Genomic DNA, 44,630 nt, shown 5'->3' with positions numbered 1-44,630 from the left:
CCCCAGCTCCTCGCCCTCGCCGACCGCGTCCTGGAACTCCGCGACGGCCACATCACCCCCACCGACTGACCCACGCCTTCCACGGGGCGGGGCGCGACCCACGAGTTGGCCGCCTGGTACTGCGCCGCCGCCCATCGCGGCGAACCGGCCTGGTACATCGCAGCGTTCAGGCACAGGATCACCGTGAGCCGTTGGACGCGGCGCCGCCGTCCGACTCGGGTTCACGGTTGGTCAGCCGCGGACGCTCCCCCAACGAACCGGGCCACCATCTCGGTGCGTTCACCGAAGAACGGTCCGTGCACGGCCGCCTCTTTCACCGCCCGGCTTCAGTCGATGCCCTGCTCGAGCGTCCCGGCCTCGGGGACACGCTCCGGGTCCTCACTCCGTACAGGTGGCAGATCACGCTAGGCGGGGAATGCGAAGAGGCGGTACTGCGATACCTCGACGAAACCGAATCGCCGGTACAGCGGCTCGCCGGCCGGGCTCGCGGCGAGTGCGGCCAGCCCCATACCGCGATCTCGGCCCACACGGAGCGCCGCCGCCGTCAAGGCTGTGCCGATGCCGTGTCGTCGGTGCGTGTCCGCGACATGGACGAGGAAGATCCCGGCCACGTCGTGGGCTGCGATCACCACGGTCGTCCCGACGACACGGTCATGGAGAACCGCCGCCAGGCGGACGATGTCCGCGTCGTCCCGACGCTGCGACTCGATCCGCACGATGTCGGGTTCGAGGCTCGGTGCGACGCCCATGGAAGCGCTGTAGGTGCGTACCAGCTCTGCCAGCTGACCGTGATCGGTCGCTTCTTCGATCCGCAGGCCTGCCGGTGGCTCCATCGGATCGACCGACTGGTCGAGCGGTCTGACCATCACGGGGATTGTCGTGAACTCCTTCGCCCCACGCTCGGCGAGGGCGGACGACGTGCCTGCGGGGCTGTCCGGGCCGACCCACCACCACCAGGGCACTCCCGCGAGCCGGTCCCGCGCGATGGCGGTGGACTGCTCCACCGCATCCAGGGAGCGGACACGGACCACTCCGTTGAACTGTGGCTGAGCCAGCCCACTGCGGAAGTACTCGAGATCACCGTCAGTGCGGTCCGCCATGCCCCATCCGGTCAGGTATTGCCGGAAGTTGGCGGTCACGCAGGCCATGCTCCCGGGGTGCCACAGGTCTTGCGGGACCCTGCCCGGAGATGTGCCCGCCGCAAGCGGTTCGTCAGCTCTGCTTGATACGTCCGTCATGGGTGTTACCTCTGTCCGAAAGCCTCGGACCTGAACGGCCCGAGGGTATCTCGTGGCTTGTCCGCCCGGCTTCACATCAGTGCGTTGCCGACCGCGTGATCCAGCCGTGGGGTCGTTGTCTCGCGCCCGGCGTTGCCGGTAGCCATCGACGGTGCCGGCGGCTGCGCCGAGTGATTCGTGACCGCCAACACCGCTCAGGCTCCGGCAGTGCGGTGCGCAACCTGTCCGGCACAGCCATTCATCGATCTTGCATGTCAGGGCACCACGATTCGGTAGTCCGAGACGGGCCGGTATCCGATGCGCTGGTAGACGCTGTTGCTCGTCGGGTTGGCGAGGTCGGTGAAGAGAAGTACGTGTTCCGCACCGGCGTCGCGTGCTGCTTGGGAAACGGCTGCGGTGACGGCGGAGCCGTAGCCCCGGCCGCGCTGTTCGGGCGGGGTGTAGACGGGGGTGAGGCGAGCCGTGCCGGCCAGTACCGACGTCATGGCGGCCATGGCCACTGGTTCGTCCCCGACCGTCCACAACCGCCAGCCGCCCCGGCTCATCCGCTCGTCGATGAATGCGTCGAGATCCGTTCCGAGCGAGCCGGCTTCCGTGACGAAACGAGTGCACCACTCGCGGAGAAGAGCCAGGTCACCGCTGGTCGCCGTCCGCGGTGCCCCCGGCGGTGCGACGCCAGGGCGCACAAGCCGGCCAAGACGATAGAGGCGAAGATGCGGTCCGCTCTTCGGTGCGGAGCCGGTGGTCGTCCGCCACGCTTCGGAGAAGGCACGGACCGATGAGTCGTCGGCCAGGAGCTGTGCAAACGGCTGGGTTTGGGTGGACAGGAGTACGGCCAGGTGCGTTGCCGCGGCCTGGGAGAGACGGCTCGCGGTCAGCATGTGCGGTGGCATCCACACGAACGCGGCCATCGTCGCTGTTTCATCCGCTTCCCGCCACCAGCCCAGCACCGTGGACGGCTGTTTGCCCCCGGACCGTAGCTGCTCGATCGTGTCGAGTCCGGACAGCAGCATGGTGTGCAGGTCGGGGCGTGCGGCGAGGAATGCTCCCGCCTCGGAACGAAACACTTCGGGCTTGTCCGTGATGAACCAGGTCACGAGATCGCACCTCCTGCTTGCCCGGCCTGCGGCAATGCGCGGAGCCGTGGGGAAACGGTTGGGGCCCGCCGGCCGCAGCAGACGCGACTGGCGGGCGGTAAGGGCGGCCGGCTCAGGGCAGGCTGAGTTCGTGCCTGATGAGCTCGGCGAGCGCGGAGGGCTGCGACAGGAAGGGCGAGTGCGAACTGTTCAGCCGCAGAGTCCTGTCGGCGCGCTTCGCGAAGAGTTCCTGGACGAAGGGCGGGATGGCGCCGTCTGCTTCGCAGATGATGTAGGTGCTCGGAATCGTCCGCCAGGCGACCGCGGTCAGCTTCTGGGTGGTGGCGGCGTAGGACTGGTAACCCAGGGCTGCCGCCGCCTTCTCGGCAACGCTCCTGTCAACGTCGCCGTAGAACACGTCGACCGGGTTCGCAACGGTCAGGAAGTCGCCGACGCCCTCCTGCCGGTGGAACTCCCACCAGAGCGCCGGGTCGCCGCCCGCGCTCGACAGCAGGGAGTCCCCGGCGTCGAGCTGGAACGCGGCGAGGTAGACGATGCTCTTGACGTTGGGCGCATTGGCGAGCGCCTGGGTGGCGGGGACGCCGCCGTAGGAGTGCGCGACGACGACCACGGGCCCGCCGATCGCCTCGACCGCGGCCCTGATGGCTGCCGCGTCGGAGTACATGTCGCCCAGTGCCCTGGGATCGTCGCCACACGAGGTGAGGGCCACGGTGCGGACATCGATGCCGGGCAGGGCATCGACGAGGAATTGCAGATGCTCGGGCTTGTGCCACGCTCCGGGCACCAGCAACAGCGACGGCAGGGTCATTCGAACCTCATAGGGCAGGTGATGCGTTGGGCATGATGTGCGGGCCCATCATGTAGGCCCTCACTGCGCAGCGTCCACGTGATAGATGTCACTAATGATCTATAAGTCTGGATCCAGGTCCGAGGTCTGCCCACCACCCGCACACGAGGCCAGGACCGACCCACCGGAAGAACTGGCGGCCCGTCACAGAAGCCCGCGGCGAGGCTGTTGGGCTTCATGCAGGGCCCGCCCGGGCCGGGCTTGAGGGGCGCACTACACGGTCCAGCGTCCGGAGCCCTTTTGCTCGGCGGCGTCGGCAACGCGGGGGGCCCTCACCAACCGGCAGCTACAGACGGCCGGATTCTGGGCACTCCTGCACGCTTTAGATTAAGCTCACCATCTAACATGTGACATCTACTGAAGAAGGAGGACGACCATGTCCACACAGAAGCCCGGGACAGCGCTCGTTACCGGCGCGACCGCAGGTCTGGGTGCCGCCTACGCCGAGGAGCTGGCGGCGCGGGGGCACGACCTGCTCCTCGTCGCTCGTGACCAGGCGCGGTTGGAGTCTTCCGCGGCGAACCTTGCGGAGCGTTTCGGCATCGGGGTTTCGGTGCTGAGCGCCGACCTGGCCACACCGAAGGGCATGCGGAGCGTGGAGGACCGCCTGGCGGCCGACCTCTCGATCGACATGCTGGTGAACAACGCCGGCAGCGCCCTGTTCGGCCCCCTGTCTGCGGCGGACCCGGACCGGTTGGAGTGGCTGATCACGCTCAACCTGACCTCCGCCACCAGGCTTGCGGCTGCCGCCGCGCGGGCGTTCTCCAGCCGGGGCTCGGGCACGATCGTCAATGTGTCGTCCGCCCTCGCCCTCAACATCCTGCCGGTGGGTGCGGCGTACAGCGGGACCAAGGCATATGTGATCGCGTTCAGCCAGGCCCTGGCGCAGGAGTTCGCCGGTTCCGGTGTCCGGGTGCAGGTGGTGGTGCCGGGAGCACTGGAGACGGCGATCTGGGACGGCTCGGGCATCGAACTGGACCAGTTGCCCAAGGAGGCCGTCATGGCACCCCGCGACGCCGCGCGGGCCGCGCTCGCCGGTCTCGACGCCGGCGAGCTGGTCACGATCCCCTCGCTGCCGGAGTACGCCAGGTGGGAGGAGTACGAGAACGCCCGCCGGGAACTCATCCCGGGCCTGTCCCTCACGCGCCCCGCCGGACGCTACGCCGGCTGACACCCGGAGCAAGCACGCTCTTCGCCAGGGCCGGGGGCCAACCGCCCCCGGCCCGCTGCCTCTTCGCCCCCTGCGCCTTGGGGTGGGAGCCGACATGACGGCCGGCTGTTCGCCGTACAGCACCTCGGCGAAGAGTTCCTTCCGCTTCCCGACCCGGCGCGGTGGGACCCGGTCAACGAACTGCCACCACGCCCCCGTGGGGCCCGGTCTCGCCCCTCCGAGCGGGCAGCGTCGTGCGGAGGTCCGTGGGGTCCGGTGGCGGAGCCGGCGCTGTGGATGTCAGTGGTCCCTTGGAGACTGTCGTCCGTGATCCACCCAGATGATGTCGATTGGACGACCGGCCACCTGCCCGGCCAGGTATGTGGGGTCCCGGGCCATCTCGGGAACATGCTCTCACCGGACCCCGCGGTACGGACCAAGGCGTTTGAGGAGTTCTGTGCGGAGGCCCATGACCAAGGAGCCGTCGACCCGTGCACCGCAGCGAGCTTGCCGTTCCTGTTCGACATGGCCGATGACCCGGCCAGCCCCGAGCGGGCAAGGATCGTCGGGCTGCTCCTCAGCATTGGGCACGAAGCTCAGGGCCGTGACCCTGAGGGCAGCTACTTCACGGTGAACGGAGTCGAGTCGACTGCTCACGTCGACATCACTGCCGAGATGGCCGAGCGGGCGGATGCCTTCGTCCGTTACGCGGCGGACCCGGATCCGTTGGTGCGCCGCTCGGCTATCGAAGCCGTCGGTCTCATCCTCGCCGACGGCGGGCGTGCCGCCCGCATCCTGGTCGAGCGTCTGCCGGCCGAGGACGGGATCGTGGAGCGGTTGCTGGTCGTCCGCACGCTCGCGCGTCTGGCCGTCCGGCTGCCGGAGACGAGGACGACCGTGGCAACCTGGCTGGACGAGCTGATCGACGGCCCCGAACGGCCCCCCACCGACGCCCCTGTCCGGCTCTCAGCCCTCACCCACCGGGCCCTGATCGACTCGGACCGGGACACCGCCGACCTCGCCCCTCGCGCGATCACCCTTCTGCGGGAAAGCACGGTGGCCCCGACCGCCCTGAAGCTGTGCGACGGATGCCGGGACTGCCAAGCGTCGTCGCACGTCCGCGGCCGCGATGTCGCCCCCACGGTGCGCCCCGCTCATCTGGCCGCCGACTGGTTCGATCCCGACCACCTCTGGGAGGAACACTCACCGGTCAGCAGCGTCCTGCGCACCCTGCACACCGCCTTGGGCGACCGGATCGCGGATCGTACGGCCCTCCTCGTCGCACAGTTGACCAGTCCCGACGCCGCCACCCGATACGACGCCATCGACATGGCGAAGGACCTCCCAGGACCCCTGCCCCGTCTGGTGCTGACATCTCTGCTCGACCTGCTCCCGGACGACTGGGCCGCGGCCCGCATCATCCAAGGCGGATTCAGCAAGAGGTGGGGTGGCCGCCTCAGGATCGCCCCCGAGGACACCGAACTCCTCCTCGACACCCTCTACGACCACATGGCCACCCTGCGCACCGCCTACGGTCCGGACGTCTGGGCAACCGACAACGCCCTCATCCGCAAGGCCTACCAAGAGGCGGTCATGACCCTGGCCGACCATCGCGACCCCCGTGCCATCCCCGATCTGATCCGCTCCCTCGAAACCCGTGTCGACGACTGGCGGGTCCTCTACGGCGTCGGCGGCTACCCACAGGCCGCGGACCGGCTCGTCCCCCTCCTCGCCAACGGCCTGCGATTCATCGATCCCGACCACCCGCACGCGCCCATCCCCGCCGGCCTGTACCTGTCGCGCCTGGCCGAGTTGAAGGACCCCATCGCCATACCCGTGATCACGGACACCCTCAAGTGGGCCGTCCAGCACCAAAGCTGGGCCGTGGTGACCAGCGCCCTCGACGCCCTCGCCACCTTCGGACGCGACGCGCAACCCGCCCACACCCTCATCCGCCCCTTGACCAACGCCCCTGACGACGCGGTGCGCGCCGCGGCCCGAGCCACGCTCGACGCGCTGACCGACCGACAAGCACCCCGCCCCGCCCGGTCGAAGCCCACGCAGGAACCGCCCTACTGAACCCGCTCGACGCGACTCGCAGTGAACTTGAGGTCGTAGGCGTGGAGTCGTCGGGGTGAGGCCGGTTTCGGTGAGGCCGCCGTCGATGAGGTCGCTGCAGTACTGGATCTTGCGGAGGCCGTGGCGGAGTGCTCGGATGAGGTGGTCGGGGTCGGTCGAAGCGGTGTTGGCCTGGCAGCTGCGTCGCGACAGTGACCAGATGCCCTCGACCGGGTTCAGGTCGGGTGCGCAGGGCGGCAGGTAGTGCGCGGTGAGCCAGTCCTGGCTGTCGATGAAGGCGCGCCTCCAGGCGTCGTTGTGCACGTTCAGGTGTCACCACGTCAGCCGTCCACTGGGCTGCACGCACTGCCGGCCGCGGGGCCGGCAGGCCGGCGGCGACGGAACCACGTCACGGCCGGGAACAGCCGGGGAGGGGGTCATCCACTCGCCACCAGTGGCGATGACGGCCAAGCGCGGGCCCGCCGGGTCAGGGGCGGCGGGACAGGCCACGAGCTCAGGACGCCGTGCCGCGGGGCGTCAAGCGGTTCAGGACACTGGGATGGCGTGCACGTCAGCCGGTGGCCGGCTCGCCACTGTCGGCGGCCCTCGCCACCGCTGCATGTGCCGCCTGCAGGATCTGCTCCGACAAGGGCGTGCCTGCGGTGGCACGGGCAAGAAGTATGCCGCCGACGAGCGTGGCATAGGCGGCCAGGCCGGCGTCACCAGGCGCGATCCACCCCGCGAGCTCCTGGACGCCCCTGGCGTAGGTGTCCCTGTGCTCGGGCTCGCGCGCGATGTCGCCCGCGAAACCGGCTGCGGGGCAACCGGTGCCAGGGTTGTCGCGATGCTCGACAGAGAAGTAGGACTCGAGCAGCGACTGCCACGCCGCCTGATGCCCCCCAGCCTCGTGGTCCAGAGTCACAAGGTCTTGCAGGTTGTCGGCGAACGCCTTGGCGGTCGCCTCGTCGACCAGCGCGGCTTTGGAGGCGAACTGCTTGTAGAAGCCGCCTTGAGTGAGCCCGATCGTCTTCATCACATCCGCGATGCCGACCTTGGCGACACCGTCCTCACGGAACAGCCGAGAAGCCGCGGCCACCGTTCGCTCCCGGTTGGCCTTCGCTTCCGCTTGCGATACGCGACTCATGTACCACCCTCCGTAATACCGACTGGTCATCTGCCCCGCCGCAGGCTGCTACGACGACCAGCGGGCTGACACCCCGACTCTAAGATTATGCCTGCTGTCTATCGCCTGCCACAGTCGCCCGTCGGCCACAATCCCGCCGGACGGCGGCATGCATGTAAGATGGTGACTACCATCTAACATCCGCGTTGCCGCCCTGGGCGACCGAGGTGGGCACCCACCCGCTCAAGCACCCTTGCGTCACGGCAACCGGAAGGCGAGGAAGACGGCGACAAACGCGGAGCCCCGGAGGCCTCCCGCGGCCACTACGGCGAACAGCCCTCACCCGCGGGTCGTTCCGTCATCGTGCCCACGGCGACGGGAACTTCGTCACCGGAGGCACGGAAACGACGTTCTCACCGTAGCCGCCGGGGGGCGGTCTCCCGCGCCATGCGTTCCGGCCCGCACGACACCGAAGGCTGTGGCCCGCAGGTGCCGTCGAGGGTCCCAGCTCGCTTGACGCGCCGAACCGCACGTCGCACAGTTGAATCGCATATCGGTAAACCACTTCCATCATACGGAAAAGCAAAGGACGGCGGAACTGTGATCCAGCCAGAGCCGCACGTATACCGAAGGCGTCACAGCACCGGCGCGGCCGGACGATCACCGGTCTAACCGCAGCCCCGCCAAAAAGGACCGTGCGCCGGGGGCGCACCGCCGGCCGACTCATTGGGCCACAACTCACCCCTCCACGCCGCGATGGCACGAAAGCCGCGCCATGTTGATACGACGCAGCCCTTCCTGGAAAATCAGGTCACTCCCCCGACTCCTGATGCACATCTCCCCGCGCGTTCCCGTCACCAAGCGCGCGGCCGACGACGGGACCCGCTCGCTCCCGGCATCCGGCCCCGAAGTCCCCCAGCGGCCGAAAGCCCATGGCCGGGGCACCGGGCCCTTGGGCATGCGCGGCCACGCAGTGCCTCCGCTCCTGCTGATCGCGGCCATCACCTCGGGTGCGTCGTTCGCCCCCCTTGCGGTTCACCTGTCCCCACTGCTCGTGGCGGCCCCCACGTGCACGGGAACCTTCGCACGAACACGCTTCACGGCCGTCGTCGCGCTCATGGCGGCCGCGGCAGTGCTCCTCGTGGACCGCCACGACGGCCTGCTCCACTCACCACTGCTGCCCATTCACATCGGGGCGGTGCTCATAGTCTCCGCGTTCGTCATCGCCTCCCGGGCCCTGCATGACCGCGACTTGCGGGAACTGGCCCAGGTACGTGCCGTCTCCGAAGCAGCGCAACGAGTGCTGCTACGGCCGATCCCCCCGGAGCTGGGCCCCTTCCACGTCGCCTCGATGTACCGCGCCGCAACGGCACACGCGCTGGTGGGCGGTGATCTGTACGCCGCCGCCCGCACCGGCCACACCACACGCGTCCTCATCGGAGACGTCCGCGGAAAAGGCCTTCCGGCCATCGACGACGCCTCCGCCGTCCTGGGCGCATTCCGTGAGGCAGCCCAGCAGCACCGCACACTCCCGGAACTTGCGGCCTCCTTGGAACGCAGCGTCCGCAGGCACCTGGGCGAGCTGACCCGTATCGCCCCCGACAGCAGCGAGCGGTTCATCACCGCGCTGCTGATCGAGCTCCCCGACGACGAAGACGTTGCCAGAGTGGTCAGCTGCGGGCACCCGCCGCCTCTGCTGCGCCAGGGCGACCAGGTCACCTTGCTGCCCGTGACCCGGCCCGCCCCGCCGCTGGGGCTTGCAGCAGACACGCCCAACGCCTTCTGCCTCGACACTGTCGCCTTCGGTCCCGGAGACACCCTGCTTCTCTACACCGACGGCCTGGCCGAGGCCCGCGACTCCGGCGGAGAGTTCTTCCCCGTCCTCGACCGTGCCGATACCTGGACGTGGGACTGCCCCAGCCGCCTCGTACAGCACGTCAGCCTCGATGTGGACCGACACGCGGGCAGGAACCTCCAGGACGACCTGGCCCTTGTCGCTGTCCATCATCCAACGCATCCCGTCCACGCCGGACAGGCGCCACCGTGAACGTCGACAGCCCGAAGACCCGTACGCCGCGCAAAGACCCCGACCCTCGCGCCACAAGCATGCGCACCGTCTCGCAGGCACTGCGCACCACATCAGAAGGGACGGTGACGAGGATGGCCGCGCCCAGACTCCTCCTGCTCCGGCACCCGAGCGCACTGCTCGCCGTCTATCTCGCCGCGACCTGCGCACTGCAACTGGATTCCTCTGCAGTGGGCTTGGTCCGCTGGTCGGACTACTCGGTCCTGGCACCGCTGATGGCGGCAGCCCTGCTACCCCTCAGGCACACCTTGATCGTCGGAGCTTCCACGCTGGCAGCCAGTGTGGCCATCTACGGTTTCGCGATTCCAGGCGTGTCGAAGGGAGGCCGGACGGTTGTCATCTCCGCAGCCCTCCTGTCCCTGGGCATGAGCCTGATCATCTGCCGAGTCCGGCTCCGCGAGAAAGCCGGGTGCGTCTTCACTGTGCGCCCCGGGGGCGGTGTGGAGACGGGCTGCGTCGTCTCCGCACCACGTCAGGTCGCCGGCGATCCATGCGCCTCCCTGCCGGCGGGTGGACTGCCGCCCGGGCACTTGCCGCAACCCGCCGCAGTGGAACTCGCATACTGTCGGGCTGATGACAGAAGGCCACCGCAGGCTCATTGGCTGGACGCGATCCCACTGTCCGGAGCCCGGGTGGCGCTGGTCGCCGGCAGCGTGGCCGAGGACGGAGACCCAGCCCCCACCCTGGTCCCCGAACTTCGCGCCGCGGTACGGACGCTGGCGGACATCGACGTGCAACCGGACGAGGTGCTCACCCATCTCCACGACGTCATACGTCGGTTGCGGCCGGACGAGGGTGCTCGTGACGTCACGGCGAGCTGCCTGTACGCCGTCTACGACCCCGTCACCGCAGAGTGCACCCTCGCTTGCGCCGGGCATCCTGCGCCCTCCGTCATCGCCCCCGATGGTGTGATCACTGCCGTCGACCTTCCTGCTGGAGTACCGCTTGGTCGCACCCGAGCGAAGGTCGGGACCGCCGAAATCCGGCTCCGGAAAGGCAGCGTGCTCCTGCTGCACACGCACTCCGTCGAGCCACCCGACTCCGAGACGAAGACCGATGGGCTCAAGGTGCCCGAACGCATCGTCGAGCCGGAGTCCTCGCTCACAGACACCTGTCGTACTGCTTTGGAGGCCCTTGTGGCAGCGGGAGCGCCACGCCAGTTGCGCGTGCTCGCCGCCCGTACCCGCACGCTCGACGGCACCACCGTGGCAACCTGGAACCTCCCGGCCGACCCGGCGGCCGTCTCTGCCGCACGAAAACATGTCACGGCCAAAATGAGGACATGGGGCTTGGACGGTGCCACCCCCACCACTGTCCTCATCGCCAGCGAGCTGGTCACCAACGCCATCCGCCATGCCCAGCCACCGGTACGTCTCCGGCTGATCCGCTGCGCCACAGGCCTGACCTGCGAGGTCACCGACGGCAGCACCACATCCCCGCACCTTCGACGCGCCCGCACCTTCGACGAAAGCGGCCGGGGACTGTTCATCGTTGCCCAGCTCACCCAGCGCTGGGGAACCCGCCATCACCCGCAAGGCAAGACCATCTGGGCCGAGCATTCCTACCAGGCTGACGAACCCGTAGGGGAGGAAGAGCAGGCCCTGCAGGCCGGGCTCGCGTGATGACCCCCACCCACGCAGCACCCTCGTCGGGCCCGCCGGGACCTCGGGGACCGGACAGACGGGTCCGGCCCCCTGGCCCCGACACCGTTCCGGTCCTGAGGGGCGACCTCGTCAGCCGGGCACGATGTTGTGGTTGACCCGGAACATGTTGGCCGGGTCGTATGCCTTCTTCGCAGCCGTCAGACGCCGGTAGCGCTCAGCCCCGTAGACCTCGCTCAACCGCTCGGGGTCGGTGGCCTCTTCGACGGAGAGGAAGTTGACCATCCTGCGCCTGTCCGCCCAGGGCTCCATCGCGTTCATCACCTCTTCGAGTTTGCCGCTCAGGAACTCGGCCCGGTCCGGGGCGCCCACGCCGAATCCGAAAAGGACGAAGGGAAGCCCTCGGCTGGAGACGGCGTTGGGTACCGCGGGCTCACGGTCGAGCGCACCGCCGAGCATGCGGATCTCCACGCTCACCAGCGGGGAGTCCGACCCGGGGCCGAGCAGTTCGACCAGCTTGTCGGCCGCTTCGGCGGGGAACGCGCGCAACATCGTCGTGCGGTCGTAGTAGGGCATCGGCGCCGGCGGGTCCATGTGGATGGCGCCCATGGCGGTGTAGGGCATCTCCCCCACCGTGTCGATGAGCGCCGGGGCGGCCGCGCGCAGGGGTGCGACCAACCGCTCGCCCTCGGACACCGGACCGAGGTGGGCGATGCGTACGTGCACCACGAACGCCCCCCGGAGGGGTTCCGGCAACTCGGGAAGCGGAGGGAGTCGTTGCACGGCCACTGAGGAGGACATCTCCTCCGGCATGTCCGACTGCCAGGTGCGCCAGCTGTGCAGCACATCGGCGAGTCGTTCGCCGGGGAAGTAGATGCCGCCGCCGTAGAAATGGGTCAGCGGGAACAGGTCGAACTCCAAGGCGGTCACGACGCCGAAATTGCCCTTGCCTCCGAGCAGGGACCAGAAGAGTTCGGGATCACTGTGCGCCGTGACATGCCGCAACTCGCCGTCGGCGGTCACCACCTCCAGCGAGCGGACGTGGTCCGCCGCGTATCCCCGGCTCCGGCCGAAGACCGGACTGAGTCCACCCCCGAGGGTGTAGCCGGCCACGCCCACCAGCGGAGCCGAGCCGCTCATCGGGGCCAGGCCGACGGCGGCGGCCTGGTCGATGACCTCCTGCCAGATCACTCCGGCCTCGACCCGTGCGCTTCGCCGGCCGGCGTCGACGGCGATGCCCTTCATGCGCCGGGTACTGATCAGAACCCCGCCCCGGGCAGGGTGGACCTGTTGGTGCCCCGTGGTCTTCACCGTCACAGGCCGGCCCTGGCGGGCAGCGAAGCGGATCGCCGCCTGTACGTCGGCCGCGTTGGCGGCACCGACCACGAGCGCGGGCTCCAGGGGAACGTTCAGGTTGTAGATCTGGCACTCGGCGTCGTAACCCTCGTCGCCGGGCAGCAGAACCGGACCGCTCACCAGCGATGCGAGTTCGGCCGCCTCCGCGGACGAGACCCGCGCGAACGGAGCGTCAAAAGTCATGGGATCCCTTGTGAAATGGTGCCGCAAGGTGAGCGGGCAACTGCCCGCGGGGTCATCCCGCGCGTGCGACCGGAGCTGCACGGGGGCGAGGAGGGGACCATGTTCCTGGCGGCGGACAACACTTTTACATTATATATAGCATCTAAGTTGCTTGATGCAGGCACCGAGGACCCGGCCCTCCGCACCTGGCCCGACCGGCCCGTCGGCCGGGCCCCGTCTCGCCGGGTGTGCGTGCGACGCCCGTCCACCACTTCAGCAGGGCGGACCGGAGACGGGGCACTCGGACAGCGGCTGATCAGGCGTCGGCGCGCAGCGGCTGCAGGGCCTTCGACCAGCTGACGACCTGGTCGAGCATGGCCTCCACGGTCGGCTGGTGGTGCGGGCCCGGCTTGAAGACGCTGTAGTTCTCGAAGTCGGCCAGGAGGGACAGCGCGACCTGCGCACGCACCGTGGCGATCTGCAGCTCACTCGCGATGAGGCGGAGGTGCTCCACCGCGCGGGTGCCACCGCCGGAGCCGTAGCCCACAAAGCCCGCGGCCTTGTTGTTCCACTCCGCGTACAGGTAGTCGAGCGCGTTCTTCAGGGCGCCCGTGGTGGAGTGGTTGTACTCGGGGGTGATGAACACGAAGCCGTCGAACTCGGCGATCCTCGACGCCCACGCCTTGGTGTGGTCGTTCTGGTACTGCCCGAACGACGGGGGCAGCGCCGCGTCGAGGAGCGGCAGCGGATGGTCCGCCAGGTCCACGAGCTCGAACTCCGCATCGGAACGCTGCTTGGCGATACCGAGAACCCAGTCCGCCACGGCGGCTCCGTTGCGCCCCGGGCGGGTACTTCCGAGAATGATCGCGATCTTGGTCATGTCGTGCCTTTCGTCGGTACGGCGCACGTCAGGCACGGAAGTTGTGCCCGGCACCGGGATGTGACGCGCGTCGCAAGCTCCGGCGCGGTTCCGGTGTGGAGTCCACCGAGAGGGTGACCGGGAGCCGGGTGAACCTGCTCCCCACCGAGGAAAGCGCACGCGAGGTGGCCCTCACGGGGCATCCCCCTCGTCGCGTAGCTCGCAGGCTCGGCGCCAACGACGTCGTCGGCGGGGACAGTAGGGCGAAGCAATCGAGAAGGGCAACCGGGATGAAATGCCCGATGTATCCAGCGATGGGCGCAAGTTGCGGGCCGGCGCACTGCGAGAGTCAGGCGCTGGTGAGCCGCCCGCCGGTCGCCTTCATCCGCCGTATTCGCCCTCCGACGGGGGTACGTGGTGTCAGCAGCACGTCATACGGCTGGGGCGCCGGCACTCAGGCGGCCGACTCCTCGAGGCCAGGCCTCGGACCCGAATCCTTGCAGGACAAGGCAAGCCGGCAGACGGATCCGTGCACACCAAGGCAAGACGATGACCAGTGTGCCGCGTACCTTGGCAACACCGAAGAACGTGCGCTCTGGTCACCCGACGACAATTCCGAAACGCTTTGTGTTCGCGCACGAGATGGCAGGCGGGTGGCCGGGGCGCGCTGGGTCGTCATCGACACCCCACCGCTCGACCGGCGTGTTCAGCGCCTCGTCTCGTACCTGGTCAGGACCACGCCGCCGGGAAACGTCCGTGTCTCCACCAGGTTCAGGTTCGCCCAGCTGTCCAGCGCGGTGAAGAACGGTGTGCCGCTGCCCACCAGGACCGGATGGGTGACGATCGCGTACTCGTCGATCAGCCCGGCCCGCATCGCCGCCCCGGCGAGCGCTGCGCCACCGACCCTCATCGGCCCACCGTCCTCGGTCTTGAGCCGAGTGATCTCCGCGACCGCGTCGCCGGTGACCAGGCGAGTGTTCCAGTCGACCTTGTCGACCGTCGAGGAGAACACCACCTTCGGCGTGTCCCGCCAGTTCCGCGCGAACTCGATCTGCGCTGGGGTTGCGCCCGGCTGCTGGTCGCCGGTCGGCCAGTAGCCGCTCATGGTCTCCCACAGCCTGCGCCCGTACAGCAACAGGCTGATCGCCCGCTCCTGGTCGAGCCACCACTGGAACAGCTCGTCGCTCGGCGCGCTCCAACTGAGGTCGTCGCCGGGCGCGGCGACATAGCCGTCCAGGGACAGGTTCATGCCGTAGAGCAGTCTCCGCATGGCGCCAGCCTTCCGTCAGTCGGTCTCGGAAGTCTAGACGCGCCTTGACCCCGAATCCTGGACACGGGTCATGCGGCCGGTGTGAGCGTAGTTGGTGCCTCGCACACCCCGATGTAGGCCGTGGGCCCCGGCGACGGTCAGGGCGATCCGGGCTTCAAGCGGGGCCGTGCTGTTGCCGGGGGAAGTCCGTTCAGTCTGCCGCTTGTCCCGATCGCCACTCGCGGGGGCTCATGCCGTACGCCGCTTTGAATACGCGACTGAAATGGGGTGCGCTGGCGAACCCCCACCGGTGAGCGATCGCCTCGACCGTCATGAATCGATGCACGGGCGATGCCAGTTCCCTCTTGCACTCTTCGAGGCGCTGAGTCCTTATCCAGTCGCCCAGTACGATTCCCGCCCGGGACAGGGTCAGGTAGAGCTGACGTACGGAAACGTGATGCTCGGCGGCGATACGTGCGGCAGTCAGGTCGGATTCCGCCAGATGGAGACGGACGTATTCCTTGACGCGCTGAAGAAGTGTGTTGTGCAGGGGCCCTCTGGCCAGGTCGTCACGGTCGAGGCTCGTAGTGGCCACCGCCCTGATCAGGTCGACGCAGGGCTGCGCGAGCAAGGCGGCCTCAGCCTCGCCGACAGCGACCTGGTCACGGGCCAACCGAGCGAAGAACGCTGCTGCGGCACCTACGAGCGGGCGCTCCGAGCCGATTCGCGCACCTGCGACCTGACCGAGCAGGGACGATCGGAGCCCCAGGATGTGCGTGGGAACGCGAACGACGACCGCACGCACGGTGCCGCCGAAGAATATCTCATAGGGCTTCGCATTCTCGATCACCGTGAGCTCGCCCGCCCGGATCACTCCCTGCTTGCCTCCCTGCCCCAAGCGGGTGACCCCCGTTTGCTGTAGAACGACGAAGACATGCGGCACCATGTCCTCTTTCACAGAAATGGTTGCCCGCCGGAGGCCGGCCACGTTCCAGTCGATTCCCGAGACTTCCACCGCACCGACCGTGTTGATGTTCGCAACTGCCCTCAGACGCATCGGGTCCGAAGGAAGGTCCACCTCTATTCTGCCGTTCACCGACCGCGAGAGTTCACGGATGGCATCCACGCGATCACCGGGAGCCAGCGAATTCACGTCAAACCGGATTGCCATGCGAGCTCTCTCCCAAACCGACCGCGGACAGGCGTTGCCAGGTAGGTCTCCCACGGTACAGCGGCCAGTGGCCTACGCCGCGATGTGCGTCATATTGTGCACGATTGAATTCGCGTGGCCTTGCTGTATGCCTGCGGACAGGGAGGACCGGATGGGCCCCAGCGATGAGTGCCGCGGATCGGCGGTCAGAAGGGAGGTTGCCAGTCACCCCCAATGCGTCTTGTAGCCGGGCGGGGCCAAAATTGCGCTTGCCCTGGAGAGGGCCATTGGCGGCCCACCCATTCACACTCCGGGATCGCGCCTTCCCAGTCGTCGGTGCACCGCTCGGCCCAGGTCCGGCCCACCATGACCGGCCGGGTCACCGTGCCCCGGGCACGTCCTGTACCCGCACCACCAGACCGAGCCCGTTGACTCCCGGGTTCCCCCGCGGACCGTAGGACAGACCCAGAACCCGGCACCGGTCGGCGTGCAGGAGGAACCGTTCCACATCGGCGGGGGCGCAGGCGGTCAACTCCCGGCCCCAGAGCGTCACCTGGAGCCCGCGGACCGCGTCGACCGCGACGCAGAACAACCGGCCGTCGACCGCGACGGACGGATTCGCCAGTGGCGGGGCTCCGGTCCCGTCGACTGTGGTCCTGGCACCGGAGCCCCTCGCGTCATGGGTACTGCTCCCGAATCAGATGCTGTACCCGCCGTCGACGGTCAACCGTGCGCCCGTGATGTAGGCGGCGTTCTCACTGGCGAGGAAGACGGCCGCCTTGGCGATGTCCTCGGTGGTGCCCATGCGCCCCAGGGGTGTCATGGCCACCTGCGGGGCGGCGTTCGGCCCGTCCGCGGGGTTCATGTCCGTGTCGGTCGCTCCGGGCTGTATGACGTTGACGGTGATGCCGCGCGGGCCGAAGTCGCGCGCCCACCCGCGGCCGAGCTGGTCGATCGCTGCCTTGCTTGCCGCGTATTCGGCGACGCCAGGGACAGGAACGCGGTGGGCGACGATACTTCCCACCAGGATGACGCGCCCGCCGTCGGGCAGATAGCGCGATGCGGAATGCGTGGTGACGACGGTGCCCATCACATTGGTGGCCATCATCTGCTGGACCCCTTCGAGGAGGTCCAGGTCCAACTGGTCGACGGTGCCCATGACGGCTACTCCGGCAGAGTTCACCAGCACGTCGATCTGGCCGCCCAGGAACTCCGCAGCCTGTTCGACAGCGGTCGACGCCTCGTGAGGAACGGACTGGTCCGCCTGCACGGCAAGCGCCTTCGCCCCAAGAGCGGCCAGCTCGGCGACGACCTCTTCCGCCTGCTCGCGCGACTTCCGGTAGGTGATGACGACGTTCGCACCCTCGCGCGCCAGTTCACGAGCGATCCCCGCACCGATTCCTCGCGACCCTCCGGTCACGAGCGCAGTCCGTCCTGTCAGAGCCTTGGGCATGGCGATGTCTCCTTGCGCCGTTCAGTTGGCTTTCAGCTACTGAACCGACGCTAAAGGTTGACATTAGTGTGAACGTCAAGCCGAGGCGCCGTGACGCCCGCCACTCGTGCTTGCGCCCATGAGGTGCGCATCCGCACTGATGGCAGCGCTGTCGCGCGACGCGACTGCTCGAGCCTGACCGCGCGGACGGGGCCGTTCAGTGGTCTCGGTTCGACGCTGCGCCTGCCGGCGATCACCGGGACATTCGGATTCGACACTGCCCCAGATCTCAAGTTGTCCAATTCTTTGATCCTCGCCGCTCGGGCCGTAATTGTTGCACGGGGATGCCCCGTCGAGAGAATCCGAAGCGGGGCATCTTTTCCAAATTCGGCTCGATTGAATGAATTAATTTTATCCTGCCCCGCAACGCTTTCTCGACGTTGCGAGCTCGTTCCGGATTCACTCCAAGGTGTATCAACATGGAGCCCGGGAAATCGCGCACAGCGGGACGACATGGGGCCTGAGCTCGGGAAACGCCAAGGTTGCGGCCTCCCGAGCGCCGTCGCCCATTTCTCGGTGATGCCCTGTTTGGCCGACCTTCACCGCGACGCGTGAATGACTTCCGGGTGGGCATCGGCTAGCTTCGGTTTCGCATCGGAAAATTCCTATCTCCAAGGGAGGAATGCAGTGAAAGGTCTTGCTCGAGCCGCGGCTACGGTGGCATTGGCGGTATCGGCTATGGGGGTTCCCCTGGCCGGTACGGCGCTGGCCACTTCCGCGACCTGTTCGGGGAATAGCTGGGACAACGGCTACGGTGGCCGGGGCCACGACCGCGGAGACCACGGCCGTGGAGGCTACGGCCACGGAGGGTACGACCGCGGGAACTACGGCCGCGGAGGGTACGGCCATGGAGGCTACGACCGCGGAGGGTACGGCGGTTGGGGCGAGGACTTCGGCTCCTTCAGGTTCACCAACAAGTCGCTCAAGTCGGCGCACGTGAAGGCCCGTAACGAATCGCTGTCGGCCAACGTCGCCTCCCCGGCGGCAGTCGCGCAGTCCGAGGCGGTCCAGGCCATCAACATCCGTCAGTAGCGCCCGAAGCCGACCGTCGCCCTGGACAAACCTGCCATGTCAGGGCCCGGTCACATTCGAAGGGGGCGACGGGCGAAGGCCTGACCGCGACCGTTCCTGGCGGGTCGGTCGCGGTCAGGCTCGCCTCGTCATGGCCGGCCATGCTGTGCGTTGATGCACCCGGCCAACGGTATCGGTGAGCCGGACCGGTCGGCGTGCGTCCAGGGGCCCACGACCAGGGCGGCCGGGTGCCCCGTGGCCCGTGCCGCGAGGTGGTTGTCGAGACTGCCCTGCAGGAACGCGTCGTACCACCCGGTCGCGGTGAACGTGGGGACGTCCACGGGGATGACCCCCGCAGCATGGGCCCGCCCGGCCGGCCGGGGACGGGGAGCCGGCGCAGGACGGGCGGGTGCCAGTCGGCGGCCCCGGATGTGTCCGGGGCGGCGAGCGCGGCACCCGCTTCGGCCGCGGCCGGCCCGCGCGTACCCCCTTCGCGCCTGCGGAGCACCTCGGCCCGGGACCCGAGCGTCCACTGCGTGAGCAGGCCGGTCTTGCGGACACCGCCCAGAGCGACCGGACGACGGCACACGCGTCATCCTGCTGTCCCCGGACCGCGTTGCGCGCCGCGTGATGGGCCGCAACATGACGGACGACACGCGTCGGCCGGCTGCCGCCCGCACAGGCCACGCCCAGGCCAGCGCCCTGGCCCCTTCGGTGGCGGACGTGTGGCAGGGGTGACGCGGGACAAGGGCGCACGCTGCCCAACTTCTTTGGCCGCCTGAGTTGCGTCAGATCCCCTACCGGCGCGCCTTGTTGTCACACATCGGCGGGCTGTCCGGTCTCAGTAGGCGCAGGCCGCATGACAGGGCAGCCTGCGCCAGCACGGGTTGATCAACGTGCTGTGCGGTGGCCATCGGCCCGGCGTGAAACGGGCCCGGCGCACCCGAAGCGCCCGTCCCAGCGGTGGAGGCGGGCGCTTTGCGCGAAGCGACGGCCGGCCAAACGGCCTTCGGGGCGCCGACGCCGGTGCGCCCAACAAGGCACGGATCCCTGCACGTGTTGCCCTCACCTGAGCCTTCCAGCATGTCGAGACCTGCCGAAGGGAAGGTGCCCGAGACGCCTGCACACGGCCAGGTCCCCCGTGAACATCGTGGGGGACCTGGCATCGCGCGGAAGGTTTTCCGGGAGGCAGCTGTGCTGTGGCCGTGTGGCCACCGCCAAGCCCTCACCAGGGTCGAGCTCTGCGGCACGGCCGAGCCGTGGCGGCGCCGGCCTTCCCCAGCCTCCCGGCGTCCTACGTCAGCCGGTGATCTCCACCCGACCATTGGGCGCCTCAGGGTGTACAGGCTCCGCGGATCCGCGCTTGGTGATGCCCTTGAGCAGTTCGGCGAGGTCGACTCCCGTGGTGGAGCTGAGCAGTTCCATGCCCTGCGCCACGTTGTCCGCGACCGTACGGGACAGCTGGCTGGCGCCGTCGGTCGAGATCACGGTCATCTTGTCCACCGCAGACAGCGGCTCGGACGCCTTGGCGACGACCTGAGGCAGCACCTCGACCAGCATCTGCAGCACCGCCGCCTCGCCGTACTGGGCGAACGCGTCGGCCTTCTTCCGCATGGCCTCCGCCTCGGCCGACCCCTTCGCCGCGATGGCCGCGGCCTGCGCCTCGCCCTCGATCCGTACGGCATCGGCGAGTGCGGCGCGGTGTGCCTTCTCGCCCTCACCGGTCAGCCGGGAACGCTGGGCGTCCGCCTCCGCCTCCTTGACCAGGGCGATGCGGCGGGCCTCGGCCTCCTGCTCGGCCTGGTACCGCGCGGCGTCGGCGGGCTTGCGGACCTTGGTGTCCAGTTCACGGTCGGTCAGTGCGGCCTGCCGGGCGGCGACCTTCTCCTGCTCGGCGAGGACTTCCTGACTGCGGGCGGCCTCGGCGAGCGGGCCCGCGGCAGCGGCGCGGGCAGCGGCCTCGTCCGTCTCGGCCTTGATCTCGGCCTGCTTGAGCGCGAACGTCCGCTGCGCGATCGCGATCTCCTCCTCGGCCTTGAGCCGGGCCTGCTCCGACGCCTGCCGCGCCACCGCCTCGGCGATGTCCGCCTCCTGCTTGGCGCGGGCGGCCTCCGGGCGACCCAGGTCCTCCAGGTAGGAGCCCTCGGTGGTGATGTCCTGGATCTGGAAGGCGTCCAGCACCAGGCCCTGCCCGGACAGACTGGCCTCCGCCTCCTCCGCCACCTGACCGGCGAACGCCGCACGGTCGCGGATGATGTCCTCCACGGACATCCGCCCGACGATCGAGCGAAGAGCGCCGGACAGGACTTCCTGGGTGAAGCCCACGATGCCGTCCTGCTGCATCAAGAAGCGCTGGGCCGCCGCCCGGATGGAGTCCTCGGTGCCGCCGACCTTGACGATCGCGACACCCTCCAGGTGGGCCTTCACCCCTCGCAGCGTGACCGCGCCGCGCACGGCGACGGGGATGTGCCGGCTGGACAGGTCCAGGGTGAACTTCTGCTGGACGAAGGGCACGACGAACACGCCACCGCCGACCACGACCTTCTGACCGCTGTTGTCGGTGAAGATCCGGCCGGTCTCCGGGTCGGTGGACTTCTTGCCCCGCCGGCCGGTGACGATGAACGCCTCGCTGGGACCCGCGACCTTGTAGCGGGTGATGACGACGAGGGCGAGCAGTACGACGAGTACGACGATGCCCACCACAGCGGTGAGTACAGGGCTCATGCCGGAATCCCTTGATCAGAACAGCAATGACAAAGACGAGGTGCCGAACGCCTCGGGCGTTCAGTGATCGACGGGACGCACCGCGACCGACGTGGTGGACAGGGCCTCCTCGACCCACACCCTGGTGCCCCGCGGCAGCGCGACCGTGCTCCTGGCGGCGAGCTTCACCGGTTGGCCGGCCAGGTACGTCAGCACCTCGCCGTAGCCGTCCGCCGGAATCGCGGTGACCACCGTGCCCGAGCCGCCGATGAGGTCGTCGCCACGCGGCGCCGACGAAGTCCCCCCGCGCATCAAGGCCTGGCTGAACCTCCACGTCAGCCATCCCGCCACGCCGCCGGCAGCCACCCCCGCCCCGGCGGCGAACACCGTGCCGAGCCCGGTGGTGCCCACGACGATCGCGCCGGTGAAGCCGAGCATCGACACGAATCCCGCGATCACGGGCAGGGACAGCAAGCCGTCCAGGCCGCCGAGCCCGTCAAAGAGCCCATCCAGCACGCCGTCGAAGACGAGCGCCAGCGCCAGCACCACCAGACCGGCGATGCCGAGACAGAGAAACCACCCCATCCTGCCCCCACCCCCCCCAGCACGCCGATCGCCCGAAGGCATCGCGATGGTGTCATGAAGCACAGCGCCGTGACATTGCCGGATCCCGGCAATCTTTACGCGTTCTTTACGCCCCGCTGACGGCGCAGTTACTGCCAGCGGGTGCGGTGCTCAGCGGTGCCGTAGGCGCGGACCACGCTCGCGACGGCGTCGGTGACCGCTCTGCCATGGAACGGAAGTTCATCCGCCGGGCGTTCGGCGACGGCATGACGGTACGGCCGCCGGCCGGACTTTTCCGGCGGCGCACCCGCGGCACCCCCGGTTGGTCGGTCAAAACACAGCGATATTTAATTTCCCGGCATCTTCTCCTTACCGGAAGCCGGGACATGTCGGGAATGCCGATCCAGAAATGTGTTCTTGCGCCACCGGATCAGCCTCGGATAACTTGTCGACCCATCAACAGGCGGAGGCACAGCCGGAGATGGGCCTCCGGCCTTCCGGAATGCCGGGCACTTCGTCGCGCAGAGCGTCAGCCTCGGGCAGGGGATTCTCAAACCGAACCCTTGCCCCCATTCGTGTCGAGGAGTTCTCGTGCGCAGCATTAGGTCGGCGAGAAAGATTCCCGCTGGAACGTCCGCCAGTACTCGGCTTCCCAACCGTCTCCGTCTCGGCGCCGTCGCGACCGCGCTCGGCGCGACGCTGGTCTTGGCCTTCCCTGCTGAGGCGAACGCCGCGGTCCTGCAGCTGCTGCCCCAGAACGCCGATGGCCTGGAGCAGTCCTTCTCCCCGGCTTACGACTACGACAAGGACGGCTGCTACACCACGGCCGCCATCGGCGCCGACGGCACGCTCAATCCCGGCTTGAAGCTGGGTGGGGACGTCAACGGGCACTGCCACGACTACGCCCAGCTGGCCAACGCCAACACGTACTCGCGCGAGAAGTGCAACAACGACTGGTGCGCCGTCGTCTACGCCAGTTACTTCGAAAAGGACCAGGCCACGCTCGGCCCCGCGGCCATCGGCCACACCCACGACTGGGAGCACGTCGTGGTCTGGATCCACAACAACCAGGTCGAGTACGTCTCGGCGTCCCAGCACTCCGGCTACCAGATCGCCGCCCGCTCCGCGATCCGTTTCGACGGCACCCACCCCAAGATCGTGTACCACAAGGACGGTGCCTCGACACACTGCTTCCGCTTCGCCAACACCAACGACGAGCCGCCGGAGAACGCCACCGGAGGCTGGTTCTACCCCCGCCTCGTCGGCTGGGAGGGCTACCCGGCGGGCTACCGGGACAAGCTCATGAACGCGGACTTCGGCTCGGCCACCATCAAGATCAACGACGCCCGCTTCAACTCCACCCTCGCCAACTCCAAGCCCTCCGGCATCCCCTTCGATCCCAACGCCTGAGCCGTGCGCGGACGGCGATCCGTCGGATTGCCGTCCGCGCGGGGCGTGTTCTCGGCGCCGCGGCCGCCTTTGCCAGGTGGGCTCAGCCGTCTCCTGGCTCCGTGCCGGGTTACTCGGACCGCGGCCGTGCCGGGCCCTTGACCCTCACGTGGCGTCAGGCTGCATAGTCGGGTGCCGTGGAGGACCACTGGACCGTGGGACGCGTGGCCGATCTGGCCGGCGTGAGCGTCCGCACGCTGCATCACTATGACGAGATCGGCCTCGTCCAGCCGTCGGGGCGGACCGCAGCCGGATACCGGGCCTATTCGGCGGGCGACGTGGAGCGGCTACGGGAAGTGCTGGCCTACCGGCGGTTGGGCTTCGGGTTGCGGGAGGTCGCGGAACTCGTCGGCGACCCGTCCACCGACGCGGTCGCGCACCTGCGCCGACTGCGCGGCCTGCTGCTGGAGCGGCGTGATCGCGCTGCCGCCATGGTGACGGCCATCGACAGGGAACTCGAGGCACGGGCGAAGGGCCTGAAGGTGACGCCGGAGGAACAACTCGAGATGCTCGGCGCACGGCTGTACGACGCGATCGGCGGCGCCTACACCGCGACACGGCGTACCGAGCCGCGGATCGCCGCGCAGATCCGGGACGCGCTCGGGGACGCGCAGACGGTGCTGAACGTCGGGGCCGGCACCGGCTCCTACGAGCCTGCTGATCGCGACGTGACCGCGGTGGAGCCGTCGGCGGTGATGCGGGGGCAGCGGCCTGCCGGCGCGGCGCCTTGCGTGGCCGCTGCCGCGGAGAGCCTGCCGTTCGGGGACCGGTCCTTCGACGCCGCGATGGCCGTCTCCACCGTTCACCACTGGGGGGATCCGATAGCGGGGCTGCGCGAGATGCGGCGCGTGGCGCGCCGCGTGGTGGTGCTCACGTTCGACACCGACGAGCCCGGGTGGCAGGACCGGTTCTGGCTCACCCGCGACTACCTGCCCGAGTTCGCCGCCGTCCTCGCGGATTTTCCCTCGCTGGCCGCGATGGCCGACGCGATCGGCGCCCGCGCTGAGCCGGTGCCCATCCCGTGGGACTGCGCTGACGGCCTGTTCGAGGCGTACTGGCGCCGGCCGGAGGCGTATCTGGAGGACCGCGTGCGCCGTGCGATGTCGGTGTGGACGAGGGTCGGACCGGAGGCCGAGCAGCGGGCGGTGCGAAGCCTCAGCGACGACCTGGGCTCCGGCCGGTGGGCTGAGCGCAACGGCGACCTCGCCGGCCTCGACGCGGCAGATCTCGGCCTCCGCCTGCTCATCGCGTGAGCTGGTCGCAGCGTCGGCGTCGGCTCCCGGGCGGCCCGCCGGTCTTGTGCGGCGGTGAGCGGGCACAGCGCTGTCCGGACCCCGTGGTGATTGCCGCGGGGTACGACGCGGGTCCGGCCACGGCGGGCGGCACCGCGCTCGGGCGGCTCGGCGCGGCTCAGCCAACTGCGGGTCACAACGATGTGATGCTACGTCAGTGCGTGGAGCCGGTGGACGCAGGCCGTCTACCGGCGGCTCGACAAGCCGTTCCGGTACGGACTCACGCGGGGCGGTTGGGGCGGCTGCTCACCTCGCAGCTGCCGGGCTGCCCCGTAACCCCCACGGCATCGGCGGCGGACAACCCGGGGCGGTCATCTCGACGACCCGCGACGACGAGGAGGAACCGGCCCCATGACTGGAGCAAGCGGCAGGGTGGTGTTGGTGACGGGCGCCAGCAGCGGGATCGGTGCGGCCACCGCGCGCCTCCTCGGCGCACGCGGGATGCGCGTGGTGGTCAACTACCTCCGCAGCGGCAAGGCGGCTGAGGAGGTCGTGGCGGACATCGCCGCCGCAGGCGGCCAGGCCATGGCCGTGCAGGCAGACGTGCGCGAGGTCGCGGCCGTCGAGGGCATGGTGGAGCAGGTCCGGACGGCATGGGGCGGCATCGACGTGCTCGTGCACAACGCGCTCATCCCGTACGTGGTCACGTCGTTCCAGGACATGACCTGGGAGGAGCTGGGCGGCAAGCTCGACGCCGAGATGCACGCCGCCTTCACGGTCACGAAGGCGGTCCTGCCCAGCATGACCGAGCAGGGCTGGGGACGCATCGTATACCTCGGCACCGGCCTCAGCCGCCGGCCCCGGGCGGGCATGATCGCGCTCGGCACGGCCAAGGCCGCGCTGGAACAGTTCGCCCGCTACCTCGCCCAGGAACTCGGACCGCAGGGCGTCACGGTCAACGTCGTCGCGCCCGGCCCCGTGGAGGACACCGCGTGTCGGCGGACGTACTCGACGACGCGGTCAAGGAACGGCAGGTGGCCGCCACCCCTCTCGGCCGCCTCGCACGCCCGGCCGACGTCGCCCGGGCGGTCGCCTTCTACGCCGCCGAGGACAACGCCTTCATGACCGGCACCACCGCCGCGGTCAACGGCGGGCTGTCCATGGACTGACGCGCCGCCGGCGGCCGCACGACCTGAGGAAGGGCGCTCGCGCACACGTCGGAACCGGACGGCTATGCGACCGTGCCGAGATCGGCGGTGAGCCAGCGTTCCGGCCGCATACGGACCACGATGTGATCGGCGAGTTCCACCTCCGCCATGGCCACGAATCTGTCGAGTGCCTCACCCGAGAGATAACGGCGGGCCATCTCGCGATGGAGCGCGCTCGTCCCCGTGGTCACTTCGGCAACCGGCCCCTCGACCGAGACGTACCGGGGCGTCGGCTCCGTGCGCTGGACCAGCAGGCTGAAGCGACCCGCCGCCCTGATCAGCGTCATCTTCCGAGAGCCCGCGCCGGTGAGGATCCAGGGCAGGCCGCCGGGCTCGTAGGCGTACCAAATCGGAACCATCAACGGTCCGCGGTCGTCGCCGGCGGCGACGCCCAGCGCGGCTACATGCGACTCAGCCAGAAAGCTTTCACGTGCCTCGCGGGAAAGTTCCATGCCTCGACTGTAGGCCCCGCCACTGACGGCGCCTCCGCGCGACCGGGCAGGCAGAGGGCCCCGGAATCGGAAACACGCGCTGCGTTCGCGATGCTCCGGGATGGCGCCTTCCACGAACCGCGGCCTGTCCGGGCGGTCGCTCGGCAGACCTAGACCATGCAGGAGGTGATCCGCGGGGCCGTAGTAGATCTTCCAGTCGGCATGGACCCCCACGGCGCCGTCCTTCTGGCACCGCAGCCCAACCGTCACCCAGCGGACGGACCCGTCGTCGGCGAGCGAGAACGCGACTGCCGTCTCGAACTCCTCGCTGTCCGCAACGAACGCGCGCCCGCCGCACCCACCGCAGACGGAAGAAGCGATCTTCACCGGACGGTCGTCGGCAGCGTTCCGGACAAGCACCGCGAGGTCCGCGGAGACACCCTCGGCGACCTGATCATCAGCATGCGCAGGAGCATCGTTCTTCACCTTCACCCATGGCATGGGGCCCCCGCTGCGGCCGTCAGGACCGCTCCACCCGCACACAGCGCTCCCCCGGCCCTGAACAGCCGCCCGGGCAACCGCTGTCGATAACCTGACCGGGTGACGACCGACCTGACTCTCCTGTCGCGCGTGGCCTACCGCGGCCAGGAGATCACCGCGCCCCGGCTGCGCGGGCTGCTCGCGCTGCTCGCAAGCGAGCTGCGCTCCGGTTGCAGCACCAGCCGGCTGGTGGACGGGCTGTGGCAGGACGAGCTGCCGGCCAACCCCGCCAACGCGCTGCGGATCCTGGTCTCCCGGGCCCGCTCCCTGCTCGGCGCCGACGTCGTCGTCAGCACCCCCACCGGCTACCGGCTGGCGCTGACCGAGGAGCAGGTCGACGCTTCGGCGGCGGTCCGGTGTGCAGAGGCCAGCGCCCGCCACACCCGGGCCGGGGATCACGCCGTCGCCCTGGCCAGTGCCGAGGAGGGCCTCGCCTTCTGGGACTCCGCCCCGGACCCCGACGCCGCGCCCGTTGACCCCGTCGAGGAGCTGCGCGCCGAGCGGGCGCCGCTCTACGACTCCCTCGTACGCTCCCGCGCGCTCGCCCTCGCCCGGCTGGGACGACGGGCCGAGGCCCTGGCGCCGCTCACCGAGGTCTTCGCCCGGACCCCGCGCGACGAGGAGGTACTGGCCGAACTGCTGCGCGCCGAGGCGGACACGGCCGGGCCGTCGGCGGCGCTCACCCGCTACGACACGTACCGGCGCGAACTCCGCGACGGCCTCGGCAGCGACCCGGGCCCCGGCCTCAAGGCCGTGCACCAGCAGCTGCTGCAGGTGGAGGCACCCACGGTCCGGTACGGGGTGCCGCACGATCCGAATCCGCTCCTGGGTCGGGACGAGGATCTCGCCGCCGTGGCCGGGCTGCTGCACTCCTCGCGGCTGGCCTCGATCGTCGGCCCCGGCGGGCTGGGCAAGACACGCCTCGCGTACGCCGTCAGCCGCCAGGCGGAACAGCGGACGGTGCACTTCATCTCGCTCGCCGGAGTCAGCACGGACCACGACGTGGCCGGCGAGGTGGCGTCGGCGCTCGGTGGCGGGTCGGACGCGCCCGCCAAAATCGTCGCCGCACTGGGCACCGACCCCACGCTGCTCGTGCTGGACAACTGCGAGCAGGTCGTCCAGGGCACCGCCGACCTGGTGCGCGAGCTGGTGGCCTTGTCCAAGGACCTGCGGGTGCTGGTCACCAGCAGGGCACCGCTCGGGCTGAGCTCCGAAGCGGTGTACCAGCTGCCGCAACTGAGCCTGGCAACCTCCATCGAGCTCTTCGAACAGCGGGCCCGGGCCGCACGCCACCACGTCGAACTCCCGCCCTCCGCCGTGGCGGAACTGTGCCGCCACCTGGACGGGCTGCCGCTCGCCGTAGAGCTGGCCGCGGCACGGGTGCGGGTATTGACCGTCCCCGAAATAGCCCGCCGCCTCGGCGACCGGTTCGCGCTGCTGCGCGGCGGGAGCCGGGACGCACCCGAACGGCACCGCACCCTGCACGCCGTCGTCGAGTGGAGCTGGAACCTCCTGGAGGAAGACGCCCGGGCGGCACTGCGGGCACTGTCCGTCTTCCCCGGCGGCTTCACCGAAGAAGCGGCGGAACACCTGCTCGGTGACGACGGCGACGCGCCGTACCTGCTGGAGCAACTGGTCGACCAGTCGCTGCTGAAAGCCGCTGACACCGCGGCCGGAATCCGCTTCCACATGCTGGAGACGGTGCGGGAGTTCAGCGCCGCCCGACGCGCGACGGCCGGGGAGGAACAGGCGGTCACCGGCCGGTTCCTGGACTGGGCACGGAACTTCGGACTCACCAACCACGAGGCCTTGTTCAGCCTCGAGCCGCTACGGCACTGGGCACGGCTGCGCACCGAACAGGACAACCTCGTGCTCGCCCTGCGCCTCGCCCTCGCCCGCGAGGACCACGCCACCACCGCGGCGGCCGGTGCCGTACTGGCCGGCGTCTGGCTCACCGACTCCGCGAGCTTCCACCGGGTCCTCACCCTGGCCACCGACACCGCGGCGCCCCTGTCGCACTACCGCCCCGACGCCCGGCACACCGACGTCACCCGCACCCTCTGCGCCATCTGCACCGCCGCCCCCTTCATCGGATACGGCCCGCCCAGGACACGCCACCTCGTCACCCTGCGCCGACTGCCGCCCGCGAAGCCCGACACCCTGCTGCGCGCACTCGCCGTCGTGCTGAGCGCCGTCCCGGACATGAAGCCGCCCGGCTACGAGGCCCTGCAGGAACTGTGCGCGAGCGACGCACCCCTGCTCGCGGGCATCGCCGAATGCGTGGCCAGCTACCTCTGGGAGCACGAACACGAGCCGGAACGCGCGCTGTCCTCGGCCCGCCGCATGCTCGCCATGGTCGACGCCGTACCCAACCCGACCCTCAAACTGCTCGGCCACTCCCGCAGCAGCGAACTGTGCGCCGACGCCGGCCTCGGCGACGAGGCCTACCGGCACCTCCTCGCCGCGCTGGACACCCTGACCCACCTCAGCGACCAATCCCCCACCACGGGCCTGCGCCGCGGTCTCGTCCTCGCCTGTCTGCAACGCGGCAAGCCGGACGAAGCCGAGCAGTGGCTACGGCGCGTCGAGCAGAGCCAGCCGGACGAGCACACCTCGGACTTCACCACCGACCAGGCCGCCTGGGCCGAGATCGCGCTCGCCCGCGGCCTCACCGAACTCGGCCTCAAGCAATGGCGGACAGCCGTCGAGCGGATGCGCGCAAGCGATTCACCCCCCGCCGACCCCTCCGTGGACGCCTGGGCACAGGCGATCGAAGCCCATGCGGTGGCCGCCCACGCGTACGCCGGACGGCTGGAACCAGTCGCCGGCCTCGTGGCCGAACTGGAGAACCGGCTGCTCACGCTGCTCGCCGACGGCTCCCGCCCGCCCGGGGAGGTCCTGACCTACGGCACCCGCGTCCTGGCCCTCGGCCTGGCCCGGCTCACCAAGGGCGACCCGTCCGCGGTACGCCTGCTGGCCCTGGCGGAACGACTGCACGTCTCACAGGTCTTCCAGCCCACGATGTCCCTCGACCGCGCCCGGCAGGCCGCCGAAGACGCCGACGGGGCGGCGTACGCCGACGCGGTGTCGGAGTACGCCGCCCTGAAGCGGGACGGGCTGCGGGAGGCGGCCCGCACACTCATTTCGGATCGCGGTTGAACTGCGCCATCGACCAGCGGTAGCCCAGTACCGTCAGACCGACGCACCACGCGACCGCGATCCACCCGTTGCTGCCGATCTCCGTGCCGAGCAGCAGGCCGCGCAGGGTCTCGATCGCCGGGGTGAACGGCTGGTACTCGGCGATCGGCTGGAACCAGCCCGGCATCGTGTCCGCCGGGATGAACGCGCTCGAGATGAGCGGGAGGAGGATCAACGGCTGCGCACTGTTGGCGGCCGCCTCGGCGTTCGGGCTCGCCATGCCGATACCGACCGCGATCCACGTGAACGCCAGCGAGAACATCACCAGCAGCCCGACCGCCGCCAGCCATTCCAAGGCCGAGGCGTCCGTGGACCGGAAGCCGATGGCCACGGCGATGACGCCGACCAGGACCACGCTGGCGATGCACTGCAGCACGCTGCCCACCACGTGCCCGATGATCACGGAGCCGCGGTGGATCGCCATCGTACGGAAGCGGGCGATGAGGCCCTCGCTCATGTCCATGGAGATGTACACCGCCGCCCCGATGACGGTGCTGCCGATCGTCATCATCACGATGCCCGGCACGATGTAGGCGATGTACTCGGAGCGATCGGCGCCGCCGCCACCGATGCCCGCGCTCATCACGTCGCCGAAGATGTACACGAACAACAGCAGCAGCATGATCGGCGCGAGCAGCAGGTTCAGGGTGGCGGACGGGTAGCGCCGCGCGTGCAGCAGATTGCGGCGCAGCATCGTGTTCGAGTCGCGGACCGCGAGGGAAAAGGCGCTCATCGGACGTTCTCCTTGGACTGGTTGGGGACGGTGGCCGGGGCGGTGAGGGCGAAGAACACGTCGTCGAGGTCCGGGGTGTGCACGGTCAGCTCGTCCGCCTCGACGCCGGCCGTGTCCAGCCAGTCGAGGATGGAGCGCAGCTCGCGCTGGCTGCCGCCGCTGGCGATCTGCAGGGTCAGCGCCTCGTCGTCCCGGGTGACCTCGCGCAGCTGGCCGGCGGCGGACCGGTACGCGTTCGGGTCGGTGAAGCGGAGCCGCACGTGCCCGCCCGGGATGAGCCGCTTCAGCTCCTCCGCGGTGCCCTCGGCGGCGATCTTCCCGTCGTTCAGCACCGCGATCCGGTCGGCGAGCTCGTCGGCCTCCTCCAGGTACTGGGTGGTGAGGAGGACGGTGACGCCGCTGGAGACCAGTTCGCGGATGATCTGCCACATGGTGTGGCGGCTGCGTGGGTCGAGGCCGGTCGTCGGCTCGTCGAGGAAGATGATCCGCGGGTTCCCGACCAGGGTCATGGCGATGTCCAGGCGCCGCTTCATGCCACCGGAGTAGGTGGAGGCGGGCTTCTTCGCGGCCTCGACCAGGTCGAACCGCTCCAGCAACTCGGCTGCGACCCGCCGCCCTTCACGCTTGGACAGGTGGTGCAGGTCCGCCATCAGGAGCATGTTCTCCTCGCCGGTGATCAGACCGTCGACGGCGGAGAACTGCCCCGTGACGCCGATCCCGGCACGTACCGCCTGCGGGTCGGCGGCGATGTCGTGCCCACCGACACGGACCTCACCGGCGTCGGCGGTGATGAGGGTGGAGAGGATCTTGACCACGGTGGTCTTGCCGGCGCCGTTCGGGCCCAGGAGGGCGAAGACCGTGCCCGCGGGCACGTGCAGATCGATGCCGTCGAGGACCAGCTTGTCCCCGAAGGACTTCCGCAGCCCCGTGGCTGCGATGGCGGATGCGTCGGTCGTTGTCATCATGCGACGGAGTCTGCGGGGCGCCGCGTTCAACGACCTTTCAGCGCGGTTTCAGCAGCCCCCTCCGACCGGCAACGCGGTGAAATGCGCTGGTCAGCGCAGCGACTGCGTCAGGTGCGAGCCCCGCCGGGGAGCCCCGACGGCTCGGGACAGCGCACCGGCGCAAGAGCGGGGCGGGAACGCCTCGTAGGACGGCGTACGGGCCCCCGTCGGCATCGATGGGGGCCCGTACGCGACCGGTGCCCGTCAGGAGTTCCGGTGAACTCGTCCAGCCGGGTCACGCTCCCGCGTCGAACGCGGCCCGCATCCCGCCGCCGCCGGCGGTTCGCGACCGCGGGACACGCTCCGCGAACACGGACAGGCGCAGCACGCGATAGCGGCCGATCCCGACGAGCGCGGTGGCCGACAGGTACACCGCCTGCTGCAGGACGAGCCCGGCGCCGGGGCGGAGCGCGGTCAGTGCGCCGACTGCGGCCGACGTGACCAGCCAGCCGACGGCGACGGTGGCCGCGCTCTTCACGTGGCCTGCCAGGCCGGGCCGTCCGTGGCCGAACGAGACCCGGGCGTGCAGTTCGGTGGCGACCACGGTCGAGGCGACGGTGGTCAGTACGTTCGCCGCCATCCACGGGATCCACTGCGAGAGCAGGACCAAGGCCGCCGAGGCCGCCAGGGTGACCCCGCAGCCCAGCCCTGCGAAGCGCACGAACGCCGCCGCGTGACGGCGGATCAGTCGCAGGCCGTTCATGGTGGTCCCCTCCCTGGTCGCTACCCCTCGCGGGGCCGTCGTCGTCATGCCGCAGAGCGTGACCGACCCGCCGTTCACCGCCGTTTCACGGCGTTTTCAGGGGTGCGGACGGCAGTGAAACCGGTACGGCGACATGCGGCCCGTCGCGGCGGCAGACAGTGAGTCGCCATGCCCGGCGATGCGCAACGGGCACCGTTGGGGGCAGGGCCGCGTCGGGTTCCAGGTGCCGGATATATTCGCACGGCCGTTCGCGGGCTACGACGAGGCGGTCAAGGCGCGCAAGGCACTCGGCCTCGCCACGTCGGAGGCGTCGGACGCGTCGCACACGTCGGGGAACACCGAGGCATGATCAGCCCGGGCTCGTAGGCGAGGGCCGGGGGGACCGCGGCCGGCCCCTTCGACGCCAGGAGGCGGTGCCTCCCTCCCATGCACAGCGGCGGAATCCGGCCAGTTGTTCGAAACGGATTGCCCGCACGGGCCCCAGCTGTCACCGTCGTGCGCGGCCGCCCGGCGGCCACTCGACCCGGTCCCTCGTCAGATGATCCGTCGAAGGAGTCCTCCGCCGTCATGAGAAGCGTCTTACCCCTCCCTGCCCCGGGCGCCAGACCCGGCTGGCGCGTCCGGATCGTGAGCCTCGCGGCCACCGCGGCGATCCTCGTGGCGGCCACCCTGATGGGCGCCGGCCCGGCGATGGCCGCGCCGGCGCCCGTCAAGCTCACCTCGGCCTCCTGCCCGACCGATATCGTCCAGGGCCAGGTGAGCGGCTGCGTCACCGAACTGCAGAACCTGCTCAACGCCCACGGAGCGGGCCTCACGGTGGACGGCGACTTCGGGCCGAACACGCTCTACGCGGTGCGTGAGTTCCAGGCCGCCACCGCCATCGCCGTGGACGGGCGCGTGGGCCCCCAGACCAAGAGCAAGCTGTACGCCACCGGGGGCACGGCGCCCGCACCGGTCAACCTCACGTCCTCCTCGTGCCCGGCGAACATCGTGCAGGGCAGCAAGAGCGGCTGCGTCACCGAACTCCAGCGCCTGCTCCGCCACTTCGGCTACGCGGTGAGCGTGGACGGCGACTTCGGGCCGGAGACGTACAGCGCGGTCCGCAGCTTCCAGTCCTCGCACGGCCTGTCGGTCGACGGCGAGGTCGGCCCGAACACCAAGCGGGAACTGTACGACACCGACGAGGCCCCCTCGACCGGCCTGGACCTGCGGTCCTCCTCGTGCCCGGCGAACATCGTGGAGGGCCAGACCGGCGGCTGCGTCGCGACCCTGCAGGCGCTGCTCAACGGCAAGGGCCAGCACCTCGACGTCGACGGTGAGTTCGGTCCCCTGACCCTGACGGCCGTGAGGTCCTTCCAGTCCTCGCACGGCCTGTCGGTCGACGGCGAGGTCGGCCCGAACACCAAGAACGCCCTGTACTCCAACATCGGCGGTGGCGGCGGCAGCGGCGCCCCCGCGCCGATCAACCTGAACTCCGCCGCGTGCCCGACCGACATCGTCAAAGGCCAGCGCAGCGGCTGCGTCACCGAGCTGCAGAGCCTCCTCAACCACCACGGCGCCGATCTCGCCGTCGACGGCGACTTCGGGCCGATGACCGACAGCGCGGTGCGGGACTTCCAGTCCGAGAAGGGGCTCGCGGTCGACGGCAGGGTGGGCCCGAACACCAAGGCCGCCCTGTACGGCGCGGTCACCCCGCCCACGTCGCCGCCGCCCGGCGGCGGCTACGCCAAACTCCTCGACGTCGCCGCCGCCGAGGTCGGCACGGTCGAGGGCAGCGCCCGCGCGAACAGCTACGGCGTGGCCGTGGGGCTCTCCCTGTCCACCAACAACTACGCCTGGTGCGCGACGTTCGTCAGCTGGGTGGCCAAGCAGACGGGCGCCACCTCCTACCGCAACAGCTACGTCTCCGGCTGGGTGAAGCAGGCCCGGGCCGGCAACTACCACCTGTCGGTGACGACCAACCCGCAGCCCGGCGACATCGTGGCCTTCGACTGGAACGGCGGGAGCAACTTCAACGACGGCCAGGAGCACATCGGCATCGTGCGGACGGTGAGCGGCGGTTCCTCCTTCACCACCGTCGAGGGCAACACCGGCAACCCCAACGGCGGCAAGGACGGCGTCTACGTCAAGAACCGCGGCACGAACCTGGGGTACGACGTGGTCTTCATCCGGGTCCGCTGACCCAGGGCACGCCCGGAAGCGGTGCCGCACCCGCGACCCCGACCCCGGGTGCGGCACCGCTCCGCGTCGAGGTCGCGCTCGGCCCCGGTGGCGGGCCGTCCGGTCCGGTCAGGTCTGCGCATGAGAGAGGCACCTGCCGCAGGGATGACCTCACGTGCTCCGAATGCCACAGTCACTTCCCGTGCGGAACTCCGATCCCTTCTGACTGGAGGTCATCTGAGTACTCCCCGCACGGGTACTGACTGCTGCCCCGTTGGTCCTGGCGATTCTCTCCCTGTCCGGCTGCTCTTCACTCTGGGGCTGCACCGACACGACGGCGGAGCGCGGTGAGGCCGGTGTCAGGGTGCAGGTCATCGACACGTCAGGGCGGCCTATCGGCGCGGCCCTGCGGTGGACGCCTGCGCGGTGGACAAGAAGCGCGTGGCATTGATCTGTCAAAGCGTCTACTCCTCTGAGGCGTTCGGTCCGGGTGGGGACCACACGGGCGACGAATGGCTCGCCGTCGAGCACCCTGAACAGGTGGCCGGAGTGCTCCTGATTGCCAATGACCAGTCCTACGACAGGCGAACATGCGAGCAGGACGTCAAGGACGGGGGCGGCGTGCACCCTCCAGAACCGGCCGGCACGGGGGACCAGCTGTAAGACGTCATTGCCCAGGTGTCGGGATGACTCGGTGCCCTTGCGGGCGAGGTGGTGCCGGATGCCGCGGGACGACACCCAGCGCCGCAGATGCCGTAGCGGTATCCCTTGTGCCCGTGCAATGTGCCGGGCCTGCGGCGTCGTGGGCCGCGGCGTGAGCGGATGCGTGGGGTGCCGCAGACCAGCGGGATCAGGGCCTGGCTGTCGTGGAGGTTCGCCCCGGAGATGCCGCTCGACGACAGAGGCAGACCACGGCGGTCCACGATGAAGTGGATTATCAAACCCTTCTTGCCGCTGTCAGTCGGATTCGGTCCGGTCAGCCGCCCCCTTTGAGGGCCCGGACGCTGACGGAGTCGATCGCGCACCGGTACCAGTCCTGACCACCCCGGAAGCCCATTTCGTCCAGGACCAGGCGGTGGAGCTTGGCCCACACGCGGGCCACGCTCCATTCGGTGAACCGGCGGGAAGCGGTCGCGCCCGACAGCGCGAAGCCCGGCGGCAGTTGGTCCCACCTGCGTCCGAGCCGGCCACGTCGGTTTGCAGCCTGTCTTCCAAACTGAGGCCCCGGCGAACCTCGCGACCGCCGCTAGAGGTAGCCTTCCCGTCCGTTCGAAGCCACTGGAGGACCTTGTGCATACCGCCGTTTTCCTGCTGCGGGACACGTTGGGCCTCGGTGGCGGGCTGGTGATCACGTGGGAACTGACCCGCCAGGCTTCCGGACCGGGCTGGAGAAAGCCGCGGCTCTTCTCCGCAATGGCGGCTTCGTTGCTCGCCGCGCTACTGGCCATCTAAACGAGCAGCACGGCCGAGTCCGTGCCCGTGGCGTGCCCGATCAGGCGGGGATATCCGGGGGAAGAACAGCGCCATCGTGCACGTAGAAGCGGTGCCCCCGGGTCTTGGGGCACCCCTTCTGTCCGGCACCTTCGCCGACCATTGCGGCGAGTGTGGGATATGAACCCACGGTGACGTCGCTGGCACGACGGTTTTCAAGTCCCATCCGCCTCTGTGCTGCGGCAGGCGCAACACTCCGGGCCTGTCGGTCGTGCCTGGCAGAATACGGCTCCGTGAGCCTCCACTACGAAGTCGTCTTCGCCTGCCTCCTCCGCGACGACACGCCTGATGCGGTCCTGGACGCTCTGCGATGGCACCTCGGCCTGACCTCCGAACGCCCGGCAGGACTCGACGGGGAGGAGCACACATATCCGCTGCTCTCCTCAGATCCGGACAGCCGGCTGCCCGGAGGTGATTTCGCGTCCCTACGGCGGCAGTCCTGGGGCTTCACGGCAAGCGGTGAGCGCCACGTCTGGGGGCTGTTCAGCCGCAACCTCTGGCTCGACGACATGATGGCTGACCTCGTCCCCATCCTGGACCTGCTCGCACCTCACGTCGAAGAACCTGGCTACGGCGGGCACTTCCGCGAGGAGTTCGACGTCGAACCGACCGTCTTCACCTTCCACGCAGGCACCCACGGGCCGCTGAAGCTCTGACGCCACCCCCATCGGACAAGCAGCGCCGCTGACGCCCTGTTCGCAGTTGTGCGCTGTTGTCGGCATACAGGTTGGCGCACGCCTTGGCCCCGCACCCTGACATGGATCGGCGTGCAGCACTGAAGTACGGCATCCACCGCAACCAATCTCGTCCGTTAACGTCCTCCTAGGGCCGTAGCACGGCCGGAGTGACCGTCCGCGGCCGATCTACATTGAGCTACGGATCAGAGGGGCGTCGTTGCAGCTACGAGTCGTGTCGGCGGGCAGGAGTGCGAGTGATGAGCCAGTAGGCGAGGGCCGCCGGTCGAACAGCATCCCCCCACTGGTCTTCGTCGTTCTCCGCGGGCAGCCGGGCGTCCAGGACACGCATGGCCACCGCATCCTCCGGCCGGGCGCCTGCCTCCACACCGACGCCTATCGCCAGCATCAGCAAGCCTTGAGTATCACCTCGACGTCAGCTGCGACTTGGACCAGGCGCGCGTCGTCTCGGAGCTCTTCGGGAAGCTGAGCATGCTGCTCCGAAGAGGTGATCATCGTCGGGCATCCAGGAGCCAGAATCACCGCATCGGACCGGCGGGCGCACTGCACCAGCAAATCGAGAACGAGCCCGGTCGAAAATCGACTGATCACGAAGCCACTGAAGTCCGAGGTGCTGGTGTCGGCGTAGACCTGAGCCTCGCCCCCGTCGGGGGCATGGATGGTCCACAGATGAAACTCCGGCTCCTCGCTGTGCACGTGGGGGCCGAACAGAGTGTGGAGCGCCTCCGGGCTCATGAGGGCCGCCTGCCCGTCTCGGAAGCGCTGAACAAACATGTCAAAGCTCACAGCAGCCGAGCGTAGCCGCATTCCATACCGGCGACAGTCGCCCCCAGCAAGCCGAGGCAAGGGGGGCGCGCGGTCTGACCTTCTCTGCTTCATCAAGGCACCCGGCGTCGCTCACGCTCCTGCCTCCGTCCCGCTCGGCGAAGCCGTATTCCACACTGAGCAGGGGATAGCCTCGCAGTGGCACAGGCCGGAGTAGGCGAGGTAGACGGCAACGAGTTCGGTGGCGGACGGGCTGCCCGCAAGGAGGCACGATGAACATCGAAACGCTGACTGACAAGCTCGGCGCCTCGGGGCTGCTCGTCCTTGATGGCGAACCATTGTTGACGACCTGCCCGCCCGAGGCCGCGTCGCAGGCAAGTGCCTGCGGTCCAGAGCACGGGCGGGTCGATGAGGTCATCGACCTCAAGCGACGCGATGGTCTGCGGGATGTCAACGCCGCATGGTACAGGCTGGCCACACGTTTCGGACTGTTCGGTGAGCGGGGAGAGTTTCTGACCTTCGTCAATCTGGGCGAGGACGACGAGATCGATTTCCGCTGGCTCCAGGTGAAGCTTCAGGAGTGCTGGAACATGGCTGGATCCACCGAAGGCACCATCAACGGTCCTTCGCTCGACGGACTACTGACTATGTCGCCGCACGGTGACGTCATAATTGAAGGGACCACTTATCAGGGCGGTGTGGCGGCAGTGCTGGCGGTCCCGAATCCCCATCGTGCTCTCCCAATTCGTCGCCTTGCGGAGAGCATCATGAGAAGTGGGAAGCTCCCCCCTGGCGAGGCTGCGAGCATCGGGGCTTGGCTCGACCGAGGCTGAGGATCGGCGCCGGCATCGCCGTCCACCACGTAGGCCAGCGCCTCCGCGAAGGTCGACCCCAGGGGCCAGAGGACGCCCGGCCAGACGGCAACGACGCGCCCGCTGGTCGCAATGTACGACCTGTACTGGACCGACCACATGCCCAGAGGGCTGTAGTTCTCTGCGTATCGGTGCCTCAGCCTGGACGCTTCCGCGGCGGCGTCAACGCAGGCGTCAACGGGCTCTATGTACAGTGACGAGGCAGGGACGCGAGGGGGGCAGCTGTTGATCGTCAGCTCGCCGAACTCGGCCCAGACCCCGACCGCCGTGTCATTGAGCTCGAACCCAGCAGCTGTCAGTTGCTGGGTCCAGTCCCTGGTGGCGATCTTACGACCTGCTGTCCACCCAGCAACGCCCAGCGCGTCCGGCACCGACGGACCACGGCCCGTCAACGACTCACCGATGTGTTCTATGCGCCCTCCCCAGCCTCTCGGGTGTCTGTTGCCCGAACTCTGCCGCAAATCCGGACCAGCAGACAGGGCTACTGGCCACGGAAGGTACGGAGATCGCTTACGGGACAAATTTTAGGCACAACGCTCCCATCAGTCGTGGCCGCGCACCTCAAGATCCAGGCCGTGGCGCACCACGAGGGCGCGAGCGAACCGGTGGTAGTGCGCGACGTTCGCCATGCTGAGGTCGTTGCCGTATCGAAGCAAGTGCTGCTGTGCTGTGGAGGTGGCCCGGTCTGCCTCGCCCCGCAGGAGGTGCAGTGTCGGGATCAGGAGATTCGCCCGCTCGGGATTGCCCACGTGGCCGCCTTCCTCGAACGCGGCCAGCAGCCCGTCTGGACTTGCGTAGCGGCGCGAGTGCGGAAGCCCATACCGGTGGACCAGGTCCAGGAGCTCTTCAGCTGCGGGTCCAGCGTCTTCGGGAGTCGCGATCTCCAGTTGAAGGAAACTGTTGTACGGGGGTGAGGTAACCGAATGGCCTGGCCAGGGTGGCCCTTCCCGGGATGGGTGTCTCGCCGAGCAGTTCAGCCAGAAGTCGTTCCAGCGGCACGTACGCGAGGCCGGCAACCGGATTGACCTGGAGCGGGTGATACCTCGTGGCTGTGTCAGCCCGACCCAGGCCTCGAAGCCCTGGCCGAGGTCCAGCGTGTAGATGCCCCCGCGGCGGCGGACGGTGGGCATCGGACGCGGTTACCCACCCACCTGGGCACTCCCCATCTGCCCTGTGGCCTGCGCGTCTTCCAGAAGTCCACCACCAGTTCTACACGGCAGACGTTCCTGACGCGCGAGCGCCCTCCCACGCCGTCGTGGGGCCGTGGAAGGGCGCTCAATGATGACCAACGCTGACACGCGTCAACGGTTCAGCCGCAGGTCAGGACGCCAATCATTTGGGCAGCCGCAGAACGCGGCCGCCTGTGGTCAGTCGCGGCTGTGCAGATCACGTGGCGTTGAGCTGAGCGGCCAGGAAGACCGCTGCCACCGAGGGGCGGACAGCGTACGTTGCACCCGCGCTCCCCTCAGGAGCCTCCCACCAGTAGAACGGAAGCCGCCGCTCGCTGTTGCTGTGTCCCTTGCTCATCCCGGACAGCACACCTGCCACGCGCCGCGCCGGATCACTCTCGTTGGGGCCGCCCAGGGCCTTGTCCACCAACTCCGTGCAGTGGATCCTCCGGCCTGGGTTGCACAGCAGGTGCTGGAACACCCGCCGGGCCTGCGGCGCGAGTTCGGCCAGGAACATCGCGGCGCGCTCCAAGTCCTCCGGACCCCATTCCGAGGCTCCGTAGTGCCCCGCTTCACCGGAGTGCTTAGCCCATCGTGGATCAGTCTCAGTCAGATACGCCGTCATGCCCGCCCCCAACAGTTCGCCCCTAACGTGTGTCGTTCGCACCGTACAGATCCGTCAGGACACTGCGTGTCGAATCCGTGTCGAAGTTCTACCGGCAAGCGGCGCAGCTGAGGAAGAGCCACAGGTCAAGAGGAGAAGGGGACGCGGCCCCAGAGCCCCCTCTCAACACCTGCTCCACCGGCCCAGGAAGGCCGACACTACGGTGTCGGAGGCCGGCAGTAGTCTCCGCGCATGGCAACCAGACCGTCCACGACATGGCGTGACGAGGTCGCGCGGAGCGACTCCACGGAGCTCTACTCCCCCGGCATGCTGCAGGCCACCGATGCCGCGCTGGCCTCGTTTGAGGAAGAGGCGCGTGCTCTCCGCAGCGCATCCGACGAGCCCGTGCTTGCCGCCGTCGAGCGCGTCGTGCAGCAACTGAATGTCATCGATGAGAAGTACGGGGCGTACTGCACCATAGAGCGAGAGGACCTCTGCGAGTACATCGATGACGTCCTCGTCGAGCAAGGCGTCGACGTCTCGGCGCTCCTGGCCCGCCAGGACATGGAGGAGTTGACCGAACGGTGGCGTGACTGGTGAGTCAGGCGACGGTGCACCTTGGGTACCAGCCTGTACCACAACCGTGCCACATCGGACGGTCAGCCACGGCCAATGACGGTACACCGCAGTCTTGATGACCCGCTGAGCTGGGATCCCTCCAAACAGGCGCCCCAAGGTCCAACGTCACCCGAAGAATCCCGAGGGGATGTACGGCTCCTGTGGCCGCATTCCGCGCAGGCAGACCCAGCCGAACGTGCTGAGTTCCAGTCCGGCGGTCAGCCCCACATCCACGGCCCACTGCTGTTCGGCCGTCACATTGGTGACCTGTGCCGGGGTGCCCTCGGGCAGGCTCAGTAGTGCGGCCGTGAGCAGCCGGGTCGCCAGGCGACGGGAGGTGGCGGCGAGCAGCCGTACGTTCCCGTATTGGTCGATGTAGCAGTAGCCGCTGCCGGCCACGTCGTCGACGATCAGCAGGTCACTCTCGGTGAGCAGTTGGTCGTGGTCAGGGCCGTGGGCCCCGCCCCGGGTGCGCCGGTCGACGGAGTCCATCAGGTCGCGGTGCTTGGCCGAGCCCTCGTGCACCGCCCCGTCCGGCGCGGGCAGGTCGCCCTTGCGGACAGCGCCTTCCAGGCGCATCGCCGGGTGCAGCGCGAAGCCCGCCCGGCGGTAGGTCGCCGCCGCCCGCGGGTCGGGGGAACTGCAGATGATGCCGCGCAGGCAGCCACGCCCGTAGGCAAGGGCGGCGGCCAGCAGTTCGCGCCCGACCCCCTGCCGCTGCGCGGAGGGCAGCACGGCAAGGAGCGACAGCCCCCACGTCCCCTCGCGGCGCGTCGACAGGGCGACCCCGAGCGGCATGCCGGAGATCTCGTCCACGGCCAGCCAGCAACCACCTGGGTCGGTACGCGCGACGTACCGATTGCGCCGCCGCAGCAGAGCGGCCAGCTCGGGAGGCATCTCCTCGGGAGGGCCGCCACCGGGCAGGGCATCGGAGGCGCCGAACGCGGCGGAGGCCACGACCGCTATCGCGTCGGCGTCATCGTCGATGTCGCGCAAGGGGCGAAGGATCATGCGCCCATCCTGCCCCTACGGCAGGGCGAGCATCCGCTCCAGCGCCAGCTTCGCGAAGTGTTCGTTCTCCCAGTCGACTTACACGCGGCTGACGACCTTGCCGAAGTGCCGAAAATGCCTCGTCTCCCTGTGGCCATGCCTGTCCTTGGCAAGCCCAACAGCCTCGAACGTACGACAGCGACCAGTCAAAGCGCGAACGAGCAATTGTCAATACCTGTGGATCAGCTGACCTCGGTCAGGGTCGCGAAGCCGGTGGTGGGTAGGTCGGAGCCTGCGGCGAGCGGGGCAACTTCCCCCTCAGTCGACGTCTGGCGCGGAATCGGTTGAGGCCGCCGCAGAGTTCCACGACGCCCCCGACAAGAGGCACACTGTCGGTCTACGCGCACGAGTTGGTGCGGCCGTGCGTGGTGCGGAAGGTTGAGTTGCATGGCCATTGCGAAAAGGGGCACGCGGGTAATCATTGTCGACGGGGAACGCTATCGCTGGGTAGTCGCGCCCAATGATGAGCCCGGTCTGGCAATCGTTGTCCTGCACGAGGAAAATGGTGGACAGCGCATGGCGACGTGGGTTGAGCACGGTGTGGTGATCGCACCTGGGTTGGTTGCGGGAGTCATACGAGATGCGTTGCTTCACCACGGCTGGACACCTCGGCAACGTCGCAAGCAGCTCACCTTGCGATGCCTGGACAGAAATCCGGATTCGGCGAATCTCAGGTTGGTCAGTTGGCCGCCTGCGGTTTGAATGGGTGGCTCGTCAATCAGTTGAACACAGTGTCAGGCAACAGCAGGGGCGGGCCGCTCGACCAGCTGGCCGCGTTCGAAGCGGGCGCCGGCACGGACGAGCGGGACGAGATGGGAGCCGTTGATGACCCGCCAGCGGGCCTGGGCGGATTCGACCAGCTTGAAGACCATCGCCAGTCCTGCCGCGCGGCTGCCGGCGCATAACCCGCCACTGGTGGTGCCGTCGGCGTTGACTACGGTGAGCACGGACGTGCCTTCCCGACCGACGCGCCAACGTTGGCCTTGCTCGATGGCCTATCGATCGATCACCAGGGAAGGTACGTCCTCCCCGGCCCGATCCACAGGTTCCGAGCATTGCTCAGCGCGAACGGTCAAACCTCGCTGAGACGAGTCAGCCACGACAGTGCTGTACAGCAACGAAGTACAGCAACCTCTGCGCCGATACCCGACCGCCACACCCCTCCCGGACGGCCGGCTGGCGTGCCCAGCAGACCTCAGCGACCGTCGTGCCCATAGTTCGCATTGAGGGGATCGGGCGTGCCACAGCCGTGCCACGTGAGGCGGTGCCGAACGGGGACTCACGGGGAACAGCGTTGACGCCGCTGCTGCCGCCTTCGCCCTTGCCGAACGCGTCGCCGGCTACGAGGAGACCACCCGCTTCATCATGGGCTTCACGCAGACAGCCAACGACTGTCCAGGTCTCGCTGCCCCAAGGGGACACGGTCAATTCGCCAATCCTGACAGCAGAAGGTGACGGCAACAGAGCCGTACGTACACGTACGGGGACTCTGGCGGTAACAGGAAACCTGCCCAAGCCCTTTCGTAATGGCAACGCGGCGGACCGCGTGTAGCTATGAACGAACACCTGAAGCGGGTGTCGCCCGGCAAGATGAGCAGCGTCGCTGGGCCGGCTCTGGGCCGCGGGAGGGCGCAGTCCGTCGACGGCGAAATCACCAGTCGCTTGCGATGCCCTGACCTTGACCAGGCTCGATGGCAAACGATCGCTCTCGGTGGGTGCCTCTCTTGTCCCGATTCAAGTGATTTGCTCCGAAGCCGCGGCTGTGGCCTGGGGCGACCAGAACGGGTGAGCCGCCTGGGTGCCCGAAAATTTCAGTTGATCAGGACCCTGGCGCATGAATACTGGCTGTCGTCTCCGTTGATCTGGCTTGCCGGTGGCGCTTCGCATTGGACTGGGGAAAGGGCTTGCGAGAATGACCATGCACGATGACCAAGTGGACGTGACCACCGACATCGTTGCGGCCCTGATCCAGGAGCAGTTCCCTCAGTGGAGCGGCAAGGCGATCCGTCTCCAGTCGTCGACCGGGACGGTCAACGCCATCTTCCGCATCGGGGATGACCTCTCCGCGCGTTTCCCGCTGCGTCTGACCGACGCTGCTGAGGCACTGGCGGTTCTGGAACGGGAAGCCCAGGCGAGCGCGGAGCTGGCACAGGTGTCGCGGTTCCCCGTTCCGCAACCCGTCGCCCTGGGAAAGCCTGGAGCGGGTTGCCCCATGCCGTGGTCAGTCCAGACATGGCTGCCGGGAACAGTCGCCTTCGATGCCGACCCGAGTGGGTCGGACGCTTTCGCCGAGGACCTCGCGGCCTTCATCGCAGCCCTGCGGGACGCCGAGACGCACGGGCGGCATTTCAGCGGCGAGAACCGTGGCGGCGTTCTCGCTCACCACGACGACTGGATGGCGAAGTGCTTCGAGGAGAGCGAGGGGCTCCTCGACGTGCCCCGGCTGCGCCAAGTGTGGAGCCACCTGAGGGAGTTGCCACGCACGGCTGCCGATGTGATGAGCCATGGTGACCTGATTCCCGGCAACGTACTGGTCGCGGGAGACCGGCTCAGCGGCGTACTCGACACCGGGGGCTTCGGCCCGGCCGACCCGGCGCTGGATCTGGTCAGCGCCTGGCACCTGTTGCAACCGGGCCCACGGGAAGTGCTCCGGCGGACACTGGCCTGCGACGATCTGGAGTGGGAACGCGGCAAGGCCTGGGCCTTCGAACAGGCGATGGGGCTTGTCTGGTATTACGTCGAGACCAATCCGACGATGAGCAGAATGGGGCGCCGGACACTCGACCGCATTCTGGAGTCGACAATGTGATGTCGCCCCGATCGTAGGCCGTGCAAGGTGGCCCCGAGCGCCCCGAGGCTCCCGTTACTGATCGTTTCAGAATGAAGGTCGGAGTCGTCGGAGGCAGATGATGCTGCAGGCGAGTTCCAGGAGGCCCTGGTGGAGGTCGGCGCGGCGTTCGTA

At 68.9% G+C, this 44,630-nt stretch carries 36 protein-coding genes and 6 pseudogenes; 18 read left to right on the top strand and 24 right to left on the bottom strand.

Going from position 1 to position 44,630, the window contains the following annotated elements:
* Positions 1 to 404 precede the first annotated feature (404 nt).
* The 3 genes from PV410_RS41240 to PV410_RS41230 form a co-directional block, all read right to left on the bottom strand.
* The gene (locus PV410_RS41240; RefSeq protein WP_500331758.1) at positions 405 to 1,148 is read right to left on the bottom strand and encodes a GNAT family N-acetyltransferase; all 744 of its coding nucleotides are present in this window, start codon (positions 1,146 to 1,148) and stop codon (positions 405 to 407) included.
* Between the two features lie 344 nt (positions 1,149 to 1,492).
* On the bottom strand, positions 1,493 to 2,335 hold the full coding sequence (locus PV410_RS41235) for a GNAT family N-acetyltransferase (RefSeq protein ID WP_500331756.1): 843 nt from the start codon (positions 2,333 to 2,335) through the stop codon (positions 1,493 to 1,495).
* Between the two features lie 112 nt (positions 2,336 to 2,447).
* Complete coding sequence (locus PV410_RS41230; protein ID WP_500331754.1) at positions 2,448 to 3,143, bottom strand: alpha/beta hydrolase; 696 nt, start codon at positions 3,141 to 3,143, stop codon at positions 2,448 to 2,450.
* A 415-nt stretch (positions 3,144 to 3,558) separates the two neighbouring features.
* On the opposite strand from PV410_RS41230, the gene PV410_RS41225 reads away from it, so the two are divergent.
* Together PV410_RS41225 and PV410_RS41220 are read left to right on the top strand one after the other, a co-directional pair.
* Positions 3,559 to 4,353, top strand: coding sequence for an SDR family NAD(P)-dependent oxidoreductase (locus PV410_RS41225; RefSeq protein WP_500331752.1), 795 nt, complete (start codon positions 3,559 to 3,561; stop codon positions 4,351 to 4,353).
* Positions 4,354 to 4,659: 306 nt separating this feature from the next.
* Positions 4,660 to 6,411 (top strand): HEAT repeat domain-containing protein, encoded by a 1,752-nt coding sequence (locus PV410_RS41220; protein WP_500331750.1) that lies wholly within the window; start codon positions 4,660 to 4,662, stop codon positions 6,409 to 6,411.
* A 27-nt stretch (positions 6,412 to 6,438) separates the two neighbouring features.
* On the opposite strand, the pseudogene PV410_RS41215 reads toward PV410_RS41220, so the two are convergent.
* Positions 6,439 to 6,723: pseudogene (locus tag PV410_RS41215) on the bottom strand (transposase); the annotation flags it as partial.
* 238 nt (positions 6,724 to 6,961) lie between these two features.
* Complete coding sequence (locus tag PV410_RS41210; protein ID WP_500331748.1) at positions 6,962 to 7,534, bottom strand: TetR/AcrR family transcriptional regulator; 573 nt, start codon at positions 7,532 to 7,534, stop codon at positions 6,962 to 6,964.
* Between the two features lie 1,096 nt (positions 7,535 to 8,630).
* Here PV410_RS41210 and PV410_RS41205 point away from each other — a divergent pair.
* On the top strand, positions 8,631 to 9,560 hold the full coding sequence (locus PV410_RS41205; RefSeq protein WP_500331746.1) for a PP2C family protein-serine/threonine phosphatase: 930 nt from the start codon (positions 8,631 to 8,633) through the stop codon (positions 9,558 to 9,560).
* Positions 9,557 to 11,221: a SpoIIE family protein phosphatase gene (locus PV410_RS41200; RefSeq protein ID WP_500331744.1), complete on the top strand. Its 1,665-nt coding sequence runs from the start codon at positions 9,557 to 9,559 to the stop codon at positions 11,219 to 11,221. The genes PV410_RS41205 and PV410_RS41200 overlap by 4 nt, the downstream gene beginning before the upstream one ends.
* Before the next feature lie 111 nt (positions 11,222 to 11,332).
* Here PV410_RS41200 and PV410_RS41195 read toward each other — a convergent pair whose 3' ends face one another.
* The 5 genes from PV410_RS41195 to PV410_RS41175 form a co-directional block, all read right to left on the bottom strand.
* Positions 11,333 to 12,739: an FAD-binding oxidoreductase gene (locus PV410_RS41195; RefSeq protein ID WP_500331742.1), complete on the bottom strand. Its 1,407-nt coding sequence runs from the start codon at positions 12,737 to 12,739 to the stop codon at positions 11,333 to 11,335.
* Between the two features lie 295 nt (positions 12,740 to 13,034).
* Entirely contained in the window at positions 13,035 to 13,598 is a 564-nt protein-coding gene (locus PV410_RS41190) for an NADPH-dependent FMN reductase (protein WP_500331740.1), read from the bottom strand.
* Between the two features lie 685 nt (positions 13,599 to 14,283).
* Complete coding sequence (locus PV410_RS41185; RefSeq protein WP_500331739.1) at positions 14,284 to 14,847, bottom strand: dihydrofolate reductase family protein; 564 nt, start codon at positions 14,845 to 14,847, stop codon at positions 14,284 to 14,286.
* 190 nt (positions 14,848 to 15,037) lie between these two features.
* Entirely contained in the window at positions 15,038 to 15,997 is a 960-nt protein-coding gene (locus PV410_RS41180) for a helix-turn-helix domain-containing protein (protein ID WP_500331737.1), read from the bottom strand.
* A gap of 676 nt (positions 15,998 to 16,673) precedes the next feature.
* A complete protein-coding gene (locus PV410_RS41175) occupies positions 16,674 to 17,429 on the bottom strand; it encodes an SDR family NAD(P)-dependent oxidoreductase (RefSeq protein ID WP_500331735.1) in 756 nt (251 codons plus the stop codon).
* A 717-nt stretch (positions 17,430 to 18,146) separates the two neighbouring features.
* Here PV410_RS41175 and PV410_RS41170 point away from each other — a divergent pair.
* On the top strand, positions 18,147 to 18,500 hold the full coding sequence (locus PV410_RS41170; RefSeq protein ID WP_500331733.1) for a hypothetical protein: 354 nt from the start codon (positions 18,147 to 18,149) through the stop codon (positions 18,498 to 18,500).
* 128 nt (positions 18,501 to 18,628) lie between these two features.
* On the opposite strand, the gene PV410_RS41165 is transcribed toward PV410_RS41170, so the two are convergent.
* The 3 genes from PV410_RS41165 to PV410_RS41155 all read right to left on the bottom strand — a co-directional run bounded on the left by PV410_RS41165 (position 18,629) and on the right by PV410_RS41155 (position 21,767).
* On the bottom strand, positions 18,629 to 19,075 hold the full coding sequence (locus PV410_RS41165; RefSeq protein WP_500331731.1) for a CocE/NonD family hydrolase: 447 nt from the start codon (positions 19,073 to 19,075) through the stop codon (positions 18,629 to 18,631).
* A gap of 703 nt (positions 19,076 to 19,778) precedes the next feature.
* The gene (locus PV410_RS41160) at positions 19,779 to 21,203 is read right to left on the bottom strand and encodes a flotillin family protein (RefSeq protein ID WP_500331729.1); all 1,425 of its coding nucleotides are present in this window, start codon (positions 21,201 to 21,203) and stop codon (positions 19,779 to 19,781) included.
* Between the two features lie 60 nt (positions 21,204 to 21,263).
* On the bottom strand, positions 21,264 to 21,767 hold the full coding sequence (locus tag PV410_RS41155; protein ID WP_500331728.1) for an NfeD C-terminal domain-containing protein: 504 nt from the start codon (positions 21,765 to 21,767) through the stop codon (positions 21,264 to 21,266).
* Between the two features lie 597 nt (positions 21,768 to 22,364).
* Between PV410_RS41155 and PV410_RS41150 the strand changes: the two genes are divergently transcribed.
* From PV410_RS41150 to PV410_RS41135, 4 genes and pseudogenes are all read left to right on the top strand, one after another.
* Complete coding sequence (locus PV410_RS41150) at positions 22,365 to 23,156, top strand: NPP1 family protein (RefSeq protein WP_500331762.1); 792 nt, start codon at positions 22,365 to 22,367, stop codon at positions 23,154 to 23,156.
* 194 nt (positions 23,157 to 23,350) lie between these two features.
* On the top strand, positions 23,351 to 24,448 hold the full coding sequence (locus PV410_RS41145) for a MerR family transcriptional regulator (protein ID WP_500331761.1): 1,098 nt from the start codon (positions 23,351 to 23,353) through the stop codon (positions 24,446 to 24,448).
* Between the two features lie 390 nt (positions 24,449 to 24,838).
* Positions 24,839 to 25,381, top strand: a pseudogene (locus PV410_RS41140) (SDR family NAD(P)-dependent oxidoreductase); the annotation flags it as partial.
* Positions 25,382 to 25,419: 38 nt separating this feature from the next.
* On the top strand, positions 25,420 to 25,596 hold the full coding sequence (locus PV410_RS41135) for an SDR family oxidoreductase (protein ID WP_500331726.1): 177 nt from the start codon (positions 25,420 to 25,422) through the stop codon (positions 25,594 to 25,596).
* Between the two features lie 62 nt (positions 25,597 to 25,658).
* Here PV410_RS41135 and PV410_RS41130 read toward each other — a convergent pair whose 3' ends face one another.
* Positions 25,659 to 26,087: a pyridoxamine 5'-phosphate oxidase family protein gene (locus tag PV410_RS41130; RefSeq protein WP_500331760.1), complete on the bottom strand. Its 429-nt coding sequence runs from the start codon at positions 26,085 to 26,087 to the stop codon at positions 25,659 to 25,661.
* A 579-nt stretch (positions 26,088 to 26,666) separates the two neighbouring features.
* Between PV410_RS41130 and PV410_RS41125 the strand changes: the two genes are divergently transcribed.
* Positions 26,667 to 29,765 carry an ATP-binding protein gene (locus PV410_RS41125; protein ID WP_500331724.1) on the top strand — a complete coding sequence of 1,033 codons (3,099 nt, stop codon included), beginning with the start codon at positions 26,667 to 26,669 and terminating at the stop codon, positions 29,763 to 29,765.
* Here the strand turns inward: PV410_RS41125 and PV410_RS41120 are convergent.
* From PV410_RS41120 to PV410_RS41110, 3 genes are all read right to left on the bottom strand, one after another.
* Positions 29,746 to 30,537, bottom strand: coding sequence for an ABC transporter permease (locus tag PV410_RS41120; protein WP_500331722.1), 792 nt, complete (start codon positions 30,535 to 30,537; stop codon positions 29,746 to 29,748). The genes PV410_RS41125 and PV410_RS41120 overlap by 20 nt on opposite strands.
* Entirely contained in the window at positions 30,534 to 31,502 is a 969-nt protein-coding gene (locus PV410_RS41115; protein ID WP_500331720.1) for an ATP-binding cassette domain-containing protein, read from the bottom strand. Before PV410_RS41115 ends, PV410_RS41120 begins: the two co-directional genes overlap by 4 nt.
* 274 nt (positions 31,503 to 31,776) lie before the next feature.
* On the bottom strand, positions 31,777 to 32,244 hold the full coding sequence (locus PV410_RS41110; RefSeq protein WP_500331719.1) for a hypothetical protein: 468 nt from the start codon (positions 32,242 to 32,244) through the stop codon (positions 31,777 to 31,779).
* Positions 32,245 to 32,422: 178 nt separating this feature from the next.
* Between PV410_RS41110 and PV410_RS41105 the strand changes: the two genes are divergently transcribed.
* The 3 genes and pseudogenes from PV410_RS41105 (at position 32,423) to PV410_RS41095 (ending at position 35,067) form a co-directional block, all read left to right on the top strand.
* Positions 32,423 to 32,593: a hypothetical protein gene (locus PV410_RS41105; RefSeq protein ID WP_500331717.1), complete on the top strand. Its 171-nt coding sequence runs from the start codon at positions 32,423 to 32,425 to the stop codon at positions 32,591 to 32,593.
* 218 nt (positions 32,594 to 32,811) lie between these two features.
* Positions 32,812 to 34,425, top strand: a complete 1,614-nt coding sequence (locus PV410_RS41100; protein ID WP_500331715.1) for a peptidoglycan-binding protein — start codon at positions 32,812 to 32,814, stop codon at positions 34,423 to 34,425.
* A 265-nt stretch (positions 34,426 to 34,690) separates the two neighbouring features.
* A pseudogene (locus PV410_RS41095) lies at positions 34,691 to 35,067 on the top strand (hypothetical protein).
* A gap of 9 nt (positions 35,068 to 35,076) precedes the next feature.
* Here PV410_RS41095 and PV410_RS41090 read toward each other — a convergent pair.
* A pseudogene (locus tag PV410_RS41090) lies at positions 35,077 to 35,584 on the bottom strand (transposase family protein); the annotation flags it as partial.
* Between the two features lie 544 nt (positions 35,585 to 36,128).
* Between PV410_RS41090 and PV410_RS41085 the strand changes: the two are divergent.
* Complete coding sequence (locus PV410_RS41085; RefSeq protein WP_500331713.1) at positions 36,129 to 36,551, top strand: hypothetical protein; 423 nt, start codon at positions 36,129 to 36,131, stop codon at positions 36,549 to 36,551.
* A gap of 426 nt (positions 36,552 to 36,977) precedes the next feature.
* On the opposite strand, the gene PV410_RS41080 is transcribed toward PV410_RS41085, so the two are convergent.
* Positions 36,978 to 37,376: a hypothetical protein gene (locus tag PV410_RS41080; RefSeq protein ID WP_500331711.1), complete on the bottom strand. Its 399-nt coding sequence runs from the start codon at positions 37,374 to 37,376 to the stop codon at positions 36,978 to 36,980.
* A 251-nt stretch (positions 37,377 to 37,627) separates the two neighbouring features.
* On the opposite strand from PV410_RS41080, the gene PV410_RS41075 reads away from it, so the two are divergent.
* Positions 37,628 to 38,188, top strand: a complete 561-nt coding sequence (locus PV410_RS41075) for a hypothetical protein (protein ID WP_500331763.1) — start codon at positions 37,628 to 37,630, stop codon at positions 38,186 to 38,188.
* Between the two features lie 29 nt (positions 38,189 to 38,217).
* On the opposite strand, the pseudogene PV410_RS41070 reads toward PV410_RS41075, so the two are convergent.
* The 3 genes and pseudogenes from PV410_RS41070 to PV410_RS41060 all read right to left on the bottom strand — a co-directional run.
* A pseudogene (locus tag PV410_RS41070) lies at positions 38,218 to 38,598 on the bottom strand (SUKH-3 domain-containing protein); the annotation flags it as partial.
* Between the two features lie 171 nt (positions 38,599 to 38,769).
* Positions 38,770 to 38,976, bottom strand: coding sequence for a hypothetical protein (locus tag PV410_RS41065; RefSeq protein ID WP_500331709.1), 207 nt, complete (start codon positions 38,974 to 38,976; stop codon positions 38,770 to 38,772).
* 637 nt (positions 38,977 to 39,613) lie between these two features.
* Positions 39,614 to 39,928, bottom strand: coding sequence for a DUF6416 domain-containing protein (locus PV410_RS41060; RefSeq protein WP_500331707.1), 315 nt, complete (start codon positions 39,926 to 39,928; stop codon positions 39,614 to 39,616).
* Positions 39,929 to 40,252: 324 nt separating this feature from the next.
* On the opposite strand from PV410_RS41060, the gene PV410_RS41055 reads away from it, so the two are divergent.
* Positions 40,253 to 40,600, top strand: a complete 348-nt coding sequence (locus PV410_RS41055; protein ID WP_500331705.1) for a hypothetical protein — start codon at positions 40,253 to 40,255, stop codon at positions 40,598 to 40,600.
* A 144-nt stretch (positions 40,601 to 40,744) separates the two neighbouring features.
* Here the strand turns inward: PV410_RS41055 and PV410_RS41050 are convergent, their stop codons facing one another.
* Entirely contained in the window at positions 40,745 to 41,629 is an 885-nt protein-coding gene (locus PV410_RS41050; protein ID WP_500331704.1) for a GNAT family N-acetyltransferase, read from the bottom strand.
* 426 nt (positions 41,630 to 42,055) lie between these two features.
* Here PV410_RS41050 and PV410_RS41045 point away from each other — a divergent pair, with 426 nt between their 5' ends.
* A complete protein-coding gene (locus tag PV410_RS41045; RefSeq protein WP_500331702.1) occupies positions 42,056 to 42,370 on the top strand; it encodes a hypothetical protein in 315 nt (104 codons plus the stop codon).
* 32 nt (positions 42,371 to 42,402) lie between these two features.
* Here the strand turns inward: PV410_RS41045 and PV410_RS41040 are convergent.
* Positions 42,403 to 42,564: pseudogene (locus PV410_RS41040) on the bottom strand (IS256 family transposase); the annotation flags it as partial.
* 1,016 nt (positions 42,565 to 43,580) lie between these two features.
* On the opposite strand from PV410_RS41040, the gene PV410_RS41035 reads away from it, so the two are divergent.
* Entirely contained in the window at positions 43,581 to 44,477 is an 897-nt protein-coding gene (locus tag PV410_RS41035; protein WP_500331700.1) for an aminoglycoside phosphotransferase family protein, read from the top strand.
* Positions 44,478 to 44,630 lie beyond the last annotated feature (153 nt).

The sequence above is a fragment of the Streptomyces sp. PA03-5A genome (assembly GCF_033792725.1).
Lineage (GTDB): Bacteria > Actinomycetota > Actinomycetes > Streptomycetales > Streptomycetaceae > Actinacidiphila.
Note: the sequence above shows the minus strand (reverse complement) of the source record. Positions and strands in the feature narration are given on the sequence as shown.

Coding starts and splice junctions, on each gene's coding strand:
- PV410_RS41180 (WP_500331737.1), bottom strand. CDS start 15,997: ATGGCAATCCGGTTTGACGTGAATTCGCTGGCTCCCGGTGATCGCGTG.
- PV410_RS41100 (WP_500331715.1), top strand. CDS start 32,812: ATGAGAAGCGTCTTACCCCTCCCTGCCCCGGGCGCCAGACCCGGCTGG.
- PV410_RS41210 (WP_500331748.1), bottom strand. CDS start 7,534: ATGAGTCGCGTATCGCAAGCGGAAGCGAAGGCCAACCGGGAGCGAACG.
- PV410_RS41050 (WP_500331704.1), bottom strand. CDS start 41,629: ATGATCCTTCGCCCCTTGCGCGACATCGACGATGACGCCGACGCGATA.
- PV410_RS41120 (WP_500331722.1), bottom strand. CDS start 30,537: ATGAGCGCCTTTTCCCTCGCGGTCCGCGACTCGAACACGATGCTGCGC.
- PV410_RS41115 (WP_500331720.1), bottom strand. CDS start 31,502: ATGATGACAACGACCGACGCATCCGCCATCGCAGCCACGGGGCTGCGG.
- PV410_RS41155 (WP_500331728.1), bottom strand. CDS start 21,767: ATGGGGTGGTTTCTCTGTCTCGGCATCGCCGGTCTGGTGGTGCTGGCG.
- PV410_RS41175 (WP_500331735.1), bottom strand. CDS start 17,429: ATGCCCAAGGCTCTGACAGGACGGACTGCGCTCGTGACCGGAGGGTCG.
- PV410_RS41185 (WP_500331739.1), bottom strand. CDS start 14,847: ATGCGGAGACTGCTCTACGGCATGAACCTGTCCCTGGACGGCTATGTC.
- PV410_RS41055 (WP_500331705.1), top strand. CDS start 40,253: ATGGCAACCAGACCGTCCACGACATGGCGTGACGAGGTCGCGCGGAGC.
- PV410_RS41190 (WP_500331740.1), bottom strand. CDS start 13,598: ATGACCAAGATCGCGATCATTCTCGGAAGTACCCGCCCGGGGCGCAAC.
- PV410_RS41165 (WP_500331731.1), bottom strand. CDS start 19,075: ATGACGCGTGTGCCGTCGTCCGGTCGCTCTGGGCGGTGTCCGCAAGAC.
- PV410_RS41195 (WP_500331742.1), bottom strand. CDS start 12,739: ATGACTTTTGACGCTCCGTTCGCGCGGGTCTCGTCCGCGGAGGCGGCC.
- PV410_RS41230 (WP_500331754.1), bottom strand. CDS start 3,143: ATGACCCTGCCGTCGCTGTTGCTGGTGCCCGGAGCGTGGCACAAGCCC.
- PV410_RS41035 (WP_500331700.1), top strand. CDS start 43,581: ATGACCATGCACGATGACCAAGTGGACGTGACCACCGACATCGTTGCG.
- PV410_RS41105 (WP_500331717.1), top strand. CDS start 32,423: ATGCGCAACGGGCACCGTTGGGGGCAGGGCCGCGTCGGGTTCCAGGTG.
- PV410_RS41170 (WP_500331733.1), top strand. CDS start 18,147: ATGGGGGTTCCCCTGGCCGGTACGGCGCTGGCCACTTCCGCGACCTGT.
- PV410_RS41160 (WP_500331729.1), bottom strand. CDS start 21,203: ATGAGCCCTGTACTCACCGCTGTGGTGGGCATCGTCGTACTCGTCGTA.
- PV410_RS41205 (WP_500331746.1), top strand. CDS start 8,631: ATGGCGGCCGCGGCAGTGCTCCTCGTGGACCGCCACGACGGCCTGCTC.
- PV410_RS41240 (WP_500331758.1), bottom strand. CDS start 1,148: ATGGCCTGCGTGACCGCCAACTTCCGGCAATACCTGACCGGATGGGGC.
- PV410_RS41075 (WP_500331763.1), top strand. CDS start 37,628: ATGAACATCGAAACGCTGACTGACAAGCTCGGCGCCTCGGGGCTGCTC.
- PV410_RS41225 (WP_500331752.1), top strand. CDS start 3,559: ATGTCCACACAGAAGCCCGGGACAGCGCTCGTTACCGGCGCGACCGCA.
- PV410_RS41110 (WP_500331719.1), bottom strand. CDS start 32,244: ATGAACGGCCTGCGACTGATCCGCCGTCACGCGGCGGCGTTCGTGCGC.
- PV410_RS41130 (WP_500331760.1), bottom strand. CDS start 26,087: ATGGAACTTTCCCGCGAGGCACGTGAAAGCTTTCTGGCTGAGTCGCAT.
- PV410_RS41045 (WP_500331702.1), top strand. CDS start 42,056: ATGGCCATTGCGAAAAGGGGCACGCGGGTAATCATTGTCGACGGGGAA.